Annotated in this window: 44 protein-coding genes and 3 tRNA genes; 31 read left to right on the forward strand and 16 right to left on the reverse strand. The window is 68.8% G+C overall.

Features of this window, described 5'->3' with window-relative positions:
* Positions 1–1,781: monovalent cation:proton antiporter-2 (CPA2) family protein (locus tag K9U40_RS04515; protein WP_282889022.1), on the reverse strand; the 1,781-nt coding region annotated here is incomplete at its 3' end.
* Positions 1,782–1,984: 203 nt separating this feature from the next.
* Positions 1,985–2,557, reverse strand: coding sequence for an invasion associated locus B family protein (locus K9U40_RS04520; RefSeq protein WP_282889023.1), 573 nt, complete (start codon positions 2,555–2,557; stop codon positions 1,985–1,987).
* Between the two features lie 586 nt (positions 2,558–3,143).
* On the opposite strand from K9U40_RS04520, the gene coxB reads away from it, so the two are divergent.
* The 9 genes from coxB to K9U40_RS04565 all read left to right on the forward strand — a co-directional run bounded on the left by coxB (position 3,144) and on the right by K9U40_RS04565 (position 11,080).
* Entirely contained in the window at positions 3,144–4,004 is an 861-nt protein-coding gene (gene coxB, locus K9U40_RS04525; RefSeq protein ID WP_282889024.1) for a cytochrome c oxidase subunit II, read from the forward strand.
* A 126-nt stretch (positions 4,005–4,130) separates the two neighbouring features.
* A complete protein-coding gene (gene ctaD, locus K9U40_RS04530) occupies positions 4,131–5,753 on the forward strand; it encodes a cytochrome c oxidase subunit I (RefSeq protein WP_282889025.1) in 1,623 nt (540 codons plus the stop codon).
* A gap of 228 nt (positions 5,754–5,981) precedes the next feature.
* Complete coding sequence (locus tag K9U40_RS04535; protein WP_282889026.1) at positions 5,982–6,929, forward strand: heme o synthase; 948 nt, start codon at positions 5,982–5,984, stop codon at positions 6,927–6,929.
* A complete protein-coding gene (locus K9U40_RS04540) occupies positions 6,926–7,111 on the forward strand; it encodes a hypothetical protein (protein WP_282889027.1) in 186 nt (61 codons plus the stop codon). Before K9U40_RS04535 ends, K9U40_RS04540 begins: the two co-directional genes overlap by 4 nt.
* Positions 7,112–7,193: 82 nt before the next feature.
* Entirely contained in the window at positions 7,194–7,823 is a 630-nt protein-coding gene (locus K9U40_RS04545) for a cytochrome c oxidase assembly protein (RefSeq protein WP_282889028.1), read from the forward strand.
* 135 nt (positions 7,824–7,958) lie between these two features.
* Positions 7,959–8,792: a cytochrome c oxidase subunit 3 gene (locus K9U40_RS04550; RefSeq protein ID WP_282889029.1), complete on the forward strand. Its 834-nt coding sequence runs from the start codon at positions 7,959–7,961 to the stop codon at positions 8,790–8,792.
* A 79-nt stretch (positions 8,793–8,871) separates the two neighbouring features.
* Complete coding sequence (locus K9U40_RS04555) at positions 8,872–9,258, forward strand: DUF983 domain-containing protein (protein WP_282889030.1); 387 nt, start codon at positions 8,872–8,874, stop codon at positions 9,256–9,258.
* Complete coding sequence (locus K9U40_RS04560; RefSeq protein WP_282889031.1) at positions 9,255–10,031, forward strand: SURF1 family protein; 777 nt, start codon at positions 9,255–9,257, stop codon at positions 10,029–10,031. The genes K9U40_RS04555 and K9U40_RS04560 overlap by 4 nt, the downstream gene beginning before the upstream one ends.
* 200 nt (positions 10,032–10,231) lie before the next feature.
* Positions 10,232–11,080, forward strand: a complete 849-nt coding sequence (locus K9U40_RS04565) for a MipA/OmpV family protein (protein ID WP_282889032.1) — start codon at positions 10,232–10,234, stop codon at positions 11,078–11,080.
* A gap of 16 nt (positions 11,081–11,096) precedes the next feature.
* Here K9U40_RS04565 and K9U40_RS04570 read toward each other — a convergent pair whose 3' ends face one another.
* From K9U40_RS04570 to K9U40_RS04585, 4 genes are all read right to left on the reverse strand, one after another.
* A complete protein-coding gene (locus K9U40_RS04570; RefSeq protein WP_282889033.1) occupies positions 11,097–11,414 on the reverse strand; it encodes a hypothetical protein in 318 nt (105 codons plus the stop codon).
* A gap of 313 nt (positions 11,415–11,727) precedes the next feature.
* On the reverse strand, positions 11,728–12,858 hold the full coding sequence (gene prfB / locus K9U40_RS04575) for a peptide chain release factor 2 (RefSeq protein WP_282889034.1): 1,131 nt from the start codon (positions 12,856–12,858) through the stop codon (positions 11,728–11,730).
* 365 nt (positions 12,859–13,223) lie between these two features.
* Positions 13,224–15,641, reverse strand: a complete 2,418-nt coding sequence (locus K9U40_RS04580; protein WP_282889035.1) for a penicillin-binding protein 1A — start codon at positions 15,639–15,641, stop codon at positions 13,224–13,226.
* Positions 15,642–15,928: 287 nt separating this feature from the next.
* Positions 15,929–19,120, reverse strand: a complete 3,192-nt coding sequence (locus K9U40_RS04585; protein WP_282889036.1) for an Rne/Rng family ribonuclease — start codon at positions 19,118–19,120, stop codon at positions 15,929–15,931.
* Positions 19,121–19,999: 879 nt separating this feature from the next.
* Between K9U40_RS04585 and K9U40_RS04590 the strand changes: the two genes are divergently transcribed.
* The gene (locus tag K9U40_RS04590; protein ID WP_432715904.1) at positions 20,000–21,247 is read left to right on the forward strand and encodes an N-acetylmuramoyl-L-alanine amidase; all 1,248 of its coding nucleotides are present in this window, start codon (positions 20,000–20,002) and stop codon (positions 21,245–21,247) included.
* Between the two features lie 19 nt (positions 21,248–21,266).
* Here the strand turns inward: K9U40_RS04590 and K9U40_RS04595 are convergent, their stop codons facing one another.
* Complete coding sequence (locus tag K9U40_RS04595; protein ID WP_282889038.1) at positions 21,267–21,686, reverse strand: DUF983 domain-containing protein; 420 nt, start codon at positions 21,684–21,686, stop codon at positions 21,267–21,269.
* A 298-nt stretch (positions 21,687–21,984) separates the two neighbouring features.
* Here K9U40_RS04595 and crtY point away from each other — a divergent pair, with 298 nt between their 5' ends.
* From crtY to K9U40_RS04615, 4 genes are read left to right on the forward strand one after another with little or no spacing between them, the layout of a single operon-like run.
* Entirely contained in the window at positions 21,985–23,142 is a 1,158-nt protein-coding gene (gene crtY / locus K9U40_RS04600; protein WP_282889039.1) for a lycopene beta-cyclase CrtY, read from the forward strand.
* A complete protein-coding gene (locus tag K9U40_RS04605; protein ID WP_282889040.1) occupies positions 23,139–24,653 on the forward strand; it encodes a phytoene desaturase in 1,515 nt (504 codons plus the stop codon). The genes crtY and K9U40_RS04605 overlap by 4 nt, the downstream gene beginning before the upstream one ends.
* Positions 24,650–25,585, forward strand: coding sequence for a phytoene/squalene synthase family protein (locus K9U40_RS04610; protein ID WP_282889041.1), 936 nt, complete (start codon positions 24,650–24,652; stop codon positions 25,583–25,585). The genes K9U40_RS04605 and K9U40_RS04610 overlap by 4 nt, the downstream gene beginning before the upstream one ends.
* Positions 25,582–26,838 carry a glycosyltransferase gene (locus K9U40_RS04615; protein ID WP_282889042.1) on the forward strand — a complete coding sequence of 419 codons (1,257 nt, stop codon included), beginning with the start codon at positions 25,582–25,584 and terminating at the stop codon, positions 26,836–26,838. Before K9U40_RS04610 ends, K9U40_RS04615 begins: the two co-directional genes overlap by 4 nt.
* Positions 26,839–26,922: 84 nt before the next feature.
* On the opposite strand, the gene K9U40_RS04620 is transcribed toward K9U40_RS04615, so the two are convergent.
* Genes K9U40_RS04620 through pabB form a run of 3 tightly spaced genes read right to left on the reverse strand, consistent with a single transcriptional unit; the run spans position 26,923 to position 29,661 of the window.
* Positions 26,923–27,480 (reverse strand): GNAT family N-acetyltransferase, encoded by a 558-nt coding sequence (locus K9U40_RS04620; RefSeq protein ID WP_282889043.1) that lies wholly within the window; start codon positions 27,478–27,480, stop codon positions 26,923–26,925.
* 1 nt (position 27,481) lies between these two features.
* Positions 27,482–28,273, reverse strand: a complete 792-nt coding sequence (locus tag K9U40_RS04625) for an aminotransferase class IV (protein WP_282889044.1) — start codon at positions 28,271–28,273, stop codon at positions 27,482–27,484.
* Positions 28,270–29,661 (reverse strand): aminodeoxychorismate synthase component I, encoded by a 1,392-nt coding sequence (gene pabB, locus K9U40_RS04630; RefSeq protein ID WP_282889045.1) that lies wholly within the window; start codon positions 29,659–29,661, stop codon positions 28,270–28,272. The genes K9U40_RS04625 and pabB overlap by 4 nt, the downstream gene beginning before the upstream one ends.
* Positions 29,662–29,968: 307 nt before the next feature.
* Here pabB and K9U40_RS04635 point away from each other — a divergent pair, with 307 nt between their 5' ends.
* On the forward strand, positions 29,969–30,718 hold the full coding sequence (locus K9U40_RS04635) for an AzlC family ABC transporter permease (RefSeq protein WP_282889046.1): 750 nt from the start codon (positions 29,969–29,971) through the stop codon (positions 30,716–30,718).
* 10 nt (positions 30,719–30,728) lie between these two features.
* Positions 30,729–31,076, forward strand: a complete 348-nt coding sequence (locus K9U40_RS04640) for an AzlD domain-containing protein (protein WP_282889047.1) — start codon at positions 30,729–30,731, stop codon at positions 31,074–31,076.
* 162 nt (positions 31,077–31,238) lie between these two features.
* Here K9U40_RS04640 and glnA read toward each other — a convergent pair whose 3' ends face one another.
* Positions 31,239–32,654: a type I glutamate--ammonia ligase gene (glnA, locus tag K9U40_RS04645; RefSeq protein WP_282889048.1), complete on the reverse strand. Its 1,416-nt coding sequence runs from the start codon at positions 32,652–32,654 to the stop codon at positions 31,239–31,241.
* Positions 32,655–32,700: 46 nt separating this feature from the next.
* Positions 32,701–33,039: a P-II family nitrogen regulator gene (locus K9U40_RS04650; protein ID WP_012115561.1), complete on the reverse strand. Its 339-nt coding sequence runs from the start codon at positions 33,037–33,039 to the stop codon at positions 32,701–32,703.
* Positions 33,040–33,287: 248 nt separating this feature from the next.
* Between K9U40_RS04650 and K9U40_RS04655 the strand changes: the two genes are divergently transcribed.
* On the forward strand, positions 33,288–34,751 hold the full coding sequence (locus tag K9U40_RS04655) for an NAD(P)H-hydrate dehydratase (RefSeq protein WP_282889049.1): 1,464 nt from the start codon (positions 33,288–33,290) through the stop codon (positions 34,749–34,751).
* Between the two features lie 9 nt (positions 34,752–34,760).
* Here K9U40_RS04655 and K9U40_RS04660 read toward each other — a convergent pair whose 3' ends face one another.
* Positions 34,761–36,026 carry a multicopper oxidase family protein gene (locus tag K9U40_RS04660; protein ID WP_282889050.1) on the reverse strand — a complete coding sequence of 422 codons (1,266 nt, stop codon included), beginning with the start codon at positions 36,024–36,026 and terminating at the stop codon, positions 34,761–34,763.
* Between the two features lie 416 nt (positions 36,027–36,442).
* Here K9U40_RS04660 and K9U40_RS04665 point away from each other — a divergent pair.
* From K9U40_RS04665 to K9U40_RS04705, 9 genes are all read left to right on the forward strand, one after another.
* Positions 36,443–36,527: transfer RNA gene (locus tag K9U40_RS04665), tRNA-Leu, on the forward strand.
* Between the two features lie 158 nt (positions 36,528–36,685).
* Positions 36,686–38,041, forward strand: coding sequence for a trigger factor (gene tig / locus K9U40_RS04670; protein ID WP_282889051.1), 1,356 nt, complete (start codon positions 36,686–36,688; stop codon positions 38,039–38,041).
* 85 nt (positions 38,042–38,126) lie between these two features.
* Positions 38,127–38,762 (forward strand): ATP-dependent Clp protease proteolytic subunit, encoded by a 636-nt coding sequence (locus K9U40_RS04675; RefSeq protein ID WP_282889052.1) that lies wholly within the window; start codon positions 38,127–38,129, stop codon positions 38,760–38,762.
* 424 nt (positions 38,763–39,186) lie between these two features.
* On the forward strand, positions 39,187–40,455 hold the full coding sequence (gene clpX, locus K9U40_RS04680) for an ATP-dependent Clp protease ATP-binding subunit ClpX (protein ID WP_282889053.1): 1,269 nt from the start codon (positions 39,187–39,189) through the stop codon (positions 40,453–40,455).
* A gap of 333 nt (positions 40,456–40,788) precedes the next feature.
* Positions 40,789–43,206, forward strand: a complete 2,418-nt coding sequence (gene lon / locus K9U40_RS04685; protein ID WP_282889054.1) for an endopeptidase La — start codon at positions 40,789–40,791, stop codon at positions 43,204–43,206.
* Positions 43,207–43,529: 323 nt separating this feature from the next.
* Positions 43,530–43,808: an HU family DNA-binding protein gene (locus K9U40_RS04690; RefSeq protein WP_203192292.1), complete on the forward strand. Its 279-nt coding sequence runs from the start codon at positions 43,530–43,532 to the stop codon at positions 43,806–43,808.
* A 397-nt stretch (positions 43,809–44,205) separates the two neighbouring features.
* Positions 44,206–44,281, forward strand: a tRNA-Val gene (locus K9U40_RS04695).
* A gap of 338 nt (positions 44,282–44,619) precedes the next feature.
* Positions 44,620–44,696, forward strand: a tRNA-Asp gene (locus K9U40_RS04700).
* A 159-nt stretch (positions 44,697–44,855) separates the two neighbouring features.
* Positions 44,856–45,746 (forward strand): SGNH/GDSL hydrolase family protein, encoded by an 891-nt coding sequence (locus tag K9U40_RS04705; protein WP_282889056.1) that lies wholly within the window; start codon positions 44,856–44,858, stop codon positions 45,744–45,746.
* A gap of 6 nt (positions 45,747–45,752) precedes the next feature.
* On the opposite strand, the gene K9U40_RS04710 is transcribed toward K9U40_RS04705, so the two are convergent.
* A complete protein-coding gene (locus tag K9U40_RS04710) occupies positions 45,753–46,406 on the reverse strand; it encodes an alpha/beta hydrolase (protein WP_282889057.1) in 654 nt (217 codons plus the stop codon).
* A gap of 107 nt (positions 46,407–46,513) precedes the next feature.
* Positions 46,514–47,458, reverse strand: coding sequence for a ring-cleaving dioxygenase (locus K9U40_RS04715; protein WP_282889058.1), 945 nt, complete (start codon positions 47,456–47,458; stop codon positions 46,514–46,516).
* Between the two features lie 303 nt (positions 47,459–47,761).
* Here K9U40_RS04715 and K9U40_RS04720 point away from each other — a divergent pair, with 303 nt between their 5' ends.
* The 3 genes from K9U40_RS04720 to K9U40_RS04730 all read left to right on the forward strand — a co-directional run bounded on the left by K9U40_RS04720 (position 47,762) and on the right by K9U40_RS04730 (position 50,726).
* Positions 47,762–48,016, forward strand: a complete 255-nt coding sequence (locus K9U40_RS04720) for a hypothetical protein (protein WP_282889059.1) — start codon at positions 47,762–47,764, stop codon at positions 48,014–48,016.
* A 352-nt stretch (positions 48,017–48,368) separates the two neighbouring features.
* Positions 48,369–49,718 (forward strand): tetratricopeptide repeat protein, encoded by a 1,350-nt coding sequence (locus tag K9U40_RS04725; RefSeq protein WP_282889060.1) that lies wholly within the window; start codon positions 48,369–48,371, stop codon positions 49,716–49,718.
* Between the two features lie 12 nt (positions 49,719–49,730).
* A complete protein-coding gene (locus tag K9U40_RS04730) occupies positions 49,731–50,726 on the forward strand; it encodes a FecR family protein (RefSeq protein ID WP_282889061.1) in 996 nt (331 codons plus the stop codon).
* A 150-nt stretch (positions 50,727–50,876) separates the two neighbouring features.
* Here K9U40_RS04730 and K9U40_RS04735 read toward each other — a convergent pair whose 3' ends face one another.
* Positions 50,877–52,055: a glycosyltransferase gene (locus tag K9U40_RS04735; protein WP_282889062.1), complete on the reverse strand. Its 1,179-nt coding sequence runs from the start codon at positions 52,053–52,055 to the stop codon at positions 50,877–50,879.
* Positions 52,056–52,424: 369 nt separating this feature from the next.
* Here K9U40_RS04735 and K9U40_RS04740 point away from each other — a divergent pair, with 369 nt between their 5' ends.
* Together K9U40_RS04740 and K9U40_RS04745 are read left to right on the forward strand one after the other, a co-directional pair.
* Entirely contained in the window at positions 52,425–53,432 is a 1,008-nt protein-coding gene (locus K9U40_RS04740; protein WP_282889063.1) for an ABC transporter substrate-binding protein, read from the forward strand.
* Between the two features lie 23 nt (positions 53,433–53,455).
* Positions 53,456–54,009, forward strand: a 554-nt coding sequence (locus K9U40_RS04745; RefSeq protein ID WP_282889064.1) for a glutathione S-transferase family protein, incomplete at its 3' end; no start/stop codon positions are given.

Consider the following 54,009-nt stretch of genomic DNA (forward strand, 5'->3'; position numbering starts at 1 on the left):
GGCTTCTCGGGCTGGGTGAGGGGCTCGGGCTCCACCTTGTGGCCGCGGAACACGTCGGCGTCCGCGAAGATGCCTTCCTCCAGCTGGCGCTCGAGGCGGGCGCGGTCGCGCTGGCGCACATCGGCGATGCGCGCGGCCGCCGCGGTCTGCGGCACGCCTAGCGCCTCCAGGGTACGGGCGCCGAAGGACAGGGCCGATTCGACGGTCTCGCGCAGCTCGAAATCCACGCCGAGGCGCAGCAGCTCCATGGAGTGCACGCGATCGAAGCTGCGCACGAACAGGCGCACATTGGGGATGGAGGCGCGCACGATCTCGACGATGCGGTTGGCGTCCTCCTTGTTGTCCACGCAGACGCAGATGACCTCCATGGTCTCCGCCCCGGCGGCACGCAGCACGTCGAGCCGGGTGCCGTCGCCATAATAGATGTGCACGCCGAACCGCCCGGCGCTCTGGATCATCTCCACGTCCTTGTCGATGATCGTGACGCTCACGTCCTGCGCCAGGAGACACTGGGAGACGATCTGGCCGAAACGGCCGAAGCCGATCACCAGTACCGAGCCGTCCGCATCGGCGAAGTCGTCGGCCGGCGGCTCCGTCTCCGGGCGGGCGAAGCGGGGCAGCAGGCGCGACAAGGCGGCGAACAGCAGCGGCCCGAGAATCATGGTGAGTGCGGCGAGGGCGATCAGCAGGTCCGCCTGCTCGGATTTCAGGATGCCGGTGCCGAGGCCGAGCGGGAACAGCACGAACGCGAATTCGCCCGCCGACATGAGCGCGATGGCCGCGCGCATCGAATCCTGGGCGGCGATGTTGTCGGCCCGGAACACGAGATAGACGATCAGCGACTTGACCACCGCCACCGCCAGCGTGCCCACCAAGAGGCTCGGGATATGGCCGAGCACCACGTCGATGTTGAGCGACATGCCGATGCTCATGAAGAACACGGCGAGCAGCAGGCCGCGGAAGGCGTCCACATTGGCCTCGATCTCGTGGCGGAAGGTGCTTTCCGACAGGAGCAGGCCGGCAAGGAAGGCCCCGAGCGCGGCCGACAGGCCCGCTGCCTCCATGAGCCCCGCGGCGCCCATCACCACGAGCAGGGCGGCCGCCGTCATCGCCTCGCGCGCGCCGGAGCGGGCCAAGACGCGGAACAGCGGATTGAGCAGGTAGCGCCCCGACACCACGATGATGGCGATGGCCGCCACCGCGATCAGGGCCGCGAGCAGCGTGGCCTTGGGATCGCGGGCGACCTCGGCCTCGCCGCCCGGCGCCATCAGGGGCACCAGCGCGAGCAGGGGCACCACCGCGATGTCCTGGAACAGCAGGATGGAGAAGGTGCGCTGGCCGTAGGGGGAGGCAAGGTCGCCGCGCTCTCCAAGGAGCTGGAGCGCGATGGCGGTGCCGGAGACCGACAGGGCGAGCCCGCTCACCACCGCGGCGGCGACGCCGAAGCCGAGGCCGAAATAGGCCAGCAGCGCGAAGGCGAGGGCGGTGAGGATCAGCTGCGCCGTGCCGAGGCCGAAGATGTACTGGCCCATGGACAGGAGATTGGAGGGCTTCAGCTCCAGTCCGACCAGGAACAGCAGCATGACCACGCCGAGCTCGGCGACGGTGGAGACGACGGCCGGGTCCGCCACATTGAAGCCCACCGGGCCGATGGCGATGCCGACCAGCAGATAGCCGACCACCGGAGAAAAACCGAGGCGCTTGGCGATGGGAACGGAGATGACGGCCGCGGCGAGGAAGGCGAGCGCCGCGCCGAAGAGTGCGTGTTCATCCCCGTGCATCCACCTCTCCCCGCCGGCCCCCGACGCCACAGGCCCGGACCTCCTTCAGGCCGTCCGGGCGACGCGCATGCTGCTACCGCACTCCGCTTGAGGTTTGTGGGCAGCAAGCATGTCCAAACCATGCCCATGCTGCGGCGCAGCAGGGGCTGTGGGCAAGTCCGGGAATCACGCGCCCCTGCGTGAAAGCCGGACCGGCTCCGTCTTCAGCGCAGCGTGTCGAAGCCGGGGCCGAAACCGTTGAGGCTGAGCGGGACGCCGATGCCCTCTTCCGGCGTCTGGAAGATGATGAAGGTCGCAAGCTTGCCGGCCTTGAGGCGGGCGACGAGCGCGTCGTCCATCACCACCTCGGCCACGCAGCCATTGGGCAGGCAGCGCACGAATCCGGCGCGGCCCACGTCCTGCTCGTCGATCTTCAGGCCGAGCCCCGCCGGCAGCAGCACGCCGAGGGGCGCCAGCACGCGCAGCAGGCGGCTTTTCTGGTCCGCCGTTTTCAGCACGATGACGGTGAGGCCCACGTTCGGGCGGTCCTCCGCCTGCACCGACTGGAGCAGCACGCATTGCTCGCTCTGGGCGCCGGGCGGTGTGTCGCAGCGGATCTGCCATTCGCCGTGCACCGATTTCACCACGCCCTGCGCGGCCGCGGGCTGTGCTGTGCCGAGCGCTGCTGCGACCAGCGCGCCGAACAGGAGAAGCAGCGCGCTGATCCTCGTCCCGGACCGGGCCCTCGCGGCACGGCCCGAAAGGAAGAGGTGGCGGGCGGGGAACGACACGACCATCGCAAGCTCCGGCAGGGACCCGGCGGGCGCCAGGCAAACCTGCCTTATCTGATTTAGTGAACCAATGCCTTAATGGCCTAGCCATCCTGTCAACAATGCGGCGGCGGCATGGCGCTTGCGCATGGCGGGGGGATTCTCCCCGGAGCCCGCCTCGGCGCCGGTCCATGTCCTGTCAGGCCGGTATCGGCGGGTAGGCTGCGCGCGCCATTTTGTCTCTATTCCCTAGCGGCATGCCGCGTCTGGCGGTCACGCGCGGCCAAGGCTGCGGCGCGGCCGGGCAAGGCGGTGCAAGGGCCGGTCCCGGACCCGCCGGGAGAGCCGACTCCGAAGGCTGACATGCATCGACTTATTGTCGCACCGAGGGCCAGGCTTGGGCGATTGCAAGGCGCACCCAATTATGTTTGATGAACCCTAGGGAGAGTGGCTGCCTTAAAAATCAGTGCACTTGCCAGCGGTCTCCGCCGGATGGGTAGCTCACTTCAACAAGTGGTCCGGGCGGCGCTCCGCTGAGCGTGCAGGGCGGGCCCAGCAAGACGGCGGTTCGATCTGCGTTGTTCGATCCGCCGGCCAGGGAGAGCCGTTGAAGATGATGTCGTTCCTTCGCTCCGCTGCCCTTGCCGTGGGCACGTGCGCCGCGAGCCTGTTCGCGAGCGCCGCCTGCGCCGAGACCGGCCAGCCATCCCCGTGGCAGATCAACCTCCAGGGCGCCGCCACGCCGGTGATGGAGCAGATCCACAATTTCAACGGGCTGCTGCTCGCCATCATCACCTCGATCGTGCTGTTCGTCCTCGTGCTGCTCGCCATCGTGGTGGTTCGCTTCAACGAGCGGGCCAATCCGGTACCGTCCAAGACCAGCCACAACACGCTCATCGAGGTGGCGTGGACCGTCATTCCGGTGCTGATCCTCGTGCTCATCGCCATCCCGTCGTTCCGGCTGCTGCACCTCGAGCTGAACATCCCCAAGCCGGACCTGACGGTGAAGGTCACGGGGCACCAGTGGTACTGGTCCTACGAATATCCCGACAACGGTGCCTTCGGCTTCGATTCCTACCTCGTCGCCGAGAAGGACCTGAAGCCGGGACAGCCGCGCCTGCTCGCCGTGGACAACGAGGTGGTGGTGCCGATCAACAAGATCGTGCGCATCCAGGTCACCTCCGCGGACGTGATCCACTCCTTCGCCATGCCGTCCTTCGGCGTGAAGATCGACGCCAATCCCGGACGCCTGAACGAGAGCTGGTTCAAGGTGACCCGCGAGGGCATCTATTATGGCCAGTGCTCCGAGCTCTGCGGCCGTGACCACGCCTTCATGCCGATCGCGGTGCGCGCGGTGAGCGAGGCCGATTTCGCGGCCTGGGTCGCCCAGGCGAAGGCGAAGTTCGCGTCTGCCGCCGATGCCGCCGGCAAGATGGCCGACGCCGGAGAGGCGGCCCGCGCTCCGGCGCGCTGAGCGTTGCGCCGGCGCCCGGCGCCGGCGCCCCAAGGGATTGCGCCGCCGGTCGAGGCCGGGGGCGGGAGCAGCAAGCAGCGGTGCGGCGAGACGGGCGCCGGCGCCGGAAGGACAAGGATAGCGGGAATGGCCACCGAGGCAGTCACCCATACCCACGACGATCACGCCGATCACGACGCGCACATCCCCACGGGCTGGAAGCGCTGGGTCTTCTCGACCAATCACAAGGACATCGGGATCATGTACCTGATCTTCGCCATCGTGGCGGGGATCGTGGGCGGCATCCTGTCCATCGCCATCCGGATGGAGCTGCAGCACCCCGGCCTGCAGATCTTCTCCGATCCGCAGGCGTTCAACGTCTTCACCACCGGCCACGGCCTCATCATGATCTTCTTCATGGTGATGCCCGCCCTTATCGGCGGCTACGGCAACTATTTCGCCCCGCTGATGATCGGCGCGCCGGACACGGCCTTCCCGCGGATCAACAACATCGCCTTCTGGCTGCTGCCGCCGTCCTTCATCCTGGCGCTGTCGTCGCTGTTCGTGGAAGGCGCGGCCGGCTCCAACGGCTTCGGCGGCGGCTGGACCATCTATCCCCCGCTCTCGTCCAAGCTCGGCCATCCCGGCCCGGCCATGGACCTTTTGATCTTCTCGCTGCACATCGCCGGCGCCTCCTCGCTGCTGGGCGCCATCAACCTGATCACCACCATCTTCAACATGCGCGCGCCGGGCATGACGCTGCACAAGATGCCGCTGTTCGCCTGGTCGCAGCTCATCACCGGCTTCCTGCTGCTACTGTCGCTGCCGGTGCTGGCCGGTGCCATCACCATGCTGCTGACCGACCGCAATTTCGGGACCACCTTCTTCGACCCGGCCGGCGGCGGCGACCCGATCCTGTTCCAGCATCTGTTCTGGTTCTTCGGGCACCCGGAGGTGTATATCCTGATCCTGCCGGGGTTCGGCCTCGTCTCCCACATCATCTCCACTTTCGCGCGCAAGCCCATCTTCGGCTATCTCGGCATGGCCTATGCCATGGTCGCCATCGGCGTGGTGGGCTTCGTGGTGTGGGCGCACCATATGTACACGGTGGGCCTGTCCAGCGGCACGCAGTCCTACTTCGTGGCCGCGACCATGATCATCGCGGTGCCCACGGGCGTGAAGATCTTCTCCTGGATCGCCACCATGTGGGGCGGCTCCATCCAGTTCCGCACGCCCATGCTGTGGGCCATCGGCTTCATCTTCCTGTTCACGGTGGGTGGGGTGACGGGCGTGGTGCTGTCGAATGCCGGTATCGACCGTTCGCTGCATGACACCTATTACGTGGTGGCCCACTTCCATTACGTGTTGTCCCTCGGCGCCGTGTTCGCCATCTTCGCCGGCTGGTACTACTGGTTCCCCAAGATGAGCGGCTACATGATCCCGGAATTCTGGGGCAAGCTGCACTTCTGGGTCACTTTCGTCGGCGTCAACCTGATCTTCTTCCCGCAGCATTTCCTCGGCCTCGCCGGCATGCCGCGCCGCTATGCCGACTATCCGGACGCGTTCGCGGGCTGGAACTTCGTTTCTTCCATCGGCTCCTACATTTCGGGCGTCGCGGTGCTGATCTTCCTGACCGGAACGGCGCTCGCCTTTATCCGCAAGGAAAGGGCCGGGGACAATCCGTGGGGTCCGGGCGCCACCACGCTGGAATGGACCCTCTCCTCGCCGCCGCCCTTCCACCAGTTCGAGGTGCTGCCGCGCATCAAGTGATGACCGGTCGCAACGGCCACGAAACGGAAGCCGCGGGCGACCGCGGCTTCTTCCGCCTTCCGGATCGGGGGCACTGCGCCTTGAGGCATCGTGCGGGTGACGGGTGTCCGGGGGCGAGAGTTCGAGACATTTGGTTCAAGCCGCCCGCAGAGGCGCGCGGGTCCACCCCAGCAGTTCGGCCAGGGCAATGGATCCAGGGAGCGAACACGGGTTTGAGGGAGTTCGGGGATGCGTGACGAACGGGCGAGCCTGACCACTTCCGAGCCGTACGCCTTTGCGGCGACCGGCGAGGGGCTGGCTTCGCCGCGCGACTATTTCGAGCTGCTGAAGCCGCGTGTGATGTCGCTCGTCATCTTCACCGCGTTGGTGGGCCTGGTGCGGTCGCCGGCCGACGTGCATCCCGTCATCGCCTTCACCGCGCTCCTGTGCATCGCCGTCGGCGCGGGTGCGGCCGGGGCGCTCAACATGTGGTGGGATGCGGACATCGACGCCGTCATGACCCGCACCAGCAAGCGGCCGGTGCCGTCCGGGCGGGTCAGCGCGCAGGAAGCGCTGGCGTTCGGTCTCACTCTTTCGGCCTTCTCGGTGGGGGTGCTGGGCCTCCTGGTCAACGCGCTCGCGGGCGCGCTTCTGGCCTTCACCATCTTCTTCTACGTGGTGATCTACACCATGTGGCTGAAGCGCTCGACGCCGCAGAACATCGTGATCGGCGGGGCCGCGGGTGCCTTTCCGCCGCTGGTGGCCTGGGCCGCCGCGTCGGGCACCGTCTCGCTCGAGCCAGTTCTGCTCTTCGCCATCATCTTCTTCTGGACGCCGCCCCATTTCTGGGCGCTCGCCCTCTATCGGGCGGACGACTATGCCCGGGCCGGAGTGCCCATGCTGCCGGTGACGGCAGGCCCGGACGAGACCCGTCTCCAGATCCTGCTCTACACCCTTTTCCTGGTGCCGCTGGCCGCGAGTCCGGCCGTGCTTGGCTATGCGGGCCTGTCCTATGGCGCCGTCGCGATCCTGGCCGGCGCATGGATGATCCATCTCGCCTGGCGCGTGTTCCGGCGCCGCGAGGGCGAGCCGGCGGTGAAGGCGGCGAAGAGCCTTTTCGGCTTTTCCATCGTCTATTTGTTCGCCCTGTTCGCGACCCTTCTCGGCGAGGCGGTGGTCGGCGGGCTGATGCGATGAGCGGGAACAAGAAGACGCCCCGCCCCTCGAACGAGGACGGCGTGATCCTGACGCCGGAACAGGTGCGGCGGCGGCGGGCGCGCAACATCGCGATCGCGTCCGTGCTCGGGTTCCTGGCGATCCTGTTTTACGTGGTGACCATCGTGAAGCTGGGGCCCAATGTGTTGAACCGGCCCCTGTGAGGCGACGGGGAGGGGATTTCGGACGCGAGGCGTGAAGGCGCGAGGAAGGGATCGGAGGCGATCCGCACGGCGAGGGTGAAAGATGGACGCGGGCAAGGCTGAGCGCACAGCGGGCGAAGGACGCGGCAGGGACCGCGCCGGGCGCCGTCACCTCGTGGTGGCGTCGGCCTGTGTCGCCTTCATCGCCGCCATGGTCGGCGTCACCTACGCCTCCGTGCCGCTCTATGCCATGTTCTGCGCCCTCACGGGTTTCGGCGGTGCCACGCGGGTGGGATCGGCGCCCGCCACGCCCATCGATCGCGAGATCACCATTCGCTTTGACGCCAATGTGGCGCCGGGCCTGCCCTGGGCTTTCGCTCCGGTGGAGCGTGAGATGACGGTGAAGGTGGGGGCCACCAGCCTCGCCCACTACACTGCGGCGAACCGCTCGGGGGGCGAGACCCACGCCAACGCCACGTACAATGTCTCCCCGCCGCAGGCCGGGGCGTATTTCGTGAAGTTGCAGTGCTTCTGCTTCGAGGAGCAGACGCTGACGCCCAACGAGAAGCTGGAAATGCCGGTCGTCTTTTATGTGGACCCCGCCATCGAGCAGGATCCGGACCTGAAGAGGCTCGGCAGCATCACATTGTCCTACACCTTCTTCCCGGCCAAGGCGCCGGACAAGCCGGTGGCGCGGGCGAACGGGGCGGAGGCGGAGCGCAAGCCGCTCTAGAGACCGGATCGGCGTTCACCGCTCCGGGGAGAGATATCCGACACGGGCGGCCCTGCCGGGCCGTCCCGAAAAACAGGGTCACGCGCCGGGACTTCGGCGGGGCCTTTCGAGACAGGGGAAGGGAGGCCGACCGCGATGGCCGAGGCACACGTCAAGAAGCACGATTACCACGTCGTCGATCCGAGCCCCTGGCCGATCATCGGCTCCGTCTCGGCGCTCATCCTCACCGCCGGCGCGGTGGTCTGGATGCATGGCGGCACCGCACTCATCATGTCGGTGGGCTTCCTGGGCGTCCTGTACACCATGTTCGGCTGGTGGCGGGACATGGTCCATGAGAGCCGCGCCGGCCTCCACACCCGGGTCGTGGTGCTGGGCCTGCGTTACGGTATGATCCTGTTCATCGCCTCCGAGGTGATGTTCTTCGTCGCCTGGTTCTGGGCCTTCTTCGATGCGTCCCTGTTCACCGCAGAGGCCATCAACTACCAGCGGCTGGAGTTCACCGGCGGCGTGTGGCCGCCCAAGGGCATCGAGGCGCTGGATCCGTGGCACCTGCCGCTGCTCAACACGCTGATCCTGCTCACCTCCGGCACCACCGTCACCTGGGCTCACCATGCCCTCGTGCATGGCGACCGGCAGGGCCTCAAATGGGGCCTGTGGTGCACCGTGGCCCTCGGCGTGTTGTTTTCGGCGCTCCAGGCCTACGAATATGCCCACGCCCATTTCGCCTTCGCGGGCAACATCTATGGCGCCACCTTCTTCATGGCGACCGGCTTCCACGGCTTCCACGTGATCGTCGGCACCATCTTCCTGGCGGTGTGCCTGCTGCGTGCCTACCAGGGTGATTTCACCCCGCAGAAGCACTTCGGTTTCGAAGCCGCGGCTTGGTACTGGCACTTCGTGGACGTGGTGTGGCTGTTCCTGTTCACGTTCATCTATGTGTGGGCGTCGGGCGGTTCCGCCGGTCATTGATCGCGACGGATGGGCGGGGTGGCTCCGGCCGTCCCGCCCCCATCCTCGGCTGCCGCGTGCGGCCCTTTGGAGCCCGACCATGCCGCTGGATCCCTATTTCGCGCCGATCTCCCCCTGGTCGGCTGGCCTTGGCTGCCGCTGCCCCCGCTGCGGGCGTGGGCCGCTCTTCAAGGGTTTCCTGGATCTGGCCCCCTCCTGCACGGCCTGCGGGCTTGATTACGCGTTCGCCGATTCCGGCGACGGGCCGGCGGTCTTCGTCATCCTGATCGCCGGCTTCATCGTGGTTGCGCTGGCCTTCTGGGTCGAAGTGTCGTTCGAGCCGCCGCTCTGGGTCCATGCCTTGCTCTGGGTCCCCGCCATCCTGGTGGTCACCCTCGGCCTGCTGCGCCCCTTCAAGGGGGTGATGGTGGCGCTCCAGTACCGCAACAAGGCCGCCGAAGGGCGGCTCGATTCCCATACGCCGTGAGCCATCCGACGGACGATGCGGCGCGGCGTGAAGCTCTGCCGGCCCGCGGACTGCTGCTGCCGGCACTTGCCGCATTGGCCGCGTTTCTCATTCTCGTGGGGCTCGGCACCTGGCAGCTGGAGCGGCGTGCCTGGAAGGAAGACCTGCTCGCGCGCGTCGAGGCACGGGTTCATGCCGCTCCCGAGCCGGTTCCCCCTTCCGCTGCATGGCCACATCTGACCCGCGAGGCGGACGAGTATCGCCGCGTGCGTGCGCGAGGCACCTTCGACCATGCTCGGGAGACCCTCGTCTATACGGTGCGGGGCGAGGATGCCGCAGGCCCGCTCAAGGGACAGGGCTTCCTGGTGGTGACGCCGCTTCTGCGCCCGGACGGGCCGCCGCTGCTTGTCAATCGCGGCTTCGTGCCCCTCGGCCTGCGTGATGCGGCCACCCGCGTGGCGGGGCAAGTGAGCGGCGAGGTGGAGGTGGTGGGCCTGCTGCGCTTCCCGGAGGAGGCAAGCTGGTTCGTTCCGGCCAACGATCCGGCCCGGGACAGCTTCTACCGCATGGATCCCGTCGGGATCGCCGCGGCCCGTGGCCTCGCCGCCGCGCCCTTCATCATCGACCAGGAGGCGGGCGCGGTGCCGGGACATCTGCCGGCAGGCGGCGGCACGCGCCTCGCCTTCCCCAACCGCCACCTTGAATACGCGCTCACCTGGTACGGCCTTGCGGCGGCGCTGGTGGCCGTCGCCGCAGCGTTCCTGTGGACGCGGCGGGGTCGGCGGCCAGGCTGACAGGCCGCGGGGCTGCAGCTTAGCCAGGCTGCGGGAGAAGCGTGGCGGATTTGCAACGCCCTTTCCGGTACTGCCGGGAAGCTCTTGACGCAACAGGCCGTTAGCCATCTTCTCTTGGTTAGTGCGGCCGGGGCCGCCCTGTTCGGAATTTGCAAATGGCTCGGCCGCAGGATGGCCGCGGTTTCAGCCAGAGGTCATCCATGCATCGGTCGCTGCGTTTCGCTCTTCTCGCCGTGGTGCTTTCGGCGGGCGGGCTCGTTCCCGCCAAGGCGGCCGACCTGTTCTCGCCGCCGCCGGCAGCTCCCGTCGCGCCCTCCGTGCAGGAAGACTGGTACCTGACCATCGGCGCCTCGGGCCAGCTGGAACCGGACTATCCCGGCGCGGACGGCTACACCGTGCGGCCCGGCCTGATCTTCTCGATCCGCAAGGCGAGCCAGCTGAACGTTTTTCGCAGCGTGGACGACAATCCCTCCATCGCCCTGTTCGATACCGGCAATTTCCGCATTGGCGCGGTTGGGCGGCTGGACTGGGGGCGCAACCAGGATGATTCCTACCGCCTGACCGGCCTCGGCGACCTGGACATGTCGGTGGAGGCGGGTGGCTTCGCCGAATGGTACGTGACCGACTGGCTGCGCACCCGCGCCGAGCTGCGCTACGGCTTCGGCGGCTTCGAGGGCGTGCGCGGCATGTTGGGCGCGGATGTCATCCTGCCTTATGGCCAGTGGCGTTTCGCCGTCGGGCCGCGGCTCACCTATGGCGGCGCCGGCTATATGGAGAGCTATTTCGGGGTCACGCCGCTGCAGTCGGCGCTGGCGACCGCGCTGGGTAATCCGCTGCCGGTGTACAATGCCGGCGCGGGCTTCGATCTCGTGGGCGCCACGGCGCAGCTCACCTACAATTTCCGCAACGGCTTCGAAGCCGGCGTCTACGGTACCTATGGCCGTCTGCTGGGCGATGCCTCGTCCTCGCCGCTCACGTCCGATGCCAACCAGTTCATGGCCGGCGTCTCGCTGAGCTACACCTTCAACATTGGCCGCGCCTGGTGGTGATCGGGCAACGCGTGCTCTAGAAGGCCGGCGTCGGCGCGAAGAGGCAGAGGGTGCGGCCCTCGCGCTTGCCCTGCACCGAGCAGCGGTGGAACTTGCCGTCCGGGCTCTCGGGCACCGCGTGGCGCGGGAAATATTCGCCCGTCGCCTTGATGAAGTAGCCTTGGCCCGCGAACTCCACGTCTTCCGGCCCGATCTCGTAGCAATCCTGCCCCGAGCAGCAATAGGCGGGATACCATTCGTGGGAGCGGGCGAGGCGGGGCGAAACCGCCGCCGCCGACAGGCACAAGGCGAGGCCGAGGGCACGCCGCGTGGCGCGGCCGGGGAGTCTCCCCAAGGTAGGTGTCGTCGGATACGACCTCGGATACGCCATGCGTGACGGCTCCGTTTCGCCCGAGGCCGGGAGCGGCCGGCCCGGGTACATTACGAGCCGTTCAGGATGACGCAAGCAGCGGAAAGCGCAAAGGATTTTCGGGCGGACCCGGATGCCGTCAGGGCAGGTGCAGGGTCGGTTGAGGCGCGTGCGCCGCGCCGGAGCGTTGCGGCCGGACGATTCCGGCCGCCGCTGCGACATGACGTCCACATCGCCGCGCCGGCCAGCCGGCAGCGGGCACGGCGCCGCCTCCTGCGATGACGGGCTCAGACGTGGATCAATCCACGTCCTCCACGCTGTCCGGGCCGCCGCCATAGGCGCGCTGGGCCAGGGCCGCCTGCATGAAGGGGTCGAGGTCGCCGTCCAGCACCTCCTGCGGGGTGCCGGAGGTGACGCCGGTGCGCAGGTCTTTCACCAGCTGGTAGGGCTGGAGCACGTAGGAGCGGATCTGGTGGCCCCAGCCGATATCGGTCTTCGCCGCCTGCTCGGCCGCCGCCTCGGCCTCGCGCTTCTTCAGCTCCAGGTCGTAGAGCTTGGCACGCAGCATGTTCCAGGCGGTGGCGCGGTTCTTGTGCTGGGAGCGGTCGCCCTCGCTCACCACGGCGATGCCGGTGGGGATGTGGGTGAGGCGCACCGCCGATTCCGTCTTGTTCACGTGCTGGCCGCCGGCGCCGCCGGAGCGCATGGTGTCCACCCGCACGTCGGCTTCCTTGATGTCCACCACGATGCGGTCGTCCACCACCGGATAGACGTCCACGGAGGCGAACGAGGTCTGGCGCCGCGCGTTGGAATCGAACGGCGAGATGCGCACCAGGCGATGCACGCCGGCCTCGGTCTTCAGCCAGCCATAGGCGTTGTGGCCCTTCACCTGGATGGTGGCGGACTTCAGCCCGGCCTGCTCGCCCTGGGATTCGTCCATCAGCTCCACCTTGAAGCCGTGACGCTCGCACCAGCGGCGATACATGCGCAGCAGCATCTCGGCCCAGTCCTGGCTGTCGGTGCCACCGGCGCCGGCATGGACCTCGAGATAGGTGTCGTTGGAATCGGCCTCGCCCGAGAGCAGGGCCTCCAGCTCGCGCCGGGCCAACTCGCCCTTGAGGCCGTCGAGGGCCGCGGCGGCTTCCGTGATGACGCCCTCGTCGCCTTCCGCCTCGCCCAGCTCGATCAGTTCCACATTGTCGGCGAGATCCTGCGACACGCGGTCGATGGCACCGAGGCCGTCCTCCAGGGTGGTGCGCTCCTGCATGATCTTCTGCGCGCGGTCCGGGTCGTCCCAGAGGGTCGGGTCCTCGACCATGGCGTTCAGCTCGGCAAGACGCCGCCGCGAGCGGTCCACGTCGAGGTGGGACCGCAGCAGGTCCAGGGAGGCTCTGATCTCGTCGACCTTCGCGGCGAGTTCCGCGCGCATGGCTCATCTCACTCAGGCTGGATGCGGAGGGGCTCGGGTCGAAAAGACCCGTGCGGCCGGTCCGTCTCCATGTTTGCGGAAGGTCATGCACCGTTCGGCCGTGGGCGCGGCCGATCGATTGATGACCCGAGGGGCCGCGGAAAATAGCGGCGGGGCGGGCGAGTGTAAACGGAAGAGGCGGTGCGGCGCCGAAAACGGCTGCCTTGTCCCGGGGTTGAGCGCTCGTTCCCGGGACGGCGGTCGGAGCAGGCGGAGACTACGCGTCGCGCCACGGTGCCGCGATGATACGCGGTTGACCCTGCATCATCGCGCCCCTTCCGGGCGGCGATGGCGGAGGCGGCGCGCGCCGCCCCAGGGATGCCATCTCAGTAGAGGCCGCCACCCGTGCGCACGGTGCGGTCGGGCTCGGGCGCGGCACCGTCGGTGCCGGTATAGCCCACCACCGAATAGCTGTCGGGCGGGGCGGTGCCGGGCTTGAAGGCCTCGAGGATGGCATTGCCGTCGCCAGAGCCGGTCCTCTGGCCGCTCTTCCGGTCGATGCGGACCAGCTTGATGCCCGCCGGCACGCGGAACGGCAGGGCCGGGCGGTCGGCGATGGCGACCTTCATGAAGTCGCGCACGATGGGCGCCGAGATGAGGCCGCCGGTGGAGCCCTTGCCCATGGCCCGGGGCTTGTCGTAGCCGAGATAGACGCCCACCACGATTTCCGGCGTGAAGCCGATGAACCAGGCGTCCTTCTCGTCGTTGGTGGTGCCGGTCTTGCCGGCGATAGGCTTGCCCAGTTCCTTCAGCGCGGTGCCGGTGCCGCGCTGGACCACGCCTTCCATCATGGAGGTGATCTGGTAGGCGGTCATGGGGTCGAGCACCACCGGGCGGCGATCGACGAGGCTGGGCTCGGGCTGGTTGTCCCACTTGTCGGCCTCGCAGCCGCGGCATTCGCGCTCGTCGTGCTTGAAGATGGTGTGGCCGTAGCGGTCCTGGATACGGTCGATGAGCGAGGGCGTCACCTTGCGCCCGCCATTGGCGATCATGGCGTAGGCGCCGGTCATGCGCAGCAGCGTGGTCTCGCCGGAGCCCAGCGCCATGGCGAGATAGGGCGGCATGTCGTCATAGATGCCGAAGCGCTTGGCGTATTCGGCGACGATGGGCATGCCCACGTCGTTGGCGAGGCGCACGGTCATCACGTTGCGCGACTGCTCGAGGCCGAAGCGCAGGGTCTGCGGGCCGTAAAACTTGCCGGAATAGTTTTCCGGCCGCCAGGTCGCCTGGCCCTGCTGCTCCAGCTCGAAGGGGGCGTCCATGACGATGGTGGAGGGGGTATAGCCATTGTCCAGCGCCGCCGAATAGACGAACGGCTTGAACGAGGAGCCGGGCTGGCGCATGGCCTGGGTCGCGCGGTTGAACTGGCTCTCGTCGTAGGAGAAGCCGCCGGAGATGGCGAGCACGCGGCCGGTGGTGGGCTCCATGACCACCATGGCGCCCTCCACGCCCGGCAGCTGGCGCAGGCGCCATTGGCCCACGCGGTCGCCCAGCGGCTCCACATAGATCACGTCGCCGGGCTTCAGCACCTGCGGCAGGGGCCGGCGGGTCCATTTGGCGCCGTCCACGGGGATGAGGCCCACCTCGCGGTCGGTGGAGCGGGCGCCGGACTTGGTGCGCGGCGGCTGGAGGCCGATGCGCGCATTGTCCTTGTTCACGTCCAGCACGATGGCGAGGCGCCAGGGGATGTCGGTGAATTCCTTCACCTCGCCGAGCTTCACCCCCCAGTCCACGCCGCCGGAGAGGTCGATGTGGGTGACGGGCTTGCGCCAGCCGCGCTCCTCGTCATAGCGCACGAGGCCGTCGGTGAGGGTCTTCTTGGCCAGTACCTGGAGCTTGGGGTCCAGGGGCGTGCGCACCGAGAGGCCGCCCTCGTAGAGCTTGCGCTCGCCATAGCGCTCGTAGATCTGCCGGCGGACTTCCTCCGCGTAATATTCGGCGGCGAAGATCTGGGCACCGGAGGGACGGGGGGTCACGTCGAGGGGCGACTTCTTGGCGGCCTCGCCGTCAGCCTGGGAGACGAAGCCGTTCTCCACCATGCGGTCGATCACCCAGTTTCGGCGATCGACGGCGCGGGAGCGGTCGCGGAACGGATTGTAGGAGGAGGGCGCCTTCGGCAAAGCGGCGAGATAGGCCGCTTCCTGCACGTTCAGCTCGTCCACCGACTTGTCGAAATAGACCAGAGCGGCGGCGGCGATGCCGTAGGCGCCCATGCCGAGATAGATCTCGTTGAGATACAGTTCGAGGATGCGGTCCTTGGAATAGGTGCGCTCGATGCGCAGGGCGAGCAGCGCTTCCTTGACCTTGCGGTCGATGGACACCTCGTTGGTGAGCAGGAAGTTCTTGGCCACCTGCTGGGTGATGGTGGAGGCGCCCTGGGGCCGGACGTTCTTGCCGTAATTCTGGAAATAGAAGGCCGCGGCGCGGAAGATGCCTGTCGGGTCGATGCCGCCGTGCTCGTAGAAATTCTTGTCCTCGGCCGACAGGAAGGCCTCGATGACGGACTGCGGCACGGACTGGATGGGAATGTAGAGGCGGCGCTGCTTGGCGTATTCCGCCACCAGCGCGCCGTCGGCCGCGTGCACGCGGGTCATCACCGGCGGTTCGTAATTCTGCAGCTGGGAGTAGTCCGGCAGGTCCTGGGAGTACTTCCACACGAAATAGGTCGCGCCCGCGGCACCCGCGAGGAGGACCACCGTGGTGAGCGCGAACACGAACCCCAGAAACCTCAAGATCAACCGCATTTCGCCGGTTCCCTCCCACGGCGCCCCATCAGGCGCGGCACCGCATAGCGCGACTTCACTCCCGTGCGAAGGGCCCACAGTGCGGGGCTGGGGCCGGGAGCGCAACTTCCCTTTCACGTCCGCGCGAGTGGAATGCGCGGTTCCGCGCCGCACGTGAAGAGGATTCGCAGGTAAGACGCTATGCGGGGCAAACGTGGCCGCTTCGCGACGGGACGGCTGACGCCACCAAACGAAAACGCCTCCCGGAGGGCCGGGAGGCGTCGTATCGGGAGGTCAGAAGCCGGGCCTCAGCCGCCGAACAGCTTGCGCTGCCACCAGCCGGACCGCTTGCTGGCCGGGGTCTCCTCGACCGGGCCCGCCGCTGGCTCGGCGGCGGGCGCTTCGGCGGCTGCGGCCTCGGGAGCGGGCTGCGGCACGGTTTCGGACGGGGCGGAAGCCTCCGGCTCGGCCGGGACCGGCTGAAGCTCGGCCGGGGAGGCGGTCACGCCGGCGCCTGCCGGGGACGCCTCGGCGGCAGTGTCCGCCGTGAGGATCACCGGCGCCTTCTCGCGCACGGTGGAACGGCGGCGCGGCTTGGCCGGCGCGACGGCTTCCGGTTCGGCGGTCTTGGTCTCGGCGGCCTTGGTCTCGGGCGTTTCCACCACCACCACCGGCACCGGCGCCGGGGTGAAGAGGACGGGCACAGCCGGGATCTCCGCGGCGGCTTCCGGCGCCTCCGCTTCGGTCACCGGAATGCGCGCCTCGAAGGCGGGGGCCGCCTCGGCTTCGCCATCGCGGGCCTCGGCGAGGGCATCCGCCTCGTCGGCGTCTTCGGCGTCCTCACCGGGCTCGCCATCGGATTCGCCGGCGGCCAGCGTGGTCTCGCCCTCGCGCTCCCGGCGGTTGCGACGGCCGCCGCGACGGCCGCGACGACGGCGGCGGCGCTCGGCATTCTCTTCATCGGAGCGCTCGGCATCGGCGGCGCGCTCCTCCTCGGAGCGGTCATCGTCCTCGCCCTCGCCGTCCTCGCCCTCCTGGGCCTCGGCGGTGGCATCGTCCTCGTCGTCGCCCTCGCCTTCGGCGCCGGCCTCGCGGGTCTCCTCGCGGTCACCCCGGCGGCGGCGGCGGCGACGGCGGCGCTTGCGGTTGCCGTCGTCGGCGCGCTCCCCGTTCTCGCCTTCGGCCTCAGCCTCGGTTTCGGCAGCCTCCTCGACGATCTCCTCGTCCTCCTCCTCGGCATAGTCCTCGTCGAGCAGGATGGAATCGGGGTGCACCACGGAACTGGGGCGGGGCGCGGGCGCCGGCGGCACGGCCAGGTCGCCCTTTTCGATGATGAAGGGCTGGTGGCCGGTCACGCTCTCGTCGGCGGCGATGGAGAGGGTGACGGAGAAGCGATCCTCCAGCTCGCGCAGGTGGGCGCGCTTCTGGTTGAGCACGTAGAGCGCCACCTCGGTGCGGGTGCGGGCGATGAGGTTGTGCGTGGCCGCGCGCAGCAACTGCTCTTCCAGCGCGCGCAGCAGCTGGAGCGACACGGACGCCGCCGAGCGGACGTGGCCGGTGCCGCCGCAATGCGGGCACACCTCGATGGAGCTTTCCAGCACGCCGGTGCGGATGCGCTGGCGCGACATTTCCAGCAGGCCGAAATGGGAGATGCGGCCGATCTGGATGCGCGCCCGGTCGTTCTTCAGGCAGTCCTTGAGCTTGCGCTCCACCGCCCGGTTGTTGCGCTTCTCCTCCATGTCGATGAAGTCGACCACGATGAGGCCGGCCAGATCACGCAGGCGCAATTGGCGGGCGATCTCCTCGGCGGCTTCCACATTGGTCTTGAGCGCAGTGTCCTCGATATGGTGCTCGCGGGTGGCGCGGCCCGAGTTCACGTCGATGGAGACGAGAGCTTCCGTCGGATTGATGACGATGTAGCCGCCGCTCTTCAGCTGCACCACGGGGGAGAACATGGCGTCGAGCTGCTGCTCCACCCCGTAGCGGGCGTAGATGGGCTGCTGCTCGCGATAGGGCAGGACGCTTTTCGCATGGCTCGGCATGAGCATGCGCATGAAGTCCTTGGCCTCGCGATAGCCTTCCTCGCCGGCCACGTGAACTTCGTCGATGTCCTTGTTGTAGAGGTCGCGGATGGCCCGCTTGATCAGCGAACCCTCTTCATAGACGAGGCTCGGCGCGGCGGAGGACAGGGTCAGCTCGCGCACCGTCTCCCACAGCCGCAGGAGGTATTCGAAGTCGCGCTTGATCTCCACCTTGGTGCGGTTGGCTCCGGCGGTGCGCAGGATGATGCCCATCCCCTCCGGCACCTCCAGGTCCTGCACCACTTCCTTCAGGCGCTTGCGGTCCACGGTGTTGGTGATCTTGCGGGAGATGCCGCCGCCACGGGCGGTGTTGGGCATCAGGACGGAATAGCGGCCGGCCAGCGAGAGGTAGGTGGTGAGGGCGGCGCCCTTGTTGCCGCGCTCCTCCTTGACCACCTGCACCAGCATCACCTGGCGGCGGCGGATGACCTCCTGGATCTTGTAGGAACGGGCGCGGCGCTGCGGCGCGCGCTCGGGCACCTCCTCCATGGCGTCATCGTCGGCGCCGAGATGCTCGATCTCCTCTTCCTCGTCGATCTGGTCGACGTCCCCGTCGTCCTCGTCCTCATCCTCGTCGTCCTCGACGCGGCGGGCCTCGGCAGGGGTCTCCTCGATGTCGAGGATCGGCGCGGGGTGGCTTTCACCCTCGGCGGCTTCCCTGCGGCGGATGTCCTCGTCGTCGGCGCCATGCTGCTCCACCGGGGCCGGTAAGGGCGTGCCCATGGCGGCCTCGGCCTCGGCTTCCTCAAGCGCGGCAGTGGCTTCGGCCGCCTCGGCGGCGGAGAGCAGATCGGTCACGCTCTCGGGCGCGTGGTGCGTCTCGGGGGCGGGCTCGATCGCGACATCTTCCGGCTCGGCCGCGACGGGGGCCGCATCCGATTCGGCGGCAATGCCGGGAATGGTCTCGGGCGTCCCGGTTTCGGCCGTATCGCCGGAGGTGAGAGCAGTATCATATTCCGGTAAATCGCCCGTGAGCTCCGGCGCGGCCTCTGCCGCAGGTCCGGCGACGGTTCCGGCGTCCTCGGCCGGCTCGGCGCGCTCGCTCACGCTCTGTTCGGGGCTGGAACGGCGGGCGCGGCCGCGCTCGCGGCGGCGCTCCTTCAGCTCGGCCTCGTCGTCGGCGAGGCGGGCGGCGCGCTCCTCCTCCTCGATCAGAGCGAGACGGTCGGCCACGGGGATCTGGTAATAATCCGGATGGATCTCGCTGAAGGCGAGAAAGCCGTGGCGGTTGCCGCCATATTCGATGAAGGCGGCCTGGAGCGAGGGCTCCACGCGCGTCACCTTCGCCAGATAGATGTTGCCCCGCAGCTGCTTGCGGGACGCCGACTCATAGTCGAACTCTTCGACCCTGTTCCCGCGCACGACCACGACCCGGGTCTCCTCCGGGTGGGTCGCATCGATGAGCATCTTGTTGGCCATGGAATTCTCTCTTCACGGCGCCGCGGGCATAGGTCCGCGACAGCCGCCCGGGCGCGCCCCCATCGGGGTCGCCCAGGCCGCTCGGGCGCCGGATGTGATGACGTGAGGATGATGAGGAGGAGCGGGCGCGCCGGGTCGTGTCGCTACGACCCTCGACGTCGGGGCACACGGGGGCGCGCATAACGCGCCTGTCGTGCGGAGAAAAATCCATGCCCTCGGCTACCCGTTCCTCGATGAAGGGTTCCAGACCGGATGAAAGGCGGGCGCCTTGTTCCGGCCACGGTACACGTTCGCCCGATTCCCCAGATCGTCCCTTGCGGCTCTTCGACTGAGGCGGCCGGTGGGGCTGACGCATCGAGCGCCGGTGGGGGCGCTCACCGCGGGGCTCCACGTTCAAGTGGTCGAGCCGCCAGCGGCAATGGAGGTGTTCCTTGACTTCCGGGCATCCGGCGCGCTCAGCGGCCCGCCCGGGATCGAAGAAATACCACCTGCGGCAGCCGCGGCAACCGGGGCCGAAGGGCCTGTTCCGGAACGCGAACTGTGTACGACGACATTCTTACCCGCCCGACTTCCCGCTTGGCAAGGTTTATGCGTCCACTTCCTCGCTCCGGCAGGCTATAACGCTTCGTCAACGGAGCGTTTACGGGCACGGCCTTAAGGCTGCCCTCCTTGGATGGCCCGATCCTGCGATCGCGCGAAGATGGGATGCCCATGGAGCTGCGCCCGGACCTGAGCCCCCGATGCTCCCGTGCTCCGGCGCCTGCCGGGACAAGGCGCCGCAGCCTTTTGCCCGCAACCGGTCCCGGCGCCTGCGCCATGGGGCACGCCCTTGCGGTCGTCTCGGCCCTGGCTTTGGCACTGGCCTGCGCCGGGTCCGCCATGGCCGGGGAGGGGGTGCGCGCGGCGGTCATGTCGGCCGAGGTGAAATCCGCCGGGACCATGCCCGCGGAAGCCCCGCCCGCCGACACCAGGTCCGCCGTGGCCACCGATGCGCGGCTCGCCGGCGACGCCCAGCGCACGCGCCTCGTCCTCGACCTCGACCGGTCGGTGGAGTTCCACGCCTTCACCCTGGCCGAGCCCTACCGGGTGATCCTCGATCTGCCGGACGTTGCCTTCGCGCTCAAGCCCGAATCGAACCAGCTGAAGCGCGGTCTCGTCTCGGCCTATCGCTTCGGCGTGTTCGCGCCGGGCAAGGCGCGCATGGTGCTGGAGGTGACCGCCCCCGTGGCTATCGACAAGGCCTTCGTGCTCGATCCGGTGGATGACCAGCCCGCCCGCCTTGTGGTGGACCTGGTGAAGACCGATCCGGATACCTTCGCCCGCACTGCGGCGAAGGCGGCGGCCCAGCGCACCGCGCCGCCGGCGACGCCCATCGTGCCGCCCGAGATCGGGGATGCGCGCCCCGTGGTGGTGCTCGACCCCGGCCATGGCGGCATCGATTCGGGCACGTCGGGCTATTCCGCCTTCGTGGAGAAGACTCTGGTGCTGGAGACCGCGCTCGCCGTGCGCGACCTGCTGGAACGCTCCGGCGCCTATCGCGTCGTCATGACGCGCTCCACCGACACCTTCGTGCCGCTGGGCGAGCGGGTGCGCATCGCCCGTGCCCACCGCGCCGACCTGTTCCTGTCCTTCCACGCCGACGCGCTCGCCCGCGGCGACGGGCAGGCCCGCGGCGCCAGCGTCTACACCCGGTCCGAGACCGCGAGCGACGCGGATGCCGCCCACCTCGCCGAGAAGGAGAACAAGGCGGACCTCATCGCCGGCGTGGACCTCTCCGACGAGAGCGACGAGGTGGCCGGCATCCTGGTGGACCTCGCCCAGCGGGAGACGCGCAACTTCTCCGCGCTGCTGGCCCGCTCGCTGGTGGGCAGCATGAAGGGCACGGTGCGGTTCCACCGCGCGCCGCTGAAATCCGCCGGCTTCCGCGTGCTGCGCGCCCACGACGTGCCCTCCGTGCTGCTGGAGGTGGGCTACATGTCCAGCAAGGAGGACCTGAAGCTGCTCACCTCGCCGGAGGGGCGCACCCGCATCGCCGAAAAGGTGGTGGAGGGCATCGACCAGTTCTTCGCCCAGAAGGCCGCCGGCCTCCACGCCGCCGCCGACCCGCCCGCAGGCGCGCCGCGCTGATACGGATCGCGATCCGCGCTCAGGCGCCGGGCCTGCGCGCGCCGTCCCCGGTGACGACGCGGCGGCCCTCCTCGGCCTTGTAATAGAACTGGCTCGCCACCAGCCAGCCCTTGAGCGGGCGCAGCGGGGGTATGCAGGTGAGGAGCAGCAGGGGCACGGTGGTCACGAGGTGCACCCAGTATGGCGCCTCATAGGCCACCTCCAGCCAGATGGCGAACACCACCGCCGGCACGCAGGCGAAGCACATGACGAAGAAGGCGGGCCCGTCCGCCGGATCGGCGAAGGAATAGTTGAGGCCGCACACCTCGCAGGCCGGCGCGATGGTGAGGAAGCCGTTGAAGAGATGCCCCTCCCCGCAGCGCGGGCAGCGGCCCCGGATCCCGGTGCTCAGTGGCGAGAGGGGCGGCCAGATTCGCGAGTCCGGCGTGCGATCGTCCATGATGTCTCCTTGCCCCGCGCCGGACGTAGGAGGTCGACCCCCCACCCGCAAGCGACAATGCTGTCGCAGGGGCAGGCCGCGCGAGGAGAGTGGGCTGAGCGCACGAGATCGCCGCAGGCGCTTCTCGATCCGAACGCTGCGACAGGAATAGGGCCTGCTGCGCAGGGCCTTGCACGGGATCCCGGCGCGACGCTCCGGCAGCGCCGGCGCGAGGCCGGAAACGGGGCGGGGGTGACAGGCGACGGCCCGGCGGCTATTGCGCTTCATGGGACCAACGGCAGGAGCGGCGCGAAAGGGCATGGACATCGTCTTCGTCGGCGCCGGTCTTGCCAATTGCCTCATCGCCGCGCGCCTCGCCGCGCAGCGTCCCGGCCTCGACATGCTGCTGCTGGAAGCCGGCGAGAGCGTGGGCGGCAATCACAGCTGGTCCTGCCACGACAGCGATCTCGACGGACCCCAGCGCGCCTTCCTCGCGCCCTTCACCAGCTATCGCTGGGCCGGGCACCAGGTCCATTTCCCCGCGTTTTCCCGCAGCCTGAAGGGCGGCTACGCCACCATTTCCTCCGAGCGCCTCGCCGAGGTGATGAACGAGCGCCTGTGCGCCTCCATCCGCACCGGCGCCCGCGTCGCCCATCTGGCGGCCGACCATGTGGTGCTCGACAGCGGTGAGCGCATAGCCGCCCGCGCGGTGGTGGACGGGCGGGGACCCGTCACCTCGCGCCACCTCGACCTCGGCTTCCAGAAATTCCTCGGGCAGGAGCTGCGCCTCGCCCGGCCCCACGGCCTGACCCGTCCCGTCATCATGGATGCGCGGGTGCAGCAGGTGGATGGCTACCGCTTTGTCTATGTGCTGCCGCTCGACGACGACACGGTGCTGGTGGAAGACACCTATTATGCCGACGGTCCGGACTTGCCCGCCGAGGCCCTGCGCGACCGCATCGCGGCCTATGCCGGAGCGCAGGGCTGGACGCTGGATTATGTGGTGCGGGAGGAGGAGGGCATCCTGCCCATCGCGCTCGGCGGCGACATTGACGCCTTCCTCGCCGAGACCCCGGCCGGCGTCGCGCCGGTGGGGCTGCGGGCGGGCCTGTTCCACCCCACCACCGGCTATTCCCTGCCCGACGCGATGGCGCTGGCCGACACGGTGAGCGCGCTCGCCGACCTCTCCGGCCCCGCGCTGTCGGCGGCCGTGCGCGCCCATGCGGCGACGGCGTGGAACGGGCGCGGCTTCTTCCGCCTGCTCAACCGCATGCTGTTCCGCGCCGCCGATCCGGAGCGACGCTACGCCATCCTCCAGCGCTTCTACGGGCTGTCGGAAGACCTGATCGCCCACTTCTACGCCGACCGCCTGACCCTGGCCGACAAGGCCCGCATCCTTTCGGGCCGCCCGCCCGTATCGGTGTTCAGGGCGCTCTCCTGCCTTGCCGAGACGAAAGCCGCACCCGGTTCCCCATGATGCTCGATGCTATCAAGCCCTTCCGCCGTGCCGCCGTCATCGGGTCCGGCTTCGGCGGGCTCGCCCTCGCCATCCGCCTGCAGGCGGCGGGCGTACCCACCACCGTGTTCGAGCAGCGGGACAAGCCCGGCGGACGCGCCTATGTTTATGAGCAGGACGGCTTCACCTTCGATGGCGGTCCCACCGTCATCACCGATCCCACCTGTCTCGAAGAGGTGTTCGAGGCCGCCGGGCGCAGGCTCGAAGACTATGTGGAGCTGATGCCGGTCTCGCCCTTCTACCGGCTGTTGTGGCCGGACGGGCGGCAGTTCGACTATGTGAACGACCAGGCGTCCCTGGACGCCCAGATTGCCACCTTCGATCCGGCCGACGTGGAAGGCTATCGCCGCTTCCTCGCCTATTCGCAGGCGGTGTTCGAGGAAGGCTATCTCAAGCTCGGCGCGGTGCCCTTCCTCAACTTCTCCAGCATGATGAAGGCCGCGCCCAAGCTGGTGAAGCTGGAAGCCTGGCGCTCGGTCTATGCCATGGTCTCGCGCTTCATCCGCGACGAGCACCTGCGCGAGGCCTTCTCGTTCCATTCCCTGCTGGTGGGGGGCAATCCCTTCTCCACCTCGTCCATCTATGCCCTCATCCATGCGCTGGAGCGCAAATGGGGCGTGTTCTTCCCGCGCGGGGGAACCGGCGCGCTGGTGCGCGGCATGGTCAAGCTGTTCACCGACCTCGGCGGCGAGATCCGCCTGTCCTGCCCGGTGGACGAGATCGTGGTGGAGGGCCAGCGCGCCACCGCCGTGAAGCTCAAGAGCGGCGAGACATTGCCCTTCGACCTCGTCGCCTCCAATGCGGATGTGGTGCACACCTATCGCCACCTGCTGCGCGGGGCGGCGCGCGGGCGCTCGGAAGGGGCGCGGCTGGCGAAGACGCGCCATTCCATGTCCCTGTTCGTCACCTATTTCGGGGCGCGGCGCACCTGGGACCATCTCCAGCACCACACCGTGCTGTTCGGCCCGCGCTATCGCGGCCTGGTGGACGAGATCTTCAAGGGGCCGAACCTGCCCGACGATTTCTCGCTCTATCTCCACGCCCCCACCGTGACCGACAAGTCGCTGGCGCCGGAGGGCTGCACCGCCTTCTACGTGCTCTCCCCGGTGCCGCACCTGGGCAAGGCCGAGATCGACTGGGAGGTGGAAGGCCCGCACTATCGCGACCGCATCCTCGCCCATCTGGAGGAGCGGCTGCTGCCGGGGCTGCGCGATAGCCTCGTCACCTCGCGCATCCTCACCCCGTTCGGCTTCCGCGACGAGCTTTCCGCCCATCTGGGCTCGGCCTTCTCGGTGGAGCCCATCCTCACCCAGTCGGCGTGGTTCCGGCCGCACAACCGGGATGCCAAGATCGCCAATCTCTATTTCGCCGGCGCCGGCACCCATCCGGGGGCGGGCGTGCCGGGGGTGGTGGGCTCGGCCAAGGCCACGGCGGGCCTCATCCTCGCCGATCTGGGCGTGACGCCCAAATGAACGCCCCCGCACCCGACGTCCTCGGCGCCAGCGCGGAGGCCATAAACAAGGGCTCCAAGAGCTTCGCCGTCGCCGCGCGCCTGTTCGGCCCGCGCATGCGGGAAGACGCGGTGATGCTCTACGCCTGGTGCCGCCATTGCGACGACGTGGTGGATGGGCAGGAACTGGGGCACGGCCGGGTTTCCAGCGACGCCTCGCCCGCCGAGCGGCTGGACGGCCTCTATGAGGAGACGCGCAACGCCTATCGCGGCAAGCCCTCCGCCCACCCGGCCTTCGCCGCCTTCGCCGAGGTGGTGAAGCGCAACGACATTCCCGAGCGCTACCCGCTCCAGTTGCTGGAGGGCTTCCGCATGGACGTGGAAGGCCGGCGCTACGACAGCCTCGATGACACGCTGACCTATTGCTACCACGTGGCCGGCGTGGTGGGCGTGATGATGGCCCTCATCATGGGCGCGCGGGACGCGGTGGTGCTGGACCGGGCGAGCGACCTCGGCCTCGGCTTCCAACTCACCAACATCGCCCGCGACGTGATGGAGGATGCCGCCATCGGCCGCATCTACCTGCCCGCTTCCTTCCTCGTCGAGGCCGGCGTGCCGGAGGCCGCCATCGCCGCGCCGGAGCATCGCGCGGCGGTGGCCGGCGTGGTGGCGCGGCTGCTCGACGTGGCCGAGCCCTATTACGATCAGGCCCTCATCGGCATGGCCGCCCTGCCGTTCCGCGCGGCGGCGGCGGTGGGCGCGGCGCGCGGCGTCTACCGCGCCATCGGCGTCGAGGTGCGCAGGCGCGGGCCGAGGGCGTGGGACGCCCGCGTCTCCACCTCCACGGCCCAGAAGGCCGGCTTTCTCGCGGGCGGCCTCGCGCAGGCCCTCGCCACGCGGTTCCAGGGCGCGCCGCCGCCCCGTCCCGCGCATCTGTGGACGCGGCCGGCATGACTCATTTCGCTGTCGTCGCCCCGCCGCTGCCGGGGCATTACAATCCCCTTCTCGTGCTCGCCCGCGAACTCGGCGCGCGGGGCCATCGCGTCACCTTCGTGCACATGGCCGATGCCGCCCGCCTCGTCGCCGGCAAGGGCGCGGAGTTCGCGGCGGTGGGGGAGAAGGACTACCCCGCCGGCGCGCTCGACGCCTATGTGGCGCGCCTCGCCGCGCCCACGGGCCTGTTCGGCCTCATAGGCACGCTGAAGGCCACGGCGGCGCAGACCGACATGCTGTGCCGCGACCTGCCGGGCGTGCTGAAAGCCATCGGCGCGGAGGCGGTGATCGCCGACCAGACCGAGGCGGCGGGAACCCTCGTGGCGCGCCACCTCAGGCTGCCGGTGGTCTCCACCGCCACCGCTTTGCTGCTGAACCGCGAGATCGGCGTACCGCCGCCCTTCGTGCCCTGGCGCTACGATCCGAGCGAGCAGGGCCTCGTCTGGAACAAGGGCGGCTATCAGATCACCGACCTGCTCATGCGGCCCATGCGCCGGGTGCTGGAGCGGCACGGCGCTACGTTCGGGCTCGATCCGTTCGCGGACGGGGGCTTCTCGCCGCTGCTGACGGTGGCGCAGATGCCGAAGGGGCTCGACTTCCCCCGCAAGGAACTGCCCGCGACCTTCCACTACGGCTCGCCCTGGCGCGACGGCGTGGCTGTGCCGCGCCCCGGCGCGCCGCTGCCGGAGGTGGCGGGCATGCCGCTGCTGTTCTGCTCGCTCGGCACGTTGCAGGGCGGGCGGGCCGACCTGTTCCAGAAGGTGGCGTTCGCGGCGCGGGACGTGGGCGCGCGGCTTCTCATCGCCCATGGCGGCCTGCTGTCCGAGGGCGAGGCGGCCGCGCTCTCGCAGCTTGCGGATGTCCAGGCCTTCGTGCCGCAGCAGGAGGTGTTGAAGCGCTGCGCCGCCGCCGTGCTCCATTGCGGCATGAACACGGTGCTGGATGCCCTCGCCGAAGGGGTGCCGCTGGTGGCCGTGCCCATCGCCTTCGAGCAGCCGGCCACTGCCGCGCGCCTTGCCTATGCCGGGGTGGCCGAGGTGGTGCCGGCGGGCCGCGCCAGCCGGATGCGGATTGCGGGCGCGCTCCGGTCCGTGCTGACAGTGCCCGATTATCGCCTTGCCGCCCGCCGCATCGCCGACGAGATGGCGGAAGGCGGCGGAGTGAAGCGGGCGGCCGACCTCATCGAGGAGGCGGTGGCCCGGCCGGCCCCGTGAGGCGGGTCCGTCCAACGCCGCCGACCCCCTTTCCCGCTTGCGGGGGGAGGGCTCCCCGGCGCGACCGGTCGCGCCGGCGCAGTTTCAGGCTGAGACACCGCTGGCGTGTGCTTTGAGCCGATACAGCACCTGCCGGCGCAGAGGATGGCCCACGGGAACGGTCGGCAGGTCGAAATCGCCGCCCGCATCCTGCACCATGGCGAGCCGTTCCATCACCGCCCGCGAGCGGCGATTGGCCGGCACGGTTATGGCGACGACCTCCTTGAGCCCGAGCGTCTCAAACCCAAACCGAAGGGCCGCGCGCGCCGCCTCGGTGGCGTAGCCGCGGCCCCAGAAGGCGGGATCGAACCGCCAGCCGATCTCCACCGCCGGGGTGAAGTGCTCGTCATAGGGCACATGGACGAGGCCGGTATAGCCGGCGAAGTCCGTCACCCCCGGCGCCTCCACCACCCACAGGCCGAAGCCATGGCGGGCGAAATGCGCTTCCGCCCGGTCGGCCACGGCGTCGCTGGCGGCGCGGTCGGGCACCGGCATCAGGAATTGCATGGTGGCGGGGTTGGACTGCATGCGCCACAGGCCGTCGCGGTCGTGTGGCCGCCATGGGCGCAGCACCAGCCGCCCGGTGCGCAGGACAGGCCCCACCTCAAGCTCCCGGGATGCGCGCGCGCAGCTGCTCGGCGACGGTGCGCCCGGGGAGCTCGCGCCCGTCCAGCGCCGCGACGGAGCGCAGGCCCAGCGCCGAGGTGAGGATGATTTCCTCGGCTGTTCTCAGGTCCTCCGGCGTCAGCGGCCGTTCGCCCGCGCCCTCGGCCAGTACCGCGGCGCGCATGATGCCGGGCAGCACGCCTTCCGCCAACGGCGGGGTGACGAGGTCGCCGCCGATCACCGCGAACACATTGGCGATGGAGGTCTCCGCCACGCGCTCCCTGGTGTTGAGCAGCACCGCATCGTCCGCTCCGCGCCGGGCGGCCTCCTGCCGGGCGAGGATGTTGTCGAGATAGTTCAGCGACTTCACCTGCGCCAGCGGCGAGCGCTCGTTGCGGCGGGTGCCCTGCGCGATGACGAGGCGTGCCGGCGCCGCCGGAGCGGGCAGGGCGGCGGCGGTGATAACGAGGGTGGGAGTGGGCTCGGCGGGCGGCAGCACGCCGCGCGGGCCGGTGCCGCGGCTGAGGGTGAGGCGCAGCACGCCCTCCGCAAGCCCGTTCGCCTCCGCAGTGGCGGCGAGGGCGGCGGCGAGGTCGAGGGTCGGCAGGGGCAGGCCCAGCACGCCGGCCCCGGTGGTCAGGCGGGCGAGATGGGCATTAAGCCGCAGCACGGCCCCCGCGCGCACGCGCAGGGTCTCGAACAGGCCGTCGCCCAGGGTGAAGCCCCGGTCGAACGGCGAGATGCGCGCCTCGTCCTCCGCGACGAGGCCGGTGCCGAGCCAGAGCTTCACGATGCTTCCCCCGACAGGGCCCGCAGCATGGGCGAGAGCTTCACGAGGCTCTCCTCATATTCGTCCGCCGGATCGGAATCGGCCACGATGCCGCCGCCCGCCTGCGCGAGCAGCGTGTTCCCGGCCCCGGTGATGGTGCGGATGACGATGGAGGAATCCATGGCCCTGTCGAAGCCGATCCAGGCGACGGAACCGCAATAGACCCCGCGCGGCACCGGTTCCAGCTCGTGGATGATCTCCATGGCCCGGATCTTCGGCGCACCGGTGATGGAGCCGCCGGGAAAGCAGGCCTTGAGCAGGTCCACCGGCCCGAGACCGCCCTTCAGCCGGCCTTCCACCACCGAGACCAGATGATGCACGCTGGCGAAGGTCTCCAGCGCGCATAGCGCCGGCACCTTCACGCTGCCCACCTTGCAAACGCGGGAAAGGTCGTTGCGCAGCAGGTCCACGATCATCAGGTTTTCCGCCCGGTCCTTCTCCGAGGCGAGGAGGGCGGCGGCAAGGCGGGCGTCCTCCTGCGGGTCCGGGCTGCGGCGGCGTGTGCCCTTGATGGGCCGCGTCTCCACCTGTCCGTCCGGGTCGAGGGACAGGAAGCGCTCCGGCGAGGCGCTGAGCACGGCAAGGTCCGGCCCCGCGCGCAGGAAGGCGGCGAAGGGGGACGGGGAGAGCGCGCGCAAGCGGGCGTAGAGGGCAAGGTCGGTGAGGCCCTGCGGCCGCGCCGCGCGCATCTGCTGGGTGAGGTTGGCCTGGAAGATATCGCCGGCGCGGATGTATTCGATCACCCGCGCGATGGAGGCTTCCACCTGCGCGCGCGGCTGCTCCGGCACGAAGCGGCCGGTGAGGGTGAAATCGGGCGCCGGCGCGACGGCGGGGGCGCTCTCCAGCCGGCGGTGGACGACCTCGGCCCGCGCCTTCGCGCGCTCATCGGCGGCAACGCCATGCTCGGGCCGACCGGTGGAGACGATGAAGGCGCGGTGCTCCAGCCGGTCGAAGGCGAGCACCGTGTCATAGAGGCCGAGCACCATTTCCGGAACCGCCGGGTTCGCCGGGCGGGGGGCGGGCAGGCGCTCCAGATGGCGGCCCAGCTCATAGCCCAGATAGCCCATGGCCCCGCCGCGAAACGGCACCGGGGATGGTTCGGCGAGAACTGCATTCTCCGCAAGGGATTGCGCCAGGACGTCGAACGGGTTGCCGGGCACGATCCGCCCGTCCACGCGCACGCCATCGGCGGCGCTGGTGATGACCTGGAACGGATCGGTCCCCAGATAGGACCAGCGCGCCCGCGCGTCGCCCTCTGCGGCGCTGTCGAGGAAGGCGCAATAGGGCGCATCGGCGAAGGCGTGAAAGGCGGCGAACGGGTCGCGGTACGGAATTTCAACGATGAGCACGGCAGGCGACCGATTCGAAACACTGGCCACAAGATGGCGCCCCCGGCCCCCGGGGGCAATGCGCGCGATTGGCCGGAGGGGGCATTGCGGCTTCGCGCGCCAACGCGCTCCCTGCGGCCGGCTCCCGGCGCCCTCGCCCCGTCCTGGGTCGGACGTGAGGCGCGCGCAGCCCTCCCGCCGCTGCATGGCCGCCGTCCTGCGCCTGCGTGAAGGCGCCTTCCCACGATCACGGCATGTGCTATGGCAGCAATCACCGGCCGGCGCGCCTGCGCCCGGCCTTTGAACCTGCGCCCGGAACGAGCCCCGCGTGTCCGCCCCCTCCGCTTCCCATCCCGCGCATCATGCGCCGGCCGTCTGGTTCCTGAAGGGCGTGCGGGCCGGCCTGTCTGTGCCCGCCATCGTGCTGTTCGCGAGCTATCTCGGCTTCGGCGCGGTGCTCCAGAGCGTGGGGTTTCCGCTGGGGGCGGGGCTCGCCTCCACGCTGCTGGTGTGGGCGCTGCCGGCGCAACTGATCCTCATCGGCGGCATCGCGGCGGGGACCGCCCTGCCGGCGCTGGCGCTCGCGGTGGCGCTTTCCTCCATGCGCCTCCTGCCCATGGTGGTGTCGGTGGCGCCCTATCTGCGCGGGCCGCGCCGCAGCCTGTTCTGGGAGCTGGTGTGCGCCCACTACGTGGCCATGACCGTATGGTTGGAAAGCCTGCGCCTCCTGCCCCATCTGCCGGGCGAGGCGCGGCTGCCCTTCACCCTCGGCCTCGGCAACATGCTGATTGCCGTCAGCATGTGCGGCACGGTGGCCGGCTTTCTCGTGGCAGGAGAACTGCCGACGCCGCTGGCGGCGGGCCTGCTGCTGCTGACCCCACTCTCCTTCACCGTACTGATGGTGCGCAATGCCGTCGTCCCGACGGACTGGCTGGCGCTGGCGGCGGGATTCCTGCTCATGCCGGCGACGCTGGGGCTGGATGGCGGCCTCGATCTGATGATCGCCGGCATCGGCGGCGGCAGCTTCGCCTATCTCGCCGGCCGGCTGCTGGAGCGGAGGCGGCGGGGGCGGCCATGAGGGGTCATCCATGACGGGCGCACCCCTGACCGAGGGCGCGGCCCTCCTTATCGTGCTGCTGGTGGGGTTCCTGCCCACCGAGATCTGGCGCTCGCTGGCGGTGCTCGCAGGGCGGCGCGTGGAGGAGGGAAGTCCGGTCTTCCACTGGGTGAAGGCGGTGGCCACCGCGCTTCTGGCCGCCGTGGTGGCGCGGCTGCTGTTCGCGCCCGCCGGGGCGCTTGCCGCCGTGCCCCTGGCGCTCCGGCTTGGGGCGGTGGCGTGCGGCGTCGCCGGCTTCCTCGCCTTCCGGCGCTCGGTGTTCGCCGGCGTACTCGTGGGCGAGATCGTCCTGATCGCAGGGATCGTCCTGTCCCGCTGACACCGGACCGCCCCTTGACCGGCGCCGGGAGGCCTCGCCCCTGCGCCCCGAAGAAAAGAAAGGCGCCCCAAGAAAGAGAAGGCGCCCCGAAGGGCGCCTTGGAGGAAGGTCTCATGAAGACTGGTCGCCGGCCCGGCGTGACGGCCGGGCCGGCGAGGATCGTCAGACCGAGTAGTACATCTCGAACTCGACCGGGTGCGGCGTCATTTCAAAGCGCATCACCTCGGTCATCTTCAGCTCGATGTAGGACTCGATGAAATCCTTCTGGAACACGTCACCCTTGAGCAGGTAGTCGTGGTCCGCGGCGAGTGAGTCCAGCGCCTCGCGCAGCGAGCCGCAGACGGTGGGGATCTGCTTCAGCTCGGCGGGGGGCAGGTCGTACAGGTCCTTGTCCATGGCCTGGCCGGGGTCGATCCGGTTCAGGATGCCGTCCATGCCGGCCATGAACAGGGCCGCGAAGGCGAGGTAGGGGTTCGCGCCGGGATCGGGGAAGCGGACCTCGACGCGCTTGGCCTTCGGATTGTTGGTGTAGGGGATGCGGCAGGACGCCGAGCGGTTGCGGGCCGAATAGGCCAGCAGCACCGGAGCCTCGTAGCCCGGGACCAGGCGCTTGTAGGAGTTGGTCAGCGGGTTGGTGAAGGCGTTCAGCGACTTGGCATGCTTGATGATGCCGCCGATATACCACAGGCAGTAGTCGGACAGGTCGGCATACTTGTCGCCGGCAAAGAGCGGCTTGCCTTCCTTCCAGATGGACTGGTGGACGTGCATGCCGGAGCCGTTGTCGCCGAAGACGGGCTTCGGCATGAAGGTCGCGGTCTTGCCGTAGATGTTGGCGACCTGATGGATGCAGTACTTGTAGACCTGCAGGTGGTCGGCCATGGTCACGAGCGAGCCGAACTTGAGGCCGAGCTCGTGCTGGGCGGAGGCCACCTCGTGGTGATGCTTCTCCACCTTGGCGCCCATCTTGGCCATGGCGGCGAGCATCTCGGAGCGCATGTCCTGCGCCGAATCGACCGGGGGAACCGGGAAGTAGCCGCCCTTGGTCTTCACCCGGTGGCCGAGGTTGCCGCCCTCATATTCGGTGTCGAAATTGGTGGGCAGCTCGATGGAGTCGAGCTTGAAGCCGGTGTTGTACGGGTCCGCCTTGAAGCGCACGTCGTCGAAAATGAAGAACTCGGCCTCGGGGCCGAAATAGACGGCGTCGCCGATCCCGGTGGACTTGGCGTAGGCCTCCGCCTTCTTCGCGATGGAGCGCGGGTCGCGGCCGTAGGGCTGGTTGGTGGTCGGCTCCAGCACGTCGCAGACGATGGAGAGCGTGGTCTCCGCGAAGAAGGGGTCGATGCAGGTCGTGGCCGGATCCGGCATCAGCAGCATGTCGGATTCGTTGATGGCCTTCCAGCCGGCGATGGACGAGCCGTCGAAAGCGGTGCCTTCGGTCAGGAACTCATCGTCGACCATGGAAATGTCGAAGGTAACGTGCTGCCACTTGCCGCGCGGATCGGTGAAGCGCAGATCGACGTATTTCACGTCCTCGCTCTTGATCAGGTCGAGGACGTCCTTGGCCGTCTTGGTTTTCATGGGGGTTTCTACCTTTCTGCTGGCCTGCAGGTTTTTATTGGACGCATCAGATTGCGTCGAGGCCGGATTCGCCGGTGCGGATGCGGATCGCCTCCTCGATGGACGAAACGAAGATCTTTCCATCTCCGATACGCCCGGTCTGGGCCGCGCGGCGAATGGCGTCGACGGCCCGGTCTACCATATCGTCGGAGAGCACGACCTCGATTTTCACCTTCGGCAGGAAATCCACCACATATTCCGCGCCGCGATACAGCTCCGTGTGGCCCTTCTGCCGGCCGAAGCCCTTGGCCTCGGTCACGGTGATGCCTTGCAGTCCCACGTCCTGGAGGGCCTCTTTCACTTCATCGAGCTTGAAGGGCTTGATGATTGCCTCGATCTTCTTCATCCGCTCCGTCTCCCCGTGGCCCGTCCACCGCCGCTGGTCGAGCCGGCAGCTTTTAAGCAGGATGTGTGCCATCCATCGCCTCATGCGCCCATGCGGACCAGTGCGCAAGACAAGGTATGGTGTGCTCATATATTGAGCGTTATGACTTTTAAATGGGCGGATGATGTCTTCGCTGCGTGCGTCTTCTGAGTATCAACTGGGCATATAGGGCAGGGCATTCAGTGTACGCACTTCTTGATCCACAGGAAATGGCGCGGGCGGATCGTTTCGCCGTCGAAATGGGCACGCCGTCCTTTACGTTGATGGAGCGCGCCGGCACCGCGGTCGCCGACGTGGTGGCGCGCTTTCCGCTGCCCACGCGCGTTCTCATCCTGTGCGGGCCGGGAAACAATGGTGGCGACGGCTTCGTCGCGGCGCGGGTGCTGACGCAGCGGGGCTTCCGGGTCCGCGTCGCGCTGCTGGGCGAGCGCGAGCGCCTGACCGGCGATGCGAAGCGCGCCGCCGAGCGCTGGCGCGGCCCGGTGGAGGAGCCCGCCGCCCTCGACCTCACCGAAGCGGGGGTGATCGTGGACGCCCTGTTCGGCGCCGGGCTCGCCCGCGACCTCGACGGGGCGGCGAAGGCGCTGGTGGAGCGCGTGGCCGCCTCCGGCCGGCCGGTGATCGCCGTGGATCTGCCCTCCGGCCTCGACGGGTCCACCGGCAAGGTTCGCGGCGCCGCGGCCCCGGCGCAGGAGACGGTGACCTTCTTCCGCCGCAAGCCCGGCCATCTGCTGGAGCCGGGGCGCAGCCTGTGCGGCCGGGTCCGCGTGGCGGATATCGGCATTCCAGACGCGGCGCTGGACCTCATCCGCCCCGCCGCCTTCGTGAACATGCCGGACCTCTGGCGCGCGGCCTTTCCTTTGCCGGCGGCGTCTGGCCACAAATACAGCCGGGGCCATGCGGTGGTGGTGAGCGGCGGCGCCTGGACCTGCGGCGCCGCCCGCCTGTCCGCCCGCGGCGCGCTGCGGGCCGGGGCCGGGCTGGTGACGGTGGCGCTGCCGCCGGATGCTCTGCCGCTCCACGCCGCCTCCTACGCCGCCATCATGCCGCGCCCCACGGCCGGCGACGCGGACCTTGCCGCGCTGCTGGCCGACCGTCGGCTCGGCACCGTTGTGCTGGGTCCCGGCCTCGGCACCGGGGCCGGGACCCGGGCGAAGGTGGATATCGCGGCGCCGGGTCGGCGCCTCGTGCTCGATGCCGACGCGCTCACCTCCTATGCGGGCGTGCCGTGGGCGCTTGCGGACGTGGCGGCGCGCGCGGCCGGCCTCGTCGTCACGCCCCATGAGGGTGAGTTCGCCCGCCTGTTCGCCGGTGACCGAGAGGTGATGGATGCGCCCTCCAAGCTGGCGCGCACCCGCGCCGCGGCCGTCCGCCTCAAGGCGGTGGTGGTGCTGAAGGGGGCGGACACGGTGGTCGCGGCCCCGGACGGGCGCGCCGCCATCGCCGAGAATGCGCCGGCCTGGCTCGCCACCGCCGGCGCCGGCGACGTGCTGGCCGGCATCGCGGGGGGGCTGCTGGCGCAGGGCATGCCGCCGTTCGAGGCGGCGTGCGCCGCCGTGTGGCTGCACGGGGAAGCCGCCCATGTCGCCGGGCCGGGCCTGGTGGCCGACGACTTGCCGGAGGCGCTGCGGGAGGTCTACCGCCGGCTCTACGAGTTGTTCGGGGCGCGCTGAGGGACGGCCTCAGGCCATCACCTCATAGGTCCGCGAGAGCACCACCTCGCCGTCGCCGCCACGCTGGCCGACGATGGGCCACGTTCCCGGCGACCCGGCGAGGAACGCCACCCGCGCTGTGGACTTGGCCGGCACGGGAACGGTATCATGCCACCAGGGCCGCCAGCCGTCATAGACATTGTCGAGCAGGCGCACGGGATGGCCGGCAATATAGACGGCGACCGGCGCGTCGAGGCTGTTGGTCAGCGTCAGCACGACGCTCCGGCCGGTCTTGATGGTGCCGATGGAGGCCGGCCCGGCCGCCTTGTCGCCGATGGGCAGCTCGAAGCGCACGGCATCCTTCAGCGGGATCTCCGCGGGCAGGTCGTTGCCCGGCAGCGGCGCCGGCGGGCCAGAGGGCGGGGTGCCGGCCGGCCCGACCGGGGTCACAACCGCAAGCCGGATCGGGTCCTGCGTGGTCTCGATCTCGATGATGCTGGCGTCGGCGTCGTCCAGCGTCGCGGCCATGTCCACCCGGCCGCCGGGGGGGATCACGATCCGCCCTTCCTTGAACTCGAAGGGCTCCGTCACCGGCTGGCCGTCCACCGCGAGGGCGTAGCATGCCGGCCCGCGCACGCGCAGGCGCAGGAACAGCGGCGTGGCGTTCACGAGGCGCAGCCGGGCCCGCCCGCTCGCCGGGCCCTGGAACGTGGGCGAAATGGCGCCGTTGACCGGAAAGATCGGCACGCCGCTTTCCGGCGGGAAGGACTGGATGAACAGCAGGTGGTCGAAGGCATAGGCGGGCGCGCCGGCCTCCTCCACCACCAGCGCGCCGCTGAGCGCGCGGCGGGCAAGGGTCGGCGAGGTTGCGTGATACCAGAACGTGCCGGCATCCGGGGGTGTGAGCCGCAGGCTGGCGCTCTTGCCCGGGGCGACGGCGGCGAGGGCCGGCGCGCCGGCGGGCAGGCGCACGCCCTGCCAGCTGAGGGCCACGCTCTCCCTGAGGGTGTTGGCGAGGTCGACAGTCAGCGTGCCGCCCTTCTTCACCCGCAGGACCGGGCCGGGCAGGCCGCCGTTGAACAATGCGAGGGTGCCTTGGCCAGCGAGTTCTGGCCGGCTGCCCTCGGCAGCGGTGAGCGCCACCTGGACGGCTGGCTGGCCGTTCGCCGGGGTCGCGGCCAAGGCGGCCCCGTGCGGCTGAGCGAGAACCGTGCCGAGCGCGCCCGCCGCGCCGGACAGGGAGAGGGCTGCGGCACCCTTGAGCACGGTGCGTCGGGAGGGAATCGGCGTGGTCACGCGGCGTCTCCTGGCAGGGTGCGTGGACCATCATACGGGGCTGAAAAAAGGGCAAGCGGCTTTCCACCGCCTGTTGTCGCCATCGACAGGGACGCCTGCGCGCCGCGCGCCGGCCCGATGGCGGGCAAGGGGCCCGCCGGCGGGCTGCCGGACCGGGCCGGCAAGCCGGCTGGCGGGGCCGGGGCGTGCCATTTTCTTGCTGCATGCGCGCGCCGTCATGATATAAGCCGCGACCCGATCCATGCGTGCACAGGCGTGCGCGTGCGGTCGGATCTCTATGGTGCGCGTCCCGGATTGGGCGTTCCCGTGCGCTGGCGTTTCCGCGAAGGGGCGTTTGCGTGGCGGAGTGCTTCGGGGGCGTCGTCCGCCGCCCGGAAGGGCGCTGCGGATGGTGAGCCCGGCGGTGGAAGCCCCCTGCGGGCGTGGCGGAACTGGTAGACGCGCGGGATTTAGGTTCCCGTGACGCAAGTCGTGGGGGTTCGAAACCCTCCGCCCGCACCACGTTTCCGGTTCGCCGGCCGCCACGGAGGTTCGTGTGCCGAGGGGTGCGGGACGAGCGCCGTGCGGCCTCGGGCGGACCACGCCCGTGGAGCTGCGGCGGCGAAACCGGTTTTGGACGTTTTCCGCGCCATGCGCGATGAGGATGTGAAGGCAAGACGATGCAGGTGACCGAGACGGGGGCCGATGGCCTCAAGCGCGCGTTCCGTGTGGTGGTGTCCGCCGCCGACCTCGACGCCAAGGCCGATGCCAAGCTGGCCGAGCTCAAGGGCCAGGTGAAGCTCAACGGCTTCCGCCCCGGCAAGGTGCCCGTGGCGCACCTGAAGCGCGTCTACGGCAAGACCGTCATGTCCGAGGTAATCGAGCAGACGGTCAACGAGACCAACGGCAAGATTGTCGAGGAGCACGGCTTCAAGCTCGCGCTCCAGCCCAAGGTGAAGGCGCCGGAGGAAGATCCCCAGTTCCAGGGCCTGCTCGACGGCGGCCGGGACCTTGCCTACGACCTCGAGATCGAGATCCTGCCCAAGATCGAGCTGGGCAACTTCAAGGACATCTCGGTCGAGAAGCTGGTGGTCGAGGTGAGCGACGCGGAGGTGGACGAGACCATCCAGCGCATCGCCGACGCCAACCGCCCCTTCTCCACCAAGGAGGGCGCCGCCGAGAACGGTGACCGCCTCACCATCGACTTCACCGGCTATGTGGACGGCGAGAAGTTCCCCGGCGGCGAGGGCCAGGACATCGACGTCCTGCTGGGCTCCAAGGGCTTCATCCCCGGCTTCGAGGAGCAGCTGGTCGGCGCCACCGCCGGCGAGAGCCGCACCCTCTCCGTGACCTTCCCGGAGGGCTATGCCGCCAAGGAACTCGCGGGCAAGGCCGCCACCTTCGAGGTGACGGTGAAGTCGGTGGACGCGCCCGGCGCCGTCGCGCTGGACGACGAGTTCGCCAAGACCCTCGGTCAGGAGAGCCTGGAGAAGCTCAAGGAGACGGTGCGCGGCCGCATCGCCCAGGAGCATGCCGGCGCCGCCCGCCAGAAGGTGAAGCGCGCTTTGCTCGACGCCCTCGACGCCACCCACCGGTTCGCGGTGCCGGAAGGCCTCGTGGACCAGGAGTTCTTCGGCGTGTGGAGCCGGGTGCAGGAAGACCTCGCCGCCCAGAACCGCACCTTCGCCGACGAGGGCACCTCCGAGGAGGAAGCCCGCGCGGATTACCGCCGCATCGCCGAGCGCCGTGTCCGCCTCGGCCTGGTGCTTGCGGAAATCGGTGAGCGCAACAATATCCAGGTTTCCGACGACGAGGTCACTCGCGCGGTGGTGGAACGGGCCCGCCAGTTCCCCGGCCAGGAGCAGCAGGTGTGGGAATATTATCGCCGCAACCCTGAAGCCCTGGCATCCGTGCGCGCACCCCTGTTCGAGGAGAAGGTCGTTGATTTCCTCCTGGAGCTCGCCAACGTGACCGAGAAGACGGTCACCAAGGAAGAGCTGTACAAGGAGGAAGAGGACGACGAGAAGGCGGCCTGAGGGCCAAAGGCCGCCTTCGTCCTGCGACGATATTGCGCGGCACGCCCCTCGGGGCGTGCCTTCGCCCGCGCCCCGAGGACTGACGATGCGTGATCCTGTCGATACTTATATGAATTACCTCATCCCCATGGTGGTCGAGCAGACCAACCGTGGCGAGCGGTCCTACGACATCTTTTCCCGTCTCCTGAAGGAGCGCATCCTGTTCCTCACCGGCCCGGTGGAGGACGGCATGGCGACCCTTGCGGTGGCGCAGCTGCTGTTCCTCGAGGCGGACAATCCGAAGAAGGAAATCTCGATGTACATCAACTCCCCCGGGGGAGTGGTGACGTCGGGCCTCGCCATCTACGACACCATGCAGTTCATCAAGCCTGCGGTGTCCACCCTCTGCATCGGCCAGGCGGCCTCCATGGGCTCGCTGCTTCTGACCGCGGGCGAGAAGGACATGCGCTTCGCCCTGCCGAACGCCCGAATCATGGTCCACCAGCCGTCGGGCGGCTTCCAGGGCCAGGTCACGGACATCATGCTGCACGCGCAGGAGATCCTGAACCTGAAGCGCCGACTCAATGAAATCTATGTGAAGCACACCGGCCGCTCGATGGAGAAGATCGAGGATGCGCTGGAGCGCGACAACTTCATGACCGCTAAGGCGGCTCTGGACTTCGGTCTCATCGACTCCGTGATCGACAAGCGACCCACGGACGAGACGTCCAAGGTGGCGTGATCGGACGCGGCTCGGGGGGCGTTCTCGAAAATCCCCCCCTTGCGTGCGGTGCAAGATCGCGCTTGCATGTCGTTAAGCCGGCATCGGATGCCGCGTTGTCGGCCCCCGCTCCCCCAAGGGCGGGGGCCGACGCGTCTGAGGGCGCTGCTTCGGGGTCTTCACCTTTCGGCAGCACCCTCGGTATCACGATGGCGGCGGACGGCGCGATGAGGGCGTGGCGGTCCGGATGGTCGTTTTTCCGGCAAGCCGTCACCTGGGGAATGTCGCTTCCCCGCCTTGATCGTGTCGCCTCGGGGTGGTTGGCTCTCATGAACCGATCACCGTTTCGGGATTGGCTGGAAATTTGCATGGGCCAATCCCCATATGTGACGCTAGCGTGATGGGCGCGTTTCGTGTCCGGATCGGTAGATGGTAGGAGACGAAGATGAGCAAGACCGGCGGCAGCGACAGCAAGAACACGCTTTATTGCTCGTTCTGCGGCAAGAGCCAGCATGAGGTCAGGAAGCTCATCGCCGGACCGACTGTGTTCATCTGCGACGAATGCGTCGAGTTGTGCATGGACATCATCCGGGAAGAGTCCAAGTCCTCTCTGGTGAAGTCGCGGGATGGCATCCCGACCCCGAAGGAGATCCGCAAGGTCCTCGATGACTATGTCATCGGCCAGGACCACGCGAAGAAGGTCCTCTCGGTGGCCGTGCACAACCACTACAAGCGCCTCAACCACGCCACCAAGCACGGCGACGTGGAGCTCGCGAAGTCCAACATCCTGCTGATCGGGCCCACCGGCTCCGGCAAGACGCTGCTCGCGCAGACCCTGGCGCGCATCCTTGATGTGCCCTTCACCATGGCCGACGCCACCACGCTGACCGAAGCCGGCTACGTGGGCGAGGACGTGGAGAACATCATCCTCAAGCTGCTCCAGGCCGCCGACTACAATGTCGAGCGGGCGCAGCGCGGCATCGTCTACATCGACGAGATCGACAAGATCAGTCGCAAATCCGACAATCCCTCCATCACCCGCGACGTGTCGGGCGAGGGCGTGCAGCAGGCGCTGCTGAAGATCATGGAAGGCACGGTGGCCTCCGTTCCTCCGCAGGGCGGTCGCAAGCATCCCCAGCAGGAATTCCTGCAGGTGGACACCACCAACATCTTGTTCATCTGCGGCGGCGCCTTCGCCGGCCTCGACAAGATCATCTCCTCGCGCTCGAAGGGGTCCACCTCCATCGGCTTCTCCGCCAAGGTGGCCCCGCCGGAGGATCGCCGCCCCGGCGAGGTGTTCCGCGAGGTGGAGCCCGAGGATCTGCTGAAGTACGGCCTCATCCCCGAGTTCATCGGCCGCCTGCCGGTTTTGGCGACGCTGGGTGACCTCGACGAGGAGGCGCTGAAGAAGATCCTCTCCGAGCCGAAGAACGCGCTGGTGAAGCAGTACCAGCGTCTGTTCGAGATGGAGAATGTGGACCTCACCATCCACGAGGAGGCCCTCGGCGCCATCGCCCGCAAGGCGATCGAGCGCAAGACCGGTGCCCGTGGCCTGAGGTCCATCATGGAAGGCATTCTGCTGGACACCATGTTCGACCTCCCCGGCCTCGAAGGGGTGGAAGAGGTGGTGATCTCTCGGGAGGTCGTCGAACAGAATGCGCGTCCGCTCTATATTTACGCGGACCGTGTCGGCGACGCCGGCGCCAGTGCGTGACGGCGTCCGCCCCACACCTCGCCCCCTGCCTTATGGCACGGGGGGAGGCGGGGGTTTGGTCCACAGCCCGGACCAGAAAGGGGGGATGACGGGACATGCTCCGGCACCGTTCCGCCCTCTCCCGAGCCCGATGAACGGGTTGCCCTTGAAACGGGCAGGTTGCGTGTCCATCTACTTTTCTACAGTTCCGGTCTCGGGGGTCGGACCTCGTGCCTCCTGCGGCTCGCGCCGCTTCAGCATTGAAAATCCACACCCGTCTCCGGCCGCGTGCACGCGCGGCAGCGCCCGGTTATGCGCTTTTCCTGCGCGTGCACTTCTTGAAAGGATTGCGTCATGACGAGCCAGAAGCCGCGCCCGCCGCTCGTTGCCGGGGTGTCCCAGACCTTCCCGGTCCTGCCTCTTCGGGACATCGTGGTTTTTCCCCATATGATCGTTCCCCTCTTCGTGGGCCGCGAAAAGTCCATTCGCGCCCTGGAAGAGGTCATGCGCGGTGATACCTACATCCTGCTGGCCACCCAGGAGAACGCTTCGGATGACGATCCCGCGCCCGAGGCCATCTTCTCCGTGGGCACGCTGGCGACCGTGCTGCAGCTGCTGAAGCTGCCCGACGGCACCGTGAAGGTGCTGGTGGAGGGCGTCAGCCGCGCCCAGGTGACCCGCTACACCGACCGGACCGATCTCTACGAGGCCGAGGCCATCACCCTCGACGACGAGACCGGCGACCAGGTGGAGGCGGAGGCGCTCGCGCGCTCCGTGGTCACCGAGTTCGAGAATTACGTGAAGCTCAACAAGAAGGTGTCGCCCGAGGTGGTGGGCGTCGTCAGCCAGATCGACGACCACTCCAAGCTGGCCGACACGGTGGCCTCGCACCTCGCCGTGAAGATCCCGGACAAGCAGGCCGTGCTGGAGATGCTCAAGGTCTCCGACCGGCTGGAGAAGGTGCTCGGCCAGATGGAGAGCGAGATCTCCGTCCTGCAGGTGGAAAAGCGCATCCGCACCCGCGTCAAGCGGCAGATGGAGAAGACCCAGCGCGAGTACTACCTCAACGAGCAGATGAAGGCGATCCAGAAGGAACTCGGCGACGAGGACGGCAAGGACGACCTGCAGGAGCTGGAGGACCGCATCAAGCGGACCAAGCTCACCAAGGAAGCCCGCGAGAAGGCCGCCCACGAGCTGAAGAAGCTGCGCCAGATGTCGCCCATGTCGGCGGAAGCCACCGTGGTGCGCAACTATCTGGACTGGCTGCTCTCCATCCCGTGGGGCGTGAAGAGCAAGGTCAAGAAGGACCTGCCCTACGCCCAGCAGATCCTCGACGCGGACCACCATGGCCTCGACAAGGTCAAGGAGCGCATCGTCGAGTACCTGGCGGTGCAGAGCCGCGCCAACAAGCTCACCGGGCCCATCCTGTGCCTCGTCGGCCCGCCCGGCGTCGGCAAGACCTCGCTCGGCAAGTCCATCGCCAAGGCGACGGGGCGTGAGTTCGTGCGCGTGGCCCTCGGCGGCGTCCGCGACGAGGCGGAGATCCGCGGTCACCGGCGGACCTATATCGGGTCCATGCCGGGCAAGATCATCCAGTCCATGCGGAAGGCGAAGAAGTCCAATCCGCTCTTCCTCCTGGACGAGATCGACAAGATGGGCGCCGATTTCCGCGGTGATCCGTCGTCGGCCCTGCTCGAGGTGCTGGATCCCGAGCAGAACCACACCTTCAACGACCACTATCTCGAGGTGGATTACGACCTCTCGAACGTCATGTTCGTGACCACGGCGAACACGCTGAACATCCCGCCGGCCCTTCTGGACCGCATGGAGGTGATCCGCATCGCCGGCTACACCGAGGACGAGAAGGTGGAGATCGCGCGCAAGCACCTGATCCCCAACTCCCTCGGCAAGCACGGCCTGACGCCCAAGGAGTTCGCCATCGACAACGACGCGCTCATGACCCTGATCCGCCGCTATACGCGGGAGGCGGGCGTGCGCAACCTCGAGCGCGAGATCTCCACCCTCGCCCGCAAGGCGGTGAAGGAGCTGGTGCTGTCGAAGAAGAAGTCGGTGAAGGTGACGGCGAAGAACCTCGAGGACTTCCTCGGCGTGCCGCGCTACCGGTACGGCGAGATGGAGACCGAGGACCAGGTGGGTGTCGTCACCGGCCTCGCCTGGACCGAGGTGGGCGGCGAGCTGCTCACCATCGAGGGCCTCATGATGCCCGGCAAGGGCAAGATGACCGTCACCGGCAACCTGCGGGACGTGATGAAGGAGAGCATCTCCGCGGCGGCGTCTTACGTGCGCTCGCGGGCGGTGGACTTCGGCATCGAGCCGCCTCTGTTCGAGCGGCGCGACATCCACGTCCACGTGCCCGAGGGGGCGACCCCGAAGGACGGCCCGTCCGCAGGTGTCGCCATGGCCACCGCCATCGTCTCGGTGATGACGGGCATCCCGGTCCGCCGCGACGTGGCCATGACGGGTGAGATCACCCTGCGTGGCCGGGTGCTGCCCATCGGCGGCCTCAAGGAGAAGCTCCTTGCAGCCCTGCGCGGCGGCATCAAGAAGGTGCTGATCCCCGAGGAGAACGCCAAGGACCTGGCGGACATCCCGGCCAACGTGAAGAACGCGCTGGAGATCGTTCCGGTCTCCCGCATGGACGAGGTGCTCGCCAACGCGCTCGTTCGCCCGCCGGTGCCGATCACCTGGGAAGAGCGCCCGGTGAACGCCCCGGTGCCGGGCGAAGAGACCCCCGGCGTGGTCGCCCACTGATCGTAGATCCGGCCGGATTGCTCGCAAACCGGCCGGATTGAAGCGTTTTCCAGCGAAACGAGAGGGCGTGCTGCCGCGTCTCCCCGCAAGAAGGGGGCGCGGCGCACGCCCTCAACGTTTTCAAAGGCTTAATGATTGGTTCGACGACGCGCGGCAGGCGTATTTTTCCCCGCTCCTTCGCAGGCGCACAGCGAGAAATCGTGCATTGGTGCGGGTTTGACGCCGATCACGCTTGCAAATGCCGCATTTTCCGTGATGCTCGCGCCGTCCGTGGGGGCTTGACCCTTCACGATTCGTGTTCTGACAACGGAAGGAAAGGTCAGATGACCACCAAGAACGAACTGATCGCCGCGGTGGCCGAAGAGGCGAAGCTGACGAAGACGGCCGCGGCTGCGGCTGTGGACGCCACCTTCGACATCATCGCCAAGGCGCTCAAAGAGGGCGAGGAAGTCAAGCTGATCGGCTTCGGCAGCTTCTCCGTGGTGACGCGCGCCGCTCGCGAGGGCCGCAACCCGCGCACCGGTAAGCCGGTGAAGATCAAGGCGTCCAAGGCTCCCAAGTTCACCCCCGGCAAGGGCCTCAAGGAAGCCGTCAACGGCTGATCGGCCCAAGGCCCTTCGGTGAGGGGTCCTTCCAAAGGCTTCCCGGACGCTCCCGGCCCGCGCATTGTCGCGGGCGGAGCGTCCCCGAGCCGTGCGGCGGCGCCTCGGAAGCCGCCCGGCGGCAGGGCAGGGCAAGCCGAGGCAGAACGGGGTGGCGGCGGGGCCGCCATCCGCTTCAGACCATCGTGATCCTGCATGCGGCCGTCCCTTGCCGAGGCCGCAGGGTGTCCGCGGCGGAGCAGGAGCGCCGGTGCGCGCGACGGCGATGGATGTATCGCCTCCGATTGCGGCAGATGCCGTGTGCCCTTGCCCGTCTCCTCAGCATTCGCGTCGTTCCAGCCGTGGATCTTGCCGGCTGAGACGGGTGGGACTATAGCGCCTTCATGGTTTCCGGCCTGGGCGGTTAGCTCAGTTGGTAGAGCATCTCGTTTACACCGAGAGGGTCGGCGGTTCGAGCCCGTCACCGCCCACCAGGCCACGCCGCTTCCTGCCATACCGCGCCTGCCGCGTCGATGAACGCCGATCGGGATGCCTCGCGCTCCGATCGCCCCGCGCTTTTTCTCCGAAGATGAGAGGCGGATTCGTCGCCCGAACGGGTTCCGCGCGGAGATTCGCCGCCGCGCCGCGCCCTGGTCTTCGGGCTTCGCGCGCGTGCGCCGCAGGAGCGGCGCAAAGCTTTGCCGTCACTATGTCTTCGCCGGGCCTGTGGACAAGTGCCGCGCAAAATGTGCGCGTGTTGCTTGACTTGCGAAGAGGGGTGCCGTACCACGCCGCTCTCTTCGGCGGCACGGTTCGTCCGGCGCCGGTTCGGGGGGGTGTAGCTCAGTTGGTTAGAGCGCCGGCCTGTCACGCCGGAGGTCGCGGGTTCGAGCCCCGTCACTCCCGCCATCCAGATCCCCGCTTCAGATTTGCCGCTCCTGTCGCCCCTGGCCGGGTGTCTGCCCTGTGGTCGCCTTGGACCCGCGCGACGCCGGTTCGGCGCGTGGCAGGCGATAACCTCGCCAGACCTTGCGTTTGCGGTCCAGATCGACGCACTGTGGCGGCGACATGTTTCTCCGTCCCCTGGTCCCGCTGGCCTTTTCCAGCCTTCGTCCGCGCCGCCATGGCGCCATGTACTGTCTTGCACCGTTCATGGCGGCTGCGCTGCTCTGTGCGCCTGCCGCCGCCTGCCCCTCGGAGGCGCGGCCCGCGCCGCCACTGGTGTTGAAGCAGGCCGCGACGGCCCGGGCCGAGGGGCGGCCGCTGCGTATCCTCGCCATCGGCTCCTCCACCACGGCCGGGGCCGGGGCCTCCGGCGCGGCCGCCAATTATCCGAGCCAGCTCGCCCATCGGCTGGAAGCCGCGCTGGGGGAGGGGAGCGTCGAGATCACCAATGCCGGGGTATCGGGGGAAAACGCGCCGGCCACACTGCGGCGGCTGGAGGTCTTTCTGGCGACGCCGCCCGTGCCCGATCTGGTGCTGTGGCAGGTGGGCACCAACGACGTGATCCTTGGGGGCGATCCGGAGCGGCTGAGGCAGCTGGTCGGCAGGGGGCTCGATGGCATCGCCGCGGCCGGGGCGGCGGCTCTCGTGATCGACCAGCAATATTTTCCGGCCATCCTCGATCTGGCCCGCTACGAAGGCTTCGTGGCCGCCGTGGGCGATGCGGCCGCCGAGCGCGGCGTGCCGCTGCTGCCGCGCTATGTGATGATGAAGCAGTGGGCGGCCCAGGACCCGGCGGGCTTCCGCTCCACCTTGTCCTGGGACCGCTTCCACATGAACGATAAGGGCTATGCCTGCCTGGCCGATCTCCTGGCGCCGGCCATCGTGGCTGCGGCCACGGCGCCGGTGGCTGATGCGCCGAAGGCCGCGGCCAGGGAACTCACCCGTGAGCCCGCCCGTGAACCGCCCCGGGAGGCAGCCAAGGACATGTCCAGGCGGCCACCGGCGGTTCGGTAAGGGCGGTCAGGCCGCGCCGGGGCGGCCGATCCGGGCGATGAAGTCCCGTGCGGCCGTCAGGTCGGTGGCGGTCAGTCCGTGGCTCGCCGGCAGCGTCCGCTGCTCCACCAGGGCGCCACGAGCCGTCAGCAGGGCCGCGAGCCGGGCGGCATTCTCTGGGGGCACGATGGGATCCATGGCGCCGGACAGCATCAGAACCGGGGTTCCGGGCAGGGTGCCCGCCGGTGGCGCGGCAATCGGCACCATGGCCCGCAACAGCACCGCGCCGGCGAGCGCCTCCGGCCGCAGCAGCAGCATGGCGGCGGCGATGTTGGCGCCGTTGGAGAAGCCCACCGCCACGGGTGCTGCAAGGCCATAGGCCGTGCGCGCCGCGCCGATGAAGTCGGCGAGCTCGTGGGCGCGCCGCGCCACGTCCTGCTCGTCGAACACGCCTTCCGCGAGGCGGCGGAAGAAGCGGGGCATGCCGGCCTCGCTCACCTGTCCGCGCGGCGACAGCAGGGCCGCGCCGGGGGCGATCATGCGGCCCAGGGGCAGAAGGTCGGTTTCATCGCCTCCGGTGCCGTGGAGCAGCAGAAGCGGCGTCGCGCCGACAAGGGTGGCGGGCTCGAAGCGATGGGTGAAGGTGAGCGCGGGCGCATCCCGCTTGAGGGTCGAAGCCATGGATAGCTCCTCGCGGCTGGTCCGATCCGGTCGCCGATGCAGCCGCTTTGCATGAAGTGAGGGGCAGAGGCCCGGCCGCGCGCGGCGGCCGGGCGATGGGTGACGGGTCAGGCGACGGCGGGCAGTGTCGCCTCGATCTCGCTGCGGTGGGCCTCGTATTGGGCGGGCAGCTTCAGCGCCGCGCCGAGGCTTTCGGGGGCCTCGTCCACGGCGAAGCCGGGGTCGTCGGTCGCGATCTCGAACAGCACGCCACCCGGCTCGCGGAAGTAGACCGAGCGGAAGTAATTGCGGTCCCGCTGCTCGGTGACGCGCAGGCCGTGCGCGGCGGTCAGCCGCTCCGCCATGGTGGCCTGGGCGGCATCGTCCGCGGCCCGGAAGGCAATGTGGTGCACGCTGCCCTGCCCCTGCCGGCCTTCGAGGAAGCCGCCGGCCTCGCGGATGTCCACGATGGTGCCGATCTGTCCGCTTCCCTCCGTCCCCGCGGCGGTGAAGCGGATGCGGGTGCCCTCGCGGGCGGTCTCGGCGAAGCCGAACACATCGGTGAGGATGGCGGCGGTGGGGCCGGCCTCCCTGAGCAGCAGGGTCACCGAATGCAGGCCGCGAATGGCATGCTCCACCGGCACCTCGCCGCCGGCCCAGGCCGGCTCGGCGTCGATGCCGGGCACGCCCACGAGGGCGAGGCGCATGCCGTCCGGGTCCTTGAAGCCGATGACCGAGGCGCCGAAGCGTTTCTCCGGGAACTCCGGGGCAAGGCCGCAGGCGATCAGGCGGCCGGTCCAGTAGCCGATGGAGGCCTCCGGGATGCGGAAGGCGGTCTCCTGGGTCTCGCCGACGCCGGCACGCCCCTCATCGGCATGCTCCCACGGGAAGAAGGTGAGGATGGAGCCGGGCCGGCCGGCCTCGTCGCCGAAATAGAAATGGTAGGTGCCGGGATCGTCGAAATTGACGGTCTTCTTCACCAGCCGGAGCCCGAGGGTCGCGGTGTAGAAGTCGAGGTTGCGCCGGGCCGAGCCGGCAATGGCAGTGATGTGGTGAAGGCCCTTGCTGGTCATGGTCTGATCTCCTGGCCGGTGGCAATCCGGCGTTGGATCTAATTTAGGCAAGGAACGACTGATAAGAAGCTCAATTTCATTGCGTTTATGCAATGGAAAAGTGCGTGGCGGGATGCCGGCTCGCCCGTCGCCGGGCGGGGCGCGGTCGGGCCAGTGGAAGCGGGACGCTTTTCGGCGAATGCAACGGGCAATCAGTCGCTATTGCGGGCTACAAGGGGTCAAGGCGGGGTTCGCCGAGTCGCGCCCCGCGCAAACAGACGGTGGCCGGGGTCAACCACGCCGGGCAGCAAGGGGGAGGTTCCAATGACGACATTCAGGACGCAGGCGGTCCGGCTCGCATTTCTGGTGGCGGTGGCGGGCGCCGGCTTCATGGCGAGCGCGGGCACAAGCCAGGCGGTGGTCTATTGCAAGACCGTCGGTTACCCCAAGGGCTGCGTCGCGCGCCCGGCCGCGGTTGTGGTGCGCCCGGCGCCGGTGGCCGGCGCTGTCGTGGTGGCGCCGCGCCGGGTGATCTATTGCACGCGTCCGGGCTACCCGCGGGGCTGCGTGGTGCGCTGAACCCGACCTGCGGACGCCGCGGCCGTGCTCAAGGCGGCGCGGCGCCCGCGCGGTTCGGACGGCGATCTCTGGCCGATCCGGCCCGCGCGGGGGGGATGGGGCGGTAGCAAGGTGACGCACAACATGCGTGCCTGTGATAAAAATGCTCTTCCTGTCAGGAAATGTTCAGCATGCCGGACATTTCCTGTCGCGCTCGAATCCCTTTTCCCGAAGTGAAGTGTTAAGGAGCACTTAAGGGCAAGGGGCGGGGCCTTGCCAGCAAACGCCGGAGAGATCAGGCATGCTGGTATTGCGGACACATGCGGAAATCAGAAAGCGATCGGTCGCCCTCGCGACGGGTCTGGGACGCACCATGGGGGCCCTTGCGGCGGGCACCCTGACTGTTGGTGCCCTGGTCCTGAGCGGTGCGCCGGGCCTTGGCGTCGGGCACGCCCAGGCGCAGCAGACGGCGGTCGCCAATGCCGACCCCGAATTCAACCAGCTTTTCCACCAGTCCATGAGGCGTCCCGCCGACGTGGAGCTGGCCTTCCGGCTGGCCCGGCGGGCCATCGAGGTGGGCGACTACGAGGCCGCCATCGGCGTCTACGAGCGCATCCTCTTCTACAATCCGAACCTGGTGCGGGTGAAGCTGGAGCTGGGGCGCCTCTATTACCGGCTCGGCGCCTACGAATCCGCCCGCTCCTATTTCGAGCCCATCGCCGAGGCTCCGGCCCTCACCACGGCCGAGCGGGACAATATCGCCGCCTACATGGTGGAGATCTCGCGGCGGCTCGATCCCAACCAGATCACCGTCTATGCCCAGGTGGGCGTGCGCTACCAGTCCAACGCCAATTACGGCCCCTCGAGCCGCCTCGTGCTCGGGCAGGACCTGACCGCGCTGCTGCCGCCCGGCTCGACGGCGCAGGCGGACGGGAACGCCTTCGCCCTCGCCACCGTCCGCCACGTCTATGACTTCGGCAACCAGCGCGGCGATGTCTGGGAAAGCAACGCCAACCTCTATTATTCGCAGCAGTTCCAGCTGCAGAATCTCAATCTCGGCTATGCCGAGTTCAACACCGGCCCGCGCTTCGCCCTTTTGCCGGACCAGATGCCCGGCTCGTCGATCCGGGCCTATGTGCTTGGCGGCGGCATCGCGCTGGGTGGCGACGCCTATGTGGGAACCTATGGCGCCGGCCTGTCGCTCTATGCGCCGTTCAGCATGTATTTCGCCGTCGAGCCGTTCGCCGAGGTGCGCCAGCGCGAGTACCAGAACTCGCGGGACTATCCCACGGCCAGCCTGCAGAGCGGCGACATGTGGACCCTGGGCGCCAACCTCTCCGGCCGCCTGACCGACGCCTCCGGCTGGCGCGCCCGCGTGGCCTACAACAATGCGAGCGGCGACCTGCCGTGGTACTCTTACGATAATGTGTCCATCGACGTAGCCGTGCCCATCGAGTTCCAGGGCCTGTGGGGCATCCGCCGCTGGGTGGCGATCCCGAGCGCCGGCTATTCGCGCTACAGCTATGACGAGCCCAACCCCTTCATCAACAGCTGGATCACCCAGGAGGACAACCAGTATCGCGTGGGTCTCGCGCTGGATGTTCCGATCCATGAGCAGTGGGGGCTGCTGACGCAGGTTCAATACAGCTGGTCGCAATCGACGCTGCCGAACTACGGGTTCGACAATTTCAGCGTCTCCGTCGGCCCGAACGTCCGGTTCTGAGGAGCGACGCACATGCCCATCAGCACTCCTGCGCGACTCCTTGCCTCTGTCGCCTCCCTCGCCCTCATCGCTGCCACCGGTCCTGCCCTGGCCCAGAGCCAGCAGGTGGGCACGGCCGCCGCGGTCAACCCGCGCTCCACCGGCGCCGGCGCGCGCACGCTGGAGCTCGGCTCCAGCATCATCTACCGCGAGCGCATCGAGACCAGCGCCTCCGGCAGCGTCCAGGTCCTGTTCGTGGACAAGACCACGCTGAACATCGGCCCCAACTCGAACCTGCTGATCGACGAGTTCGTGTACGACCCCAATGCCAAGAAGGGGTCCATGGCCATTTCCCTCACCAAGGGCGCGGTGCGCTTCGTGGGCGGCAATGCGAGCCACACCGAGGGCGCCGAGGTGAAGACGCCGGTGGCCACCATCGGCATCCGCGGCGGCGTCGCGGCGATCACCCATCGCGATGGCGAGACGCAGGCCATCCTCCAGTTCGGCACGCTGACCATCACCGGCCTCTCGGGCGAAACCGTGGTGGTGCGCCGGCCGGGTTTCATGGTCACGGTCAACCGCGCCGGCATTGCCGGGCCCACCCGCGTGTCGCAGGGCCAGATCGACGCCATCATCGCCCAGACCCGCAGCCGCACCGGCCAGAATGGCGGCCGTCCCGAGCCGACGCCGGATGTCACCGGCCTCGACCGCGGGTCCAGCCATCCCTGCTCCATCCCGGTGCAGGGCCAGACCACCATGGACCTCGCTGCCGCATCCTGCCGCTATGTGAACACCGACCTGCAGGGCGAGGCTGACCTCATCGCCCAGCAGGCGGCGCAGCAGAACCAGGGCAACGTGTTGATCCCCCTCGTTCCGCAGGCCTCATGCCCGCCCGACACCTATAATTGCGGGGGTGGCGGCTATTTCGCGGGGGGGCCGCTGGTGCCGCAACTGCCGCAGCCGCCGCAGGGCGGCCTCACCGCGCCGGGAGGTTTCGGCGGCTTCCGGGGGTCGCGCGGCGGCTTCTGAGGCGCGGTCCGTTCCAGGTGGCCGGAACGGTCGATCCGCCGACAGGCAGCGAACCGGGTTCGGGAGCATCTCCCGAACCCGGCGCGATGTCAGGCATGGCTCGCGCTGCCCGAGCCAGGGAGGTGATGCTGCTTCGAGGACGCGCGCGTCTCAAAGCAGTGCGAGGCAGCGCCGTGTGAGCACGTCGAGGGGATTCTCCTCCAGCATCGCCCGGTGCATGCGACCCGCCGCCTCGGCGATGAAATGGGCATCCTCGTCGTCATGCATGGCGCGGATGCTCTCCACCGCGACCCGAACCCGGGGATCGAACAGGGGCAGGTTGAGGCCGAGGCCGGCGGCGGCAAGGCACTCACCGTTCATGTAATGCTCGCCGTGGACGCAGAGCGTCACCTGCGGGATGCCGGCGAGGAGCGCCTCGGTGGCGACGCCCGCGCTGCCCTGGTGCAGCACCAGCCTGCTGCGGGCGAGGACCTCGGACATGGGCGCCGGCCGCGCGTGGACGCGCACGCCCGCCGTGCGCAGCGGCTCCATCAGGCTCGGCTCCGCGCCGGAAACGTGGATCTCCAGCTCCGGCCCCAGGGCGCGCAAGGCCTCCATGACGTCGGGCCGGCCGGCGACCTCGGTGTGGAGATAGGCGAAGATGCCGCGTGCATCGGACCGTGCCGGCCCGATGGTCTCATCGAGGATCGGCCCCTCCGCCTGCCGTTCCCGCAGGTCGGCATAGGGATCAATGAGCGGGAAGGTGCGCACGAACACGTCGTCCCCCGCGAACAGCGCGCCGATCCGCTCCAGCGGCGCCAGGCCCTCGTCCGCCAGGGCGGCGTTGACGTTCGCCAGCAGGTCCCGGTCGTGGTGCATGGGCGGCGCGAAGTCGTGGAGCGCCGGCATCGCCTCCAGGTCCGATGGTGGCAGGCAATAGGCGGTGCCGGCCTGCATGATGGCGCAGCGCCCGCGCGCGGCCGGGGCTGCGAGGGGGGCGTAGTCGCACACCATCAGGTCGGGTTGCTCGGCATCGAGGATGAGGCGCCAGCCCTTCAGGGCCGTCCGCACGCTGGCGGCCTCGCGCAGGCCGGCGCGCCCGAGGCTGTCGCACAGGGTGGCGGATGCGGGCCGGGCGTCCTCCGGCCGCTGCACCGGGGGCGGCCAGATCGGCGACTGGATCACCCTTATGCCCGCCTCGGCGAGGGGCGCCGACAACTGCGGATAGCGGACCGCCGCCACCACCTCGTTGCCCGTGGCCATGAGCCGGCGGCCGAGGCGGGCGAGCTGTGTCGTATGGCCGAAGCCGGCCCCCTGCTCCCACGCCAGCAGCACGCGCTTCGCCCGCATCGCCCGTGACCTCCCTTGGCCGCTTCACCGGATCCCGGCGTCCGGGATGGCCGAGGCGAGGCGGCTTGTCCAGCGTGTCGGCTTGAGGCTTGAGCATTGCACAGGACCGCGACAGGATGCTCAATATGTGGGCGCATCCGGTGGCTGCCCTGCGCCGCGCCGGCGGGTCTTCGGAAAAGGGCGCGGGCAAAGGCGGGGGATGCCGTGCGGGATGATGTCAATCGGCGGCTTGGCACGCGGGTTGCTGTTCCGGTGGCATACCGATGACAAAGGTCGCGTTGCCTCACCAGCAGCGGCCGTTCCGCGCGGGCGCGTCGCGGATCGGGGCGGATGGAGCCACAGGACCGGGATCACCGGGAGGAGCCTTGCATGACGCCGTTGCGTACTCTTCTGGCCGCCGCGCTGACCCTTCTCGCGGTGGCGCCGGCCGTGGCCGAGACCGACGTGAAATTCGCCCTCGACTGGAAGTTCGAGGGGCCGTCCGCGCCCTATTTCGTGGCGCTGGACAAGGGCTACTACAAGGCCGAGGGGCTGAGCGTCACCATCGATTCCGGCCCCGGCTCGGTGGCCGGCATCGCGCGGGTGGCGGCGGGCACCTATCCCATCGGCTTCTTCGACATCAACTCGCTGATGAAGTTCCGCGACCAGAATCCGGACAAGGCCGTGAAGGCCGTGCTCATGATCTATGACGAGCCGCCCTTCTCCATCGTCACCCTGAAAAAGACCGGCATCGCCAAGCCGAAGGACCTGGAAGGCAAGACCCTGGGCGCCCCGGCGCCCGACGGCGCCTTCGCCCAGTGGAAGGCCTTCGTGAAGGAGAACGGCATCGACGCCGACAAGGTGAAGATCGAGAATGTGGGCTTCCCGGTGCGCGAGCCCATGCTGGCGGCCGGACAGGTGGACGCCATCACAGGCTTCTCCTTCTCCTCCTACTTCAACCTGCGGCAGAAGGGGGTGCCGGCCGACGACATCGTGGTGATGCTCATGTCCAAGTACGGGCTGGTGCTCTACGGCAACGCCATCATGGTGAACCCGGACTATGCCAAGGCCCATCCCGAGGTGGTGAAGGGCTTCGTGAAGGCCACCATCAAGGGCATCATCGAGACCGCCCGCGATCCCAAGGCCGCCATCGCCTCGGTGATGAAGCGCAACGAGACCGCTGACGAGGCCATCGAGCTGGCGCGCCTGGAAATGGCCCTGCGCGACAACATTGTCACCGCCTGGGTGAAGGCCAACGGCGTGGGCGACGTGGACCCGGCGCGGCTCGCCAAATCCATCGACCAGGTGGCCGTCACCTACGATTTCAAGGCCAAGCCCACGGCGGCGGACATCTTCACCGGCGAATACCTGCCGCCGCTGGCCGAGCGGAAGATGTGAGGCCGGAGCGATCGGGATCGGCGATGCGCATCTATGGGATGAACGGGTCGGGCAATTGCTGGAAGGCGGCGCAGATTCTCAGCCTCACCGGCCACGCCTTCGAGTGGGTGGAGACCTCGAGCGGCGCCGCCGGCACCCGCTCGCCGGATTTCCTCGCCCTCAATCCCATCGGCAAGGTTCCCGTCGTGGTGTTGGATGACGGGACGGCGCTCAGGGAGAGCAACGCCATCCTGCTGCACTTCGCCGAAGGCACCAATTGGCTGCCGCCGCCGGGTCTTGCCCGCACCCGCGTGCACGAGTGGCTGTTCTTCGAGCAGTACAGCCATGAGCCCTATATCGCGGTGGCGCGCTATCTGAAATCGTGGCTGCGGCAGGCGCATCTGCACGAGGCGCGGCTGGCCGACTGCGCCATCCGCGGCGCAGCCGCGCTGGATGTCATGGAGCAGCACCTTGCGGGCGCGCCATGGCTGGTGGGGGAGGGGCCGACCATCGCCGACCTCGCCCTGTTCGCCTACACCCACCGCGCCGAGGAGGCGGATTTCGACCTCGCGCAGTGGCCGGCGGTGCAGGGCTGGGT

It is taken from the genome of Xanthobacter autotrophicus, from assembly GCF_030015065.1.
Taxonomy (GTDB): domain Bacteria; phylum Pseudomonadota; class Alphaproteobacteria; order Rhizobiales; family Xanthobacteraceae; genus Xanthobacter; species Xanthobacter autotrophicus_D.

Bases quoted from the DNA above. Each gene is read 5' to 3' on its own strand.
- K9U40_RS04520 (WP_282889023.1), bottom strand. From the start codon at position 2,557: ATGGTCGTGTCGTTCCCCGCCCGCCACCTCTTCCTTTCGGGCCGTGCC.
- coxB (WP_282889024.1), top strand. From the start codon at position 3,144: ATGATGTCGTTCCTTCGCTCCGCTGCCCTTGCCGTGGGCACGTGCGCC.
- ctaD (WP_282889025.1), top strand. From the start codon at position 4,131: ATGGCCACCGAGGCAGTCACCCATACCCACGACGATCACGCCGATCAC.
- K9U40_RS04535 (WP_282889026.1), top strand. From the start codon at position 5,982: ATGCGTGACGAACGGGCGAGCCTGACCACTTCCGAGCCGTACGCCTTT.
- K9U40_RS04540 (WP_282889027.1), top strand. From the start codon at position 6,926: ATGAGCGGGAACAAGAAGACGCCCCGCCCCTCGAACGAGGACGGCGTG.
- K9U40_RS04545 (WP_282889028.1), top strand. From the start codon at position 7,194: ATGGACGCGGGCAAGGCTGAGCGCACAGCGGGCGAAGGACGCGGCAGG.
- K9U40_RS04550 (WP_282889029.1), top strand. From the start codon at position 7,959: ATGGCCGAGGCACACGTCAAGAAGCACGATTACCACGTCGTCGATCCG.
- K9U40_RS04555 (WP_282889030.1), top strand. From the start codon at position 8,872: ATGCCGCTGGATCCCTATTTCGCGCCGATCTCCCCCTGGTCGGCTGGC.
- K9U40_RS04565 (WP_282889032.1), top strand. From the start codon at position 10,232: ATGCATCGGTCGCTGCGTTTCGCTCTTCTCGCCGTGGTGCTTTCGGCG.
- prfB (WP_282889034.1), bottom strand. From the start codon at position 12,858: ATGCGCGCGGAACTCGCCGCGAAGGTCGACGAGATCAGAGCCTCCCTG.
- K9U40_RS04580 (WP_282889035.1), bottom strand. From the start codon at position 15,641: ATGCGGTTGATCTTGAGGTTTCTGGGGTTCGTGTTCGCGCTCACCACG.
- K9U40_RS04585 (WP_282889036.1), bottom strand. From the start codon at position 19,120: ATGGCCAACAAGATGCTCATCGATGCGACCCACCCGGAGGAGACCCGG.
- K9U40_RS04590 (WP_432715904.1), top strand. From the start codon at position 20,000: ATGGCCGGGGAGGGGGTGCGCGCGGCGGTCATGTCGGCCGAGGTGAAA.
- K9U40_RS04595 (WP_282889038.1), bottom strand. From the start codon at position 21,686: ATGGACGATCGCACGCCGGACTCGCGAATCTGGCCGCCCCTCTCGCCA.
- crtY (WP_282889039.1), top strand. From the start codon at position 21,985: ATGGACATCGTCTTCGTCGGCGCCGGTCTTGCCAATTGCCTCATCGCC.
- K9U40_RS04605 (WP_282889040.1), top strand. From the start codon at position 23,139: ATGATGCTCGATGCTATCAAGCCCTTCCGCCGTGCCGCCGTCATCGGG.
- K9U40_RS04610 (WP_282889041.1), top strand. From the start codon at position 24,650: ATGAACGCCCCCGCACCCGACGTCCTCGGCGCCAGCGCGGAGGCCATA.
- K9U40_RS04615 (WP_282889042.1), top strand. From the start codon at position 25,582: ATGACTCATTTCGCTGTCGTCGCCCCGCCGCTGCCGGGGCATTACAAT.
- K9U40_RS04640 (WP_282889047.1), top strand. From the start codon at position 30,729: ATGACGGGCGCACCCCTGACCGAGGGCGCGGCCCTCCTTATCGTGCTG.
- glnA (WP_282889048.1), bottom strand. From the start codon at position 32,654: ATGAAAACCAAGACGGCCAAGGACGTCCTCGACCTGATCAAGAGCGAG.
- K9U40_RS04650 (WP_012115561.1), bottom strand. From the start codon at position 33,039: ATGAAGAAGATCGAGGCAATCATCAAGCCCTTCAAGCTCGATGAAGTG.
- K9U40_RS04655 (WP_282889049.1), top strand. From the start codon at position 33,288: ATGGCGCGGGCGGATCGTTTCGCCGTCGAAATGGGCACGCCGTCCTTT.
- tig (WP_282889051.1), top strand. From the start codon at position 36,686: ATGCAGGTGACCGAGACGGGGGCCGATGGCCTCAAGCGCGCGTTCCGT.
- K9U40_RS04675 (WP_282889052.1), top strand. From the start codon at position 38,127: ATGCGTGATCCTGTCGATACTTATATGAATTACCTCATCCCCATGGTG.
- clpX (WP_282889053.1), top strand. From the start codon at position 39,187: ATGAGCAAGACCGGCGGCAGCGACAGCAAGAACACGCTTTATTGCTCG.
- lon (WP_282889054.1), top strand. From the start codon at position 40,789: ATGACGAGCCAGAAGCCGCGCCCGCCGCTCGTTGCCGGGGTGTCCCAG.
- K9U40_RS04690 (WP_203192292.1), top strand. From the start codon at position 43,530: ATGACCACCAAGAACGAACTGATCGCCGCGGTGGCCGAAGAGGCGAAG.
- K9U40_RS04705 (WP_282889056.1), top strand. From the start codon at position 44,856: ATGTTTCTCCGTCCCCTGGTCCCGCTGGCCTTTTCCAGCCTTCGTCCG.
- K9U40_RS04710 (WP_282889057.1), bottom strand. From the start codon at position 46,406: ATGGCTTCGACCCTCAAGCGGGATGCGCCCGCGCTCACCTTCACCCAT.
- K9U40_RS04715 (WP_282889058.1), bottom strand. From the start codon at position 47,458: ATGACCAGCAAGGGCCTTCACCACATCACTGCCATTGCCGGCTCGGCC.
- K9U40_RS04720 (WP_282889059.1), top strand. From the start codon at position 47,762: ATGACGACATTCAGGACGCAGGCGGTCCGGCTCGCATTTCTGGTGGCG.
- K9U40_RS04725 (WP_282889060.1), top strand. From the start codon at position 48,369: ATGGGGGCCCTTGCGGCGGGCACCCTGACTGTTGGTGCCCTGGTCCTG.
- K9U40_RS04730 (WP_282889061.1), top strand. From the start codon at position 49,731: ATGCCCATCAGCACTCCTGCGCGACTCCTTGCCTCTGTCGCCTCCCTC.
- K9U40_RS04735 (WP_282889062.1), bottom strand. From the start codon at position 52,055: ATGCGGGCGAAGCGCGTGCTGCTGGCGTGGGAGCAGGGGGCCGGCTTC.
- K9U40_RS04740 (WP_282889063.1), top strand. From the start codon at position 52,425: ATGACGCCGTTGCGTACTCTTCTGGCCGCCGCGCTGACCCTTCTCGCG.